The organism is Rothia gullae (assembly GCF_024294905.1).
Taxonomy (GTDB): Bacteria; Actinomycetota; Actinomycetes; order Actinomycetales; family Micrococcaceae; genus Rothia.
Genome location: NZ_JANCOC010000008.1, coordinates 1 through 51,758, shown reverse-complemented (window position 1 = coordinate 51,758; position 51,758 = coordinate 1). Strand labels below are relative to the sequence as shown.

Sequence of the window (51,758 nt, the reverse complement as noted above, 5' to 3'; positions counted from 1 at the left end):
CGCGTGTCGCGTGGGGGCGGCCCGGGGGGGGGGGGGGGGGGGGGGGGGGGGGGGGTTTGGGGGTTGGGGGGGGGGGGCGGGGGGGGGGGGGGGGTTCTTCGGCCCGCCCGGCCTCCCCCGGCCCCCCCCCCGGGGGGGTTGGGGGGGCGCGGCACCTACAACCCTGGATTAGGGCTGGTGCAGGGGGCGTTCGTCAATGACGGTGCCACCAATAATTTTTTCGATAGCGCGCAGACCGATGAAGGTGCTGTTTTCGACCTTCTCATCATCCTCAGAGACGTAGTCCTCATCGGATGCGGCGCGTGCCGGGCGAGTCGGTGCCGCTGGTGCGCTAGGAGTCGGGGCGCTAGGAGTCGGTGTGGCAGGTGCGTTAGAAGCCTGCGATGCCGGCTTCTCATCGCTTGCCGGAGCAGTATCAGCCGGAGCAGCGAGGGGACCAGCCGGTGCTACAGGAGCAGTCGGCATTGCGGCCGCAGCGGGTGCCTCAACCGGTTCAGCGTAGGCAGGCTCATCCTCAAAAGGGGGCTCCTCCTCATACGGAGGTTCCTCTGCGTGAGGAGACTCCTGCGAGAACGGAGGTTCCTGTGCTTGCTGGGGTTCAGCAGCGCTCTCCTGCTGCGGAATTCCACTACCGGAGGCCGCAAAGGAATCACGCTCACCAAAACCACCCGCCGGAGCAACCGGAACCTGCTGGGCTGCCGGAACTTGTTGACCAGCCGGAACCTGCTGGGTTGCCGGGGGCTCAGGATCAAGCGGGCCAGCCGGTACAGCCGGGGCAGCCTGCTGAGGTGCCTCCTCGGGGGCACTCTGCGGAATCGGGGCAACCTCCCACGCGCCCAGGGGCGCATCCACGCTCGTGGACTCGGGGGTGTTTGCGCCGGTCAGCGGCTGACCGTGGCGATGCCACGCATCCTCACCGCCGCGCGGACCATCAGCCAGAGGCGCCGGCTGAGCGGGCTGCGGGGGAGTCTGCTGAATGGGCTGCTGAGACGCCTGCGGCGCAATAGCCGCCGGAACCGCAGGCTGCGCTGTGGGAGCACTGGGCGCTGCGGGCTGAGCTGCGGGCTTGACCTGCGCACCGGGCTTCGCCACCTGAGCGTGAATGGTCACCTGACGGCGCAGGAACTCACTCACGCGGGCTGTCAGCTCGGGCACAAAGTCCTTGACCGCACGCAAAGTCGCAATGTCGGCGCTCACGTACAGGGTTGCCCCATCCATGCGGGCGGGGCGAACCTTCATCAGCTGCTCCGCCGCACTGGGAACGCTCATTCGGTTAAGAATGGCACGCCAATTACCCTGAACTGCCGCCAGCGGATCGTTCGGGTCAAGCTTCAGAGGGGCGGAGGGGGTACCCGCCGCAACGGCATCAGTTGTAGCAGAAGCCGGGATATTCTGCGCCGCCGGGGTATTACCCGCTAGGGGAGCACCAGTCGCAGGTGTGGATTCCTGCGCGGTCGGTGCCAGAGGTGCAGCGCTAAGGGGCGCGCCCGCCAGCGGGGGAGCACCCGCGCTGGCGGGCTGAGAACTGCCCTGCTGAGAGCCGCTCTGCTGAGGGGCTGACTGCGGGGCAGCCGGCTCCTGAACAGGGGTGCTAGGAGTTTGCGCATTAGGCGCCTGAGTCTTAGGAGTCAGGCCAGCCGCCGCCATACCCGCCGCACGAGCAGCAGACATACCACCCTGCGCCGGAACCGAACCAGCAGTACTAGAAGCCACGCGACGCTCCAAAACCTGCAGGCGAGAAGCCAACGCCGCGACCTCAGCGCCACCGGCAGAATCCTCCACCGCAGGCAGAAGCAGACGAGCACACAGCAACTCCAGCTGAAGCTGCGGATTCGCCGCCCCCGTCATACCATTCAGAGTTTCATTCGCAGTACCCGCAGCAACCGTCAGCTCACGCTCACCCAAAGCCTGAGCCTGCTGAGCCAAACGCTCCAACTGATCCTGCGGAACACCCTGCAAAATCTGGCCGGCAGCCTGCGGAACAGCCTTCACCACAATCAAATCACGCAGACGCTCCAGCAAATCCTCCACAAAACGGCGAGGATCCTGACCGGTCGCCACCACACGAGACACCGCGCCAAAGAGAGTCGGCGCATCCTTCGCACCGAACGCCTCAATAACCTCATCCAGAAGCTGCGCGTGGGTATAGCCCAGCAGCGCCACCGCACGGTCATACTCAATGCCGCTCTGCGACGACGCACCAGCCATCAGCTGATCAAGAATCGACAGCGAATCACGCACCGAACCGCCACCAGCACGAATCACCAGCTGCAACACACCCGACTCAACCGGCACCTGCTCCTGATCGCACAGGCCCTGCAGGAACGGCAGAAGAACCTCCAGCGGAACCAGACGGAACGGGTAATGGTGAGTACGCGAACGAATCGTACCCAACACCTTATTCGGCTCAGTCGTCGCGAAGATAAACTTCACGTGCTCCGGCGGCTCCTCCACAATCTTCAGCAACGCATTGAAACCCTCACGGGTCACCATATGCGCCTCATCAATAATGAAGATCTTGTAACGGTCACGCACCGGCGCCAAAGTAGCGCGCTCACGCAAATCACGGGCATGATCTACACCGCCGTGGCTCGCCGCATCCATCTCAATCACATCAAGAGAACCGCCACCATCACGCGAGAGCTCACGGCACGAATCGCAGACACCACACGGAGTAGGAGTCGGACCCTGCGCACAGTTCAAGCAGCGCGCCAAAATACGCGCCGACGTGGTCTTACCGCAACCACGCGGACCCGAAAACAGGTACGCGTGATTCACACGGTTCTTCTCCAAGGCGACCATAAGAGGTTCGGTCACGTGTTCCTGCCCGATAACCTCAGCAAAGGTCTCGGGGCGATAACGACGATAAAGGGCAGTGCTCACGGCAACCTCTTCAACTCGGGGGTGCGGATAGGACAATCCCTACCATTTTAGACGCTTTACCCCTCAGCCCGAGTGGCCAACAGTCACCGGCGAACACACCACCGCACCACCGCCACCGTGACACCTACCATGGATGCTCACCCGGGTGGCAAGTACGCCCACAGAAATACCGCGGACGCGCCGAATTCCCAAGAACCCAAAAATCCGGTACACTGGTTCTTGCCTCTTACGTGGCGTTATCTTGGAAAACTCCCCCAGGACCGGAAGGTAGCAAGGGTATTCGAGCTATGACGGGTGCGTAGGAGGTTTTTTCATGCCCAAAAACGGGTACCTGGGTAGCTCACACCCGTCATATGCACTGCGTGCCCGCTCCGCTGGCGCTCCGCGGCTTCGGATCCGGATTTGATTCTTCGCGCGCTCAGAATCCGGATCCTCAGCGGTTGCGTAGGAGGTCTTTTCATGCCCAAAAGCAAGAGCACAAACATCTACAAATGTGCTTTCTGTTACTTTTCTCATCCAGAACTTGCATGCTTCGCAAAAGCGTAGTAAAGTTTTATTTGTTGCCTGCGCAATGTGCAGAAAACATAGCTGGAGGATTCGCCTAGCGGCCTATGGCGCACGCCTGGAACGCGTGTTGGGTTAACAGCCCTCGGGGGTTCAAATCCCCCATCCTCCGCCACCGATCCCCGGTCTTAGATTCTAAGACCGGGGATTTTTTATACCCCTTGGTACTATTTCTTCAGAATCCCACGGTTACACGCGCCGCCGAGGCGCCCCTACCTGCAGAAAGCATCACCATGATCTTCAAAAAAGTAGGCGACAGCCGCCCCTACCCCCAGCACGGCATGACCCACGCCGATTGGGGAGGAATCCCGCCGCAGCAGGTACGCCTCGACACCCTCATCACCACCCAAAAAAACCTCAACCTCGAGACCCTACTCGCCGAAGACTCCACCTTCTATGGCGACCTCTTCCCGCATGTGGTCAAATGGGGCGGAGAACTCTACCTCGAAGACGGCGTGCACCGAGCACTGCGTAACGCCTTGCACCGCCGCGCCGTCATGTACGCGCGCGTACTGGACCTGGACTCCATCTCCCCGGCACTATTACCCGGCGCGTGAAAACCCACCCGAATACAGAAAAAGCCGCGAACCGATGCAAAGAAGCATCAGGCCCGCGGCATTATATGTAGCTATTCAGCCCGCTAAACCCTTAAGAAGCGACCTTCAGATTCGCCTCCTGCACGGGCGACTGCTCCGGCAGGGACTCCTGAGAATCCAAGCGAACCGGGGCGCCCTGAGCATCAAAACGGGCACCCAAACCCATCTGAATAAAACGAATCGTGCTCAGAATCTGGCGTTCGCGAGTCTCCTCATCCGGCGCATCCTCCGCGCGGCCCGCGCTGGAGGAGAGGGAACCATGCACGAGCATCGCCAGTTCTCGAATATCGTTCTTCGGAATGTAGTTCTCAGCAATGGCGGCAGAAAGAATATGCGCCAACACCATCTGCAGCTCGTGCACGTGTTTGCCGAGCTTCGCGTAGGACTCGGGGGAAAGCATGGAACGCATCGCCGGGCCCGGAGGCAGATGGCGGCGCGCCAAGTCGTTAATCTGCAGGCGAATGTAGATAGCGAGCTGGTCAATCGGGTTTTCGATGCCCTCCAGACCGACGCGCAGCTCGTTGAGGAAGCGTTCGGTCTCATCCAAGGCGTATGCGACCAGCAGTTCGCCCATGTCAGCGAAGTAGTTGTAGACCGCGGTGCGGCCGATGCCGGCGTTTTTGGCGACGTCGGTCATGGTCAGGCCGGGCAGGCCGCGGGTGTAGAGGATCTCGCCGAAGGAGTCGAGAATGGCGCGTTTGGTGTTCTCGCGCTGGGCGGCGTTGGTTGCTGCAGAAATACGAGGCATAGTGACACTCTACCCCAAACCGTCAGCAAATGACGAATTTATCAAATGTGTCACCAAGAAATTTGTGCAATCCATGCAAAATTTTTTGCAGATGGGCGCAAAATACACCAATCGCAGGGTGCCCCTAAATGAACCCCAAATGAGTCGCCGCCGCCAAATCAGCACCCACCAACGACGCAATCGGATACCCCGTATGACCGCGCCCCGGAGTCACCTGTAACAAAGTCCGCGCCCCCAAACCCTCATAGAGCACACTACCCTCCTGCGCCGCAATACGCGCCGACCAGCTACCCTCCGCACTGGTCGCCATACGCCGAATCCCCGAAGGCGAGCGCCCATCCAACACACCCACATGCCAACTCATCAACAGGTGCTCATGCGAGGAAGGATTCAGTGCAGCCTGCTCACGCACCCGAGCCGGCACGCCGTCGGCACCGCCGCCACCGATGAAGGTCGCACCGCCTCCTCGAATCCAGTCAATATCGTGCGACAGCAGCTCATAGCTGAGGAACTCCGCACCACCCGAATAGCCTGCAAACCAGACGCGGCTCATATCCACCTTGTACGCCAGGGCAATCTCTTCAATGAGGGCGCGAACCATCCTGCCGTTCGAGCGGGCGCGAACCCACCAGTTATAGGTCAGCGGAGGCGCATAAGGGCCGGTATCTTTCACCCGCGGCTCCCGCAGGCTACCCGGAGCCAACACCGGTACGGACAGCATATTGAACTCAGCCGCCACCTGCGCCAACTCAGCACGCAGGGGAGAGGTGCGGCGCAACAGGCGGCTACCCACACGAGAGAGGTGGTCACCATCAAAATAGAACAGTACACCGGGCGCAGACTTAGACTCAGACAGAAGGCGCAGGTTATCGACCCGATAGTAGATATTGCGCCCGCGATGCGTAAACGACCGGTAGCCAAGCAACTCCGAAGACGCCAACAGCATGGGCTCCACCAGAGACGCACCGGCGCGAACCGCATGCGCCGCATAGGTAAAAAGCGGATGCAGACGCGGAATATGCGCGCTCAGCCGCCGCTGGTTACTGTGCCGCCGCCTCCGCACTCGCCGTATAGAGCCCCGAATAAAGCGGCGCACCGAGGCACGCAGTGCACGCCCCGCCTCCAGCGGGGATGCCATCTGCCCGGTATGGTGAGCGCCGGTGCGGTGAACTCTGTTGTAGCGAACTCCGCTGCGGTGAACTCTGCGGCTCAGACTCTTCATACATCCATTGTAGGTGCGGGGGTTCTGCCGCCGCCGGGATGAGGTGGCTCCGCAGGCACCCCACACCGGGTAGCCGGGCACATAAAGCGTCCACACTCTTGAACGAAGCCCACAAACCTGCCGCCGGCACGGCATATAGGTACTATTAGATAGGCTCGGGTGGCAGACGAGCCGGTGACCCCTGCCCTGCATTGCAGGCTCACCACCACGCGTGAGGGCTCGTACCTTACGTGAAGAAACACATCGCATGAAGAAAGACTTGGGGAAAGTAATGGCTAAACCCGTTAGCGAATCTAAGACTCAGACGAGCACCGTTACGGTGCCCTGGGCTGGTCGCCGCGGCTACTTTGATCTGCTGCTGGGCGCATCCTGCGTCATCCTGATCATTTCGAATATTGGTGCAACCAAGGGCGTGGAGTTCGGTCCGCTGCCCTTCGAGCTGCCCCTGATTGGCTCGACCATTGTTACCGATGGTGGTTTCTTCCTCTTCCCGCTCGCCTACGTGATTGGCGACCTTCTTTCTGAGGTGTACGGCTTCAAGCGTGCCCGCCGCGCGATTGTGGCGTCCTTCGGCTCGGCTGCTTTTGCGGCCCTGTGCTTCCTGCTGATCGTGCATCTGCCCGCTGCGAGCTTCTACACCGGCCAGGAGGCGTTCGCGCAGGTTCTCGGTCCGGTCTGGCAGATTTTTGCGGGCTCCCTGCTCGGTTACCTTTTCGGTCAGACCCTGAACGCCTGGGTCATGGTGGCAATGAAGAAGGCAAGCAAGGGCCGTTTCCTGTGGCTGCGTATGATTGTCTCCACACTGGTCGGTGAGCTGCTCGATACCGTCATCTTTTGCTCCATTGCGGCACCGGTGCTCGGCATCGACACCGTGGAAGCATTCATCAACTACGTCCTGATCGGCTATATCTACAAGTGCCTGGTCGAGGTGCTCCTCATGCCGATCAGCTACCCGATTATTGGTTGGTTCAAGCGTCACGAACTCGAGTACGTGGCGTAAGCTAACCTCCTGACAGCTGATGTGCAGAGCCGCCCGGCCTAACGCCTGGGCGGCATTGCCATTTCAGCTTTATCCAATACACAGCATATCTAAGAAAGAGATACGTTATGTCTAAACTGCAGGGGAACACCCCCGAGCAGTCGGAGAAGAACGACTCGTTGAATCGTTCCCTCTCCCACGGCCAGTTGACCATGATTGCGATGGGCTTGGCGCTGGGTACGGGCCTGTTCCTAGGCTCCTCCTCCGCCATTAAAATTGCGGGCCCCGGCGCAATCATCTCTTACGCTATTGGTGCGATGATTGCGGCAACCATTGCTGCGTGCGCGGGCGAAATGTCCGTGCGTCACCCCGTCCAGGGTGGTTTCGGTACTATTGCGAGCCGATACCTGAATCCCTTTAGCGGCTACCTGACTCGCTGGGCGTATTGGGCGTGCACCGTGCCGCTGGCTGGTGCTGAGCTGGTGGCGGTTGGCCACTACATGGCGTACTGGTTCCCGGACGTTCCCCTGGCTGTGTTCGTCGCTCTCTTCGGCGCGATTATCCTGATGCTGAACCTGGTGAGCGTGAAGTCCTTCGGCGCGCTGGAGTTTATGCTCTCTTCGATTAAGGTTTCTGCCGTCATCGTGTTCATGGTGATTGGTGTACTGCTGGTGTTCGTGGGTCTGCCCGGCCATGCTGCGGTGGGTACCGCAAACCTTGTGAACGACGGCGGCTTCTTGCCCAACGGCCCCGCATCCATCTGGATTTCGATGGCTGTTGTCATGTTCTCCTTCGGCGGCGTGGAAATGATTTCTCTCTCCGCAGCGGAGGCGAAGGACCCGGCACGCTCGGTGGCAACCAGTGTGAAGGCAATGATCTGGCGCCTGTCCACCTTCTACGTGGTATCCATGGCAATTATTCTGTGTCTAGTGCCCTGGCAGACCGCCGCACAGAACTCGGATCTGACCGAGTCGCCGTTCGTGGTCGTCTTCTCTGAACTGGGTATCCCCTTCGCGGCGGACATCATGAACTTCGTGGTGCTCGTTGCTGCGCTCTCTGGCGCTAACGCCTCCCTATACGCGGCAACTCGCCTGCTACACGCCTTGGGCTCTGACCGCATGGCTCCCGTAGTGGCTGCCCGCACCTCCTCGCGCGGCGTGCCGGTCGTGGCTCTGCTCATCTCCTTCACCGGTGTTGTCGTGGCAACCGTGATGGCTGTTGCCAAGATTGGCGACATCTTTGCCCTGCTCATGGCGCTGGTGACCCTGTGCATCCTGATCGTGTGGGTCATGATTCTGCTGACCTACCAGGCGTACAAGAAGGACCAGAAGGACGCCTCCTCCTTCACCGTGCTGGGTGGTCGCGTCACCGCAGGTCTGGCTCTGGCGGGTGTTCTGGCGACCCTGGCGGCAATGTTCATGTTGCCCGGCTCGGGTGTTCAGGAATCCATCATGCTCGGCATCGTCTTCTTCGTGCTGATTTCTATTGGCTACGCCATCTCGTCGAAGGCTCAGGGCGGTTATGAGCGTCCCGATTTGGACGCTATGCACGCCGACGAGAACACCAGCGCGGCACAGCACTAAATAGCGTGGAAGCCTCGCGAGGCAAAACATAAAAGGCACCGGATGGGGGAGCACCCCCGTTCGGTGCCTTTCGCTTCTGCGCTCTAGACGGCGCCGTTCTGAGCGATGTGAGTGTGCCCGTAGAATAGTTAACTATTCGTACCCGTCAACGAGGCTAGAAGCCGCAGAAGCCGGGTGCGAGCACACATTGCACATCACGCCCCTAAGGCGTACTGACGGAAGGCACCTTCGTGTCCCACAACGACGATACCCGCAGCCACGCTGCAGCGGGGACCGCCGGATCGCGCACCCTGAAGCGTTCTCTGTCCCACGGACAGATGACCATGATCGTGATGGGTTCCGCGCTCGGTACGGGCCTCTTCTTGGGTTCGGGCACCGCCATTGCGATGGCTGGTCCCGCGGTCATTCTCACCTACGCTATTGGTTCTGCGCTCGCTTCGGTGATTGGCGCGGCGACCGGTGAAATGGCGGTTCGCTACCCTGTCCGCGGTGGTTTCGGCACTATTGCTACCCGCTACCTGGGCCCCTTCGCGGGCTTTTTGACTCGCATCGCCTACTGGACGGCGACTGTTCTGATTGCCGGTGTTGAGCTGGTGTCGGTTGCGATGTACTTGAACTATTGGTGGCCGCAGTTGCCCCTGTGGGTTGGTATTGCCTCGTTTGGTGTGGCGCTGATTGTGCTGAACCTGACCAGCGTGAAGTCTTTCGGCATGCTGGAGTTCTTCCTGTCTTCGATTAAGGTCATTTCGATTATTGCCTTCCTGCTGGTGGGCCTGTGCCTGGTTTTCTTCGGTCTGCCCGGTCACGCCGCGGTGGGTACCGCGAACCTCTTCAACGACGGCGGTTTTATGCCTAACGGCCCTCAGTCGGTGTGGCTGTCGTTGGCTGTTGTGATGTTCTCCTTCGGTGGTATTGAGATGATCTCGATCTCTGCTGCGGAGGCGAAGGACCCCTCCCGGTCGGTGCGTTCCTCGGCGAAGGCGATGATGATTCGCCTGGCGACTTTCTACGTGCTGGCGGTGCTGATTGTTGTTGCTATCATTCCGTGGCGTTCGGCCTCGGGCATAGGCGATGCGGTGGATGCTTCCCCGTTCGTTCTGGTCTTTGAACAGCTCGGCATTCAGGGTGTGGCGCACTTCGTGAACTTTGTGGTGCTGATTGCGGCACTGTCGAGCGCGAACGCAAACCTGTACGCGGGTGCGCGTCTGCTGCATTCCCTGGCGGTTGACGGCATGGCGCCTCGCCAGCTGGCTCAGGTGAACCGTGCTGGTGTTCCGGCTCGCGCCGTGTGGGTATCGACCAGCGGCATGGTCATTGCTATTCTGCTGGCGCTGTACAGTCCGAAGGAAGCGTTTCTCTCCATGATTTTCGTAATCATGGTGTGCGCGCTGACCGTGTGGGTTCTGATTCTGTTCGCTTACGTTGTGTACAAGCGTGTTGAGCCTGCCACCAATGGTTTCCGCCTGTGGGGTGGCCAGTTCACCGCGGCGGTTGGCGTTTTGCTGCTCTTCGCGGTGTGGGTTGCGCTCTTCATGGTGCGCGGTTCTATGGTTCCGGCAATTGTGGGCGTGGGCTACTTTGTGGTGCTGAGCCTGCTGTACTTTGCTCGTATCCGCCACACTCACGTGATTGATGAGCAGACCTTTGTGGAGGCTCAGCAGGCAACTGCCGAGTACGACGCCATGAAGTACGACGCTGATCATGCCCTGGAGACTGCGGCTACGCTGGGCCGTTAAGGTTCTGTAGCTACCGGGAGGGCCGGTGTTGGGGCCCGCAGAGACTCCAACACAGTAATAAACGAAAAATACGGAAAATTTCTGGAATTCCTCGTCATAAAACCGTAAAAATGCCGTTGACCCTCAGGGTGGGTCTATCATAGACAGTGAACCGTATAATCTTGTATGCGTTCAAATGTCTGTGTGTTGGATGAGGCTCGAAAGCATCGTAGCTTTCGAGCCTCATCGCTTTAACTACCAAACATATTTCTAGCACCTGAATCATCATCACTTGATCCATTTGCTGTACCTTGCAGATTCGTACGAATAGCCGCCTCACAGCGGCGGGGGAGTAGAGTTAAAACCATGCAAAGCCCCGAAAAGAACCGCGAAAAGACCCCCGCCTCTGAGGTCGGTACCACCGACAAACTGCTGGTGTACGTACCCGCACGCTGGGGCGATATGGACGCCTACGGGCACGTCAACAACGTTGCCATCCTCTCAGTCATGGAAGAAGCCCGCGTGGCGCTCTTCGGCCCGCCGCCCTCCTCCGGGCAGAAGCCCACCGTGGCACCGCAGCCTCCGATTCCGCTTTTTGAGCTGGTTGCCGAGGGCGTGCAGGCGCTCATTGCCGAGCACGGCATCCGCTACCTGGCTCAGCTGCCCTACACCGGTGAGCCCGTGCCGGTGCGCCTGAACGTGGAGAAGGTCAGCGCCGCATCCGTGCGTATTGGCTACTCGATTCTCTCCCCGGTGGACGGCCGCGAATGCGTGCGTGCCTTTACCGTGCTGGCGTTCTGGGATTCGGTTGCGGGGCGTTTGACTCGATTGTCCCCCGAGCAGCGTGAACTGTTGAGCTCCTACCTGCCGCAGAAGTAGGGGGCGTTCCGCTGTAATAAAACGGTCTTGAACGGGGTTAAACGTATGCTTTAACTACCTTCTGCAAAGGGTGCAAAAGGTTTATTTCCGGGAGAGATAACAATGTCGTTTCACCACACTCAGGCAGACCCCGCCGGCTGGGGGCGCCGCCCGATGCGCGCCACCGGATGCGCCGCCGCCCTACCCGCTCTGCCCTAGCGGGGGCACCCTGCAGGTTCCTAAGATGCCGTATAGCTAGCTCACAGGTAGCGTCTTTAGAATAATGATAGGAACCCGAACCGATGACGTAGAAAGGTCACCATGCATCCGGCACAGAAGCACTCTACCCAGACTTCTACCCAGGCTCGTTCTACTACGCTCCGCACCAGCCCCGTAGCGCTCGGTGCCACGCTGCTGCTGGCACTGACGGCATGCTCCGGAGGCGCCGCAACCACCGCCTCCCCGAGCGCCACCGCAACCCCTAGCCCCAGCGCTACGAGCGCGAAGGCAACCGCCAACCCCACCCGCACCGCAACGGTCACTGAAAGCACCCCGACTGCTGGTACCGTGTACACCCCCACCGCGGTGGCTACCGTGAGCCCCGGAACCATCACCACCGCAAGCCCCACGGCGATCGCGGCGTCGAGCCCTTCCGCATCGGCTAAGGCGAACACTTCAGCGAGTGCAGTGGCAAAGGCGTCGAGCACCGCAAACCTGTCCAGCTCGGATGTTCAGTCTGCGGGCGGTAGTTGCGGCAGCATGGACGCTACCGGCTACCTGAAGTACAACGCTACGGTTCAGGTGACCTCGGGTGCGGTGGATTGCCTGTTTGCGCGTGAACTAATCCGCCAGTTTGTGGTGCAGAACCCCGCCGAGGTGACCGGTAAGGCGAATGGTGAGCGTACCGTTATGTCGGCGCGCTGCTACTGGAAGCCGGGCGACGGTGCGGATCGTGCGGCTCCCGAGTGCGTGTCCCTGGATGGTGGCAGCAGCGTCATTACCTTGAAGCTGATCAACTAGTTTACGACTCACACCAGGCAGGGCACACCCCAGAAGGCACACCCCCGCAAAGCACGGGTGTTAAACACAAGCGCCGCGTTGACGAATGATCCGTCGACGCGGCGCTTCCGTGTCTCGAAGCTATCTCAGGCAGCTGGTGCGGCGGGTTTTAGAGCTCTCCGCGTGCGCGGGCGGCGAGCACGTCATCCAGGCGGGCGAAGGTCGAACGCCAGGTGGTGCGCACCTCCTCGTGGACCGAGGCGGGCATAGGGCCAATCTCAATGACGATACGGGTACCGGAACCCACGCCGTCGGCGGTAATCACGGTTTCGGGGAAGAAACGGTGACGCTGGTACACTAGCACGCTACCGGGGTTACCCAGGTGGTCGGGCAGCTGCTCGGCGTATTCGAGTTCCTTGAAGGGTTTAATGCTCAAAAAGCGGCTCTGCAGAATGCAGGACACCGAGGGGTCAACCTCGTTGATCATGGACAGGCGCTGAACGCCGCCGACGACGGGCTCCACGACAACATCGGTGTGGCGCACGTGCCAGCCGGCAGGGCCGTACCAGCGGACCAGCAGTTCGGGGTCTAGGTAGGCGCCGAAGACGTCCTCGACCGGGGCTGCGATCTCGTGATCGAAGACGAGAAGCTCCTCATCGGGAACATGAGTGATGCTCATAGGGTTCTCCTTAAACGGGTTGAAGAGCGGGTTTAGGGCTTCTTGCCGGAGTAGTAGTTGCCGAGGAACTCGTCACGGTACTCGAAGTAGGTGCCGTCCTTGATGGCTTCGCGGGCGTCGTCCACCATGCGCACGATGAAACGCTCATTGTGGATGGAGGCGAGGGTCGCCGCCAGACGCTCGTCCGCCTTGAAGAGGTGACGTAGGTAGGCGCGGGTGTAGTGGGTGCAGGTGTAGCAATCGCAGCCCTCGTAGATGGGCGAGAAGTCCGCCTTGAAGCGCGCGTTGGTGATGTTGTAGCGGCCGGTGGGGGAATAGACGGCGGCGTTGCGTGCCACACGGGTGGGGGAGACGCAGTCGAAGGTGTCTACACCGTTCTCGATGCCGACGAAGATGTCGTCGGGTTCGGAGATTCCGAGTAGGTGGCGGGGCTTGGATTCGGGCAGCTCTTCGGCGCACCAGCGCACGATGGTGCCGAGGTTTTCCTTCTCGAGTGCACCACCGATGCCGAAGCCGTCGAAGGGCATGGAGCCGAGGTCCTGGCACGCCTTGCGGCGCAGGTCCTCGTACTGTGCGCCCTGAATGACGCCAAACAGCGCCTGGTAGGGCTTGCCCACGCGCTCAGTGGTCAGGCGCTGGTGCTCAGCGATGCAGCGCAGCGCCCACAGGCGGGTGCGTTCGAGCGCCTCCTCCTGGTAGCCACGGGAGTTGTAGAGGGTGGTCAGCTCGTCGAATGCGAACATGACGTCGGCACCGATCTGGTGCTGAACTTGCATGGACACCTCGGGGGTGAAGCGGTGAATCGAGCCGTCAATATGCGACTTGAAGTTCACGCCGTCGTCGTCAATGTGGGCGAGGCGTTCCTTGCCCTTTGCCACGTCGTCGTCACCGAGGGGGCGGCCGTCGGCGCCCTTAGCGTCCGCGACGGTACCCATGTCGATTACCTTCTTGAAGCCGGAGCCCAGGCTCATGACCTGGAAGCCGCCGGAGTCGGTGAAGGTGGGGCCGTCCCAGTTCATGAATGCGCCCAGGCCGCCTGCTGCGTCGAGGATTTTGGGGCCGGGCTGCAGGTACAGGTGGTAGGCGTTGGAGAGCAGAGCCTGGGCGCCGAGCTCCTTCATGGATTCGGGTAGGACCGCCTTGACGGTTGCCTTGGTGCCCACGGGGGTGAAAGCGGGGGTTTGGATCTGTCCGTGCGGGGTGGTGATGACACCGGTGCGTCCGCGGAACTGTCCGCCGTTGGCTTCTACACGTTCAGCGCTGGGGGAGGCGGTGTCCGCCAGGCGGCTGGTGATGGTGAAGCCAAAGTCCTCGGTGGGGAAAGAGTTATCTAGAACGCTCATTCTTCTCTCGATTGTTTGCTTTCCGTCTGAATGTCTACACCCTAGCCTACCGGAAAACCCCGCCTCTCTTGCCGGAGGCGGGGTTCACGAGAATTCAGCTGAGGGTAGCTGATCTTAGCCGGCGAAGTCGCCGAGCATATCCACGGTCGGCACGAAGAAGAGGGTGCCGGTCACCGCGGTGCTGAAATCCAGCAGGCGGTCGTAGTAGGCACCATCCACTCCCATGAACATGTTCTTCAGCATCTTCTGAACGGTCGAGAAGGTGCTGGCGTAGCAGATGAAGTAGGTGCCCAGCTCGTTGTTACCCACGGTGCCGAAGGGCATGTTGTCGCGAATAACCTTGAAATCATCACCGATATTGGCAATAGCGGAGTGCGAGTTGGCGGGCTTCTCGTCCTCGCTCATCTCGATGTCGTCGTGCTTGGAACGGCCAATCACCTTCTCCTGCTCGGAGACGGGCAGGGCGTTCCACGCGGTCATGTCGTGGATGTACTTCTGCACGAACTGGTAGCTGCCGCCCTTGTACATGGGGTCGCTGTCACCGATGATGCCGAAGTATTCGCGTGCCGCGGGGGTCTGTGGGTTCTCGGTGCCGTCCACAAAACCGATGATGGAGCGGCCGTCCCAGTAGCGGAAGCCATGCACCTCATCCAGTACCTCAGCAATATCGCGCAGAGCCGCAGTAATAGCGGAGGCCATATCGTAGGCGACGGACGGCTGAGTCGCGCGGATGTGGAAGTGCAAATCGCCGGGAGTGGATACCGCGGTGTGCTTGGGGCCCCTAATCTCCTCGAACTCCACGAGCTCCTGCGGCAGCGGCTTGGGCAGATCCAGGGTCAGCCACGCGCTGTGGCTGATACCCAGCACAATGCTGGCGTTCTCGGGTGAGTAGCGGTTCGCGGCGGTGTGGTTGAGGTTAATGACGAGCCCGCAGAGGTTCTGGAACCCCTCAATGAGCGCATCCTGGCAGATGCCTTCCTTAAACTTCCACACCATGAAAATGGTGTTAGCGTTCGGGCTGGCAGTGACCTGTTGTGATTCTGAAGCAAGCATAAAATTCACCGTACGCCCGTGCGTACGCCCCTGCAATGAATCCAGCCCTAACCTTCTGCACAGGCCCTAACCTTCTACACTGAACGGAGAAGATTAGGGCTGGGGGCAAAGAACAGCAAGCAGGGTTTAGAAACCGTACTTTAGAAACTGTGCCTTAGAAGCCCCGCTTTAGAAACTGTGCTTTTAGAAATTGTGGGGGGCGAGGTGACGCGCATGCGCCAGACGCGCCGCCGTCTCAAAAATAGTCCACGCCTGCACCTGAGCGGACAGCTCCACCGGCGCGCCGGGCTTCACAACCTTGCTCATCGGCTCGGTAAACCGCGGGGAGAACTGCACTAGCGCCTTACCGCGAATCTCATTCGGGTTAATGCCGTACTCGTTCATCGGCAGGTTGGGGTCGAACTCGCGGCGACCCTCCCACAGGGCGCGTGCGGTCGAGTACACCAGAGTCGAGGCAAGCGCTCGCGCCTCATCACTAAGCAGCGGCGAGGACGCCGCCATGCCCAGGTAACGCACGAGAATGCCGGTGAACAGGCCGCCGTCGCCGTCACCGTGAGAGATGAGGATGCGGCGGCGCGCACCGGAAAGGAACTCCACCTCTTCGGTCATGTGCTTGACGATGCCGATGATGAGGCGCTCGGCGCGCTCGGCGGGATCCACCTCGCAGGGCACACCGGATGCCGCCAAACTCAGCAGCGCGCCCAGGGCGGTTCCCTGGTTATAGGTGAATTCGCCGTGCTCGTACTCGTACTCGTCACCGCGCACGTTCACGCCGTCAATATAGAGCGAACGTTCTGCATCCCAGAGGGTTTCGTTCATCCACTCCATGAGCGCGGCGGCAGTCTTCGGGTCGCCCGCACGCGCATACGCCAGAGCAGTAGGGGCGGTTGCCGCAGCATTCACAAAATCACGCTTGGACTTGTGCCAACTCATGCCACCTACCGGGGAGAGACCCTTCGCCAACTGCTCGAAGAGAGCTACGCCAGCATCCTGGGCGGCAACATCATTCGCGCCGGTCAGTTCAATGCAGAAGGAGTTCATGCGGCCCACCGCGAGGGTCAGCCACGCCATGTCGTCAAAGTAGTCGTTCGCGAAGCGGCCGTAATTACGTACGTTAATGCCGCGCAATAGTGCGCGGGCGCGGTGCAGCTCCTCCTGGGCGGTAGCGATATCGCCCTCGCGCAGGTGACGCTGACCGGCGTCAATCACACAGTCCAGCAGGTGCGCCTGCCACCAGTAGTGCCAAATGTTCAGGCGCTGGCTCAGCGGGCGCGGGTCGGGAACCTGCACGGAACCGATGAGGGTGCCGGGAACACCGAGGATGCGGTGCACGAAGGTGTCGCTGATGCTGTCGGCTGCGGCAGCGGCGTGCGAGGAGGTGCGCTGGGCGTACTCGCTCATCGACTCCAGAGACTGTTCGTTGTGGGAAGACGGCTGGGAATTCATGGACCCTCTGTAGTTGCGGTGAAGTATTACGTCTGAAATTATCCCACTTTTTGCCCTCTGAACGCCCGAGTACTCTGGGCGGACTCTCGGATGTGATCCCTTTTCGAGAGCCCGCCGAGAAAATGCACCGCAGGGAACGGGGTGAACGCCACTCAAAAACTGGTTAGGCGGCGGCAGTCAGCGAACGTCCGCTGTATATATCCACCGGTTTGCCGGTGACGGGGTGCTCAAAGTGCAGACTGTACGCCAGCAGCTGCAGTGGGTAGTCCGGGCGGTCTGGCCCGTCGGGTAGCACCTGCGGATAGAGCACATCGCCCAGAATGGGGGAACCCAAAAGGTTCAGGTGCGCCCGCAGCTGGTGCGTCTTGCCGGTGTGAGGCGCCAAATCATAGAGCGCCCATTCTCGTTTTTTGTTCAGCGTAGGCTCGGCACGCCACCCCTCAACCGCCTGCGCACTCGGGGTGAAAGTCCGCAGAATCTTCACGGTCGTCAGCGTATTCGGCTCCACACTCTGCACCGCGCACTCTTGCTCAGAAAGCTGCTGAACCTGCAGCTGATCACGAATCTTCTGAATATGCGAACGCACCTGCAGTCCCTCCGCACTTAACGCCTGCTCGGTGGCGGCGGCATCGGCAGGAACCGGCGCCACGGCACGGTAAGTCTTCGACACCTGACGGTACTGAAACATCATCTGGAAGGGGCGGCGTGCATCCACCGTCTTAGCAAAAAGCAGCACGCCCGCGGTTGGGCGATCCAGGCGGTGAATCGGAATCAGCAGCGGGTTCTGCTCACGCACCCGCAGCTTGGTCAGCGCGGTCTGTGCAATATAGGAACCGCGCGGAGTGGTCGGCAGAAAATGCGGCTTATCAATTGCCAGCACGTGCTCATCCTCATAGAGCACCGGCATGTCGGCGTGTAGCTGCGGCTCATCGGCAAGCTCACGGAAGTACCAGATGCGCTCGCCCGGCATATAGGGGCTATCGCCGGTCAGAATCGTGCCGTCATCCAGGCGCACCTCACCGGTGTTGAAGCGGGCGTGAATAATCTGCGGGTCGTTCGGGTAGAAGCGCGCAATCAGGTAATCTGCAATGGTTGCCGGAGCCGTATTGTTCGGTGCGGTTTTGTTCGGGGTGAGCTCGGCGGGGAGCTCCTCCAAGAGCGGCAGGATCAGCGGAATCGGGTCGATGCCATTCTTCTGAGCCAGCGGAGGGGTCAGCAGACGGCGATGCGTGCGGCGTGCAGGCTTTGCCTGATAAGCGGACTGTATTCCCTGCTGTGTATCGGGGCGTGCGGTGTTCTGTGCGGGCATGGCTCTACTCTACCGCCTGAACCCTATCACCTGAGCGGGGTTAGGATCGAGGTAAGCTGAGCCGGACCACCTGCCGGATGAGGCGGCTAGAAATATTGTCGTGGGCTTGGTGTGGGGTTGCAGAAGACAGTTTTGTCTGACACTCATGAATGTTTGTGTAAATACGTGGAACAGAAAACGAAAACTTCACAAAATTTTTGAAATTATTGGACATTTAATTTAAAAAAATTACATTAATTTTACAAAAAACAGCGTTTAAGTGCGGTATTTTCGAAAATGCTGTCAAATCATAAATCAATAACCCTCAATTTAGCCCCTTTGGTTTTTCTAAGTATAAAAGATGTAAAGTAATTAAAGACATGCTAACCTGGGCACCCTACGTCATAAACACTTTAATAAAGGCTGAAAGTAGCGTTATAGCGGTACGATTAAGACACAGAAGTTCGATATTTCGAACGAAGGGGTCGAAATGGGACAGAAACAGCGCAAGGGTGCAGAGGGTAAAAGAACACCCCCAAATACAGCGGTGCAATCGGACAATTCCAAAGCGCCGGAAAATGCGATAGGAGAGGTTATGGAACATTCACAGAAGAATGCGGAGCCTCGCACCGGTGCCCTGCGCATGGAGCCGCACGAACGCGAAGAGCAAATTCTGAAAATCGCTGCAGAACATTTCACTCGTCGCGGCGTGCTCGGTGCCTCCATGAGTGCTATCGCCCGCGACGCAGGCATTACCCGCGCCCTGCTCTACCACTACTTCCCCGGCAAGGAATCCCTGGCGGCAGCTGTCACCCGACGCGAAGCCAACGCAGTCCTTGAGGCTCTCGGCGAGCATCACGAAAACCCCGAGGAAGCACTCCGCAGGGAGTTGCGCACCTATTTCCTCGTCGTAGCCGGTGTCCCCACCCCCGGTGGAGAGGACTTCCCGAACAACCCCACCGACTACCTCGAATGGATGCTTGAACGCACCGGCATGCCGATTAATGACCGCACCCGCGTCATCCTCGGAGGCTGGTTGCAGCTCGTCGACTACTTCGCCCTGCATGTCGTGCAGCTCAACCCCCGCAATCGGCGCACCGTTCGCTCCCGCGGGCTCGGGCTTGAAGAAGCTATCGACCTGTGCCTGGGTGTCGTGGATACTCTCACCGGCGGCTACTAGCCGCCTCAAGAGGTGACAGGTCAACACAGGACTTCCCGCTCCGATGTTTGGTTATGTGCTCCAGGGCGAAGGCGCCGTGGACATCCGGGCGGTTATTCCTCCGCTACGCCGCTTGCGACGTGGTGGACTCCGGGAACACCACCCGGTTCGTGAGTAGGGAATCATAATGCCCCGTACCCCCTTCCGTGAGGGTGCGGGGCATTATGATGCTCAAGTTGAGGTTGAAGAAATAATTTAATCTGAGGCTAAGCTTGAGGTTCTGCCCAGTCTAAAAGGAACGGCGTAGCGACAGGCCACGAACCGTTGCGTAGAAACCCTGCGCCTGCAGCGCCGCACGCAGCGCCTCCACCGGATGCTCCACAACCTCGCCGCCGGGAGTACTCACCGTGTGGGTACCCAAAAGCTCCACATCGTTGACCTTCTCCACCGAAATCTTCTCCGCCCCACCGGCGGACACCAGGCGCGCCAGGGCGGGGGCCGCCGCCTCCAGAAGTACCGGGTCTGTGGTGAAAGCCAGCAGGGTCTTCGCGCCACGCTCCACATAGAGCACCGGTGCGCCGTCCACCAGCAGCACGCAGGCACCCGCCTTGCGTGCCGGGCGGTGCTTCACGGTGCCCTCGTGCGCAAAGGAGGGAATCGCGGGCCAGCTCAGCGCCGCACCGTACGGGTTCGCCGGGTCGGTCGCCGCCAATAGGGTCACCGTGAACGTGCCGTACACACGCTCCGTATCGGTACGCTGCGGCGTGTAGGCGCTCGCACCAAAATCCTGTGGACCTGCGGGAATACTGAGGCTATCGGCGGTAGAACGCAGCAGGTCCACCGTCGCGGGGGCGGCAAACTGCGCCGCACCCAAACCCTCAATAAAGTAGCCGCGACGCACCAGCGCACGATCCTCAGCCGCCGAATAGATTCGGTACAGCTGCGAGAACCCGCCGGCAGAATCCTCCACCTGCAGGCACCCGCGAGTCAGCACACCGTAGCGGTCCAGCAGCAGGTCGGCACGTGCGAGCGCCGCAACCGTCGCTTCCACCGGCTCCTGCAACAGCGTGTCCACACGTGAGAAGCGACCGCTATCCTGCGGGGCAACAGTGGGAGCGGCGCCATGGAACCCGCCGCGCAGGGAACGCAGACCGAGCCCGGCGGCAGGTGCAGAGTAGCCGCTGGAACTATAGCCATCAGCGCCGTAGCCGCCCGCCATGCCGTTACCCATGGAGGCGCGCGCCGCCGCAATACGACCCGCACCGCGGCGACCCACCCGCGACAGACGCGCAGGGGCAGCCGGAGTCGGATGCGCACTGCGGACACCCGCAAGCATCGCCCGAACCGGCGCGAAACTATCGTTCGTCACCACACCAGCCCATACCAGGCGCCACAGCTCCGCCGAAACTTGCGCCGCATCCGGGAAAGTCACCACCTGACCGGCAGGTGCCGCCGCGCTCATCAGCTGCGCTACCCGCTCACGTAGCGCCGGCACGAACAGACCGCCGTGAGCCAGCGCCTCATAGATGGCGTGCTCGAGCGTGCCCGGAGCCTGTAGTGCCTCCCAGAGCTCCGGGTTCTCCGCGCGCAACAGCTGCTCCGGGTAGTCCTTGCCTGTGGTCAGCTCACCCAGGGTCAGCGAGGAACTCTCGCTCAAATGCAGGCGAATCCAGCCGTCAGACTTCTGGGCGTTGCCGCCGCCGAGCTGCCCGGCGCCGGTGAAGAACACTTTGCCGCTCGCCATAAGCTCGTCCAGCATGTGCGGCTGGTAGCCGGGCACGCGCGCCGGAAGAATCAGCGTCTCCAGCGCGGAAGCAGGTACGCGCACGCCCGCCAGCTGGTCGATGGCGGTGAGCAGATCCTCCGTGGCGGAGGCGGAACCTTGTCCCGTACGTTCTGCGCCGTGCTCAGCCAACGGGTTGAGCGTCATCGGGTTGGGTGCCGCTGTGCCGAGGGGCGCCACCCTCTCGCCCACCACCGTGGCGGTGCGGCGGGAGGTCATGAACGCACCGTAGGCGCTCGCCTCCGGCAGGGTCTGCGTAACCCGCACGGATAAAGAACGAACGTTCTGCCACGAGGGTAGGAATACGCCATAGACCTGCGCCGATACCGGCTCAATCTCCTCACGCAACGCCGCCAGAGAACGGGCACGAATCGTGCGCAAAACCTGCGCATCCACCCACTCAACACCGGCAGACCCTAAGGCACGCAACACCTCGGGCAGGAACTCGCCGGAACTCAGGCGGCGCTGCTGCTGAAGACGCTGCAACACCGGAGTCAGCATGCCCACACCCGTCGGGGTCAGGCGTGAAAAATGTTCCGCCGCCTGCTGCGCCGTGAAGGGAATATGGGTGCGCGCATAGCGAGAAACCAGATCCTCCAAAGGCTCCGCGACCGGCTCCAACAGAGCAGTAGGAAGCGCCGCGGCGGGCATAATGCCCAGCCCATCGCGCAGACGCGCGGCATCCTCAACCACCGCATAGTACAGCTGCGGCTCGGCGGAACCATCGGCAGCTCCCAGGAACGAGAACGCGCGGCGCGAGCGCACCAGCTCTTCCGCCAGGGTGCGCGCCTCAGTTGTGCTGGCGTGCGTGCCGTACTCCTCGCCGTACTCCTCGCCGTACTCCTCGCCGTAGTTTTCAGAGTCCTCGGACTCGCCGAAATCCTGAGAACCGTGTGCCGCAGATTCAGCCCGCGGGTTTTCAGCCCGCAAGCGCAGACTCAACTCCCGCGCGCTCAACGGACCCAGCTGACGCAAAAGATCCGCCGCGCCCTCCATACCGCAGGCGCGGTAACGCTCACCCGTGCGCTGCAGACGCTGCTGAGTCTGCACCAGAACCGCCGGATCCAGCAGGTCGCGCAGACCGCTCGACCCCAGCAACTCAGCCAGCAGTGCCGGGTCCAGCGACAGCGCGGCAGCACGACGTTCGGCGGCGGGCGCATCGCCGTCGTAGAGGTGCTCGGCAACGTACTCAAAGAGCAGGGTGCGCGCAAAAGGCGAAGGGTCGTTCGTCTCAACCTCCAGCATGGACACCGCCCGAGACTGCAACGAACGGTGCACCTGAACCAGCGCCGGAACATCGTACACATCCTGCAGACACTCGCGTGCCGTCTCCAAAAGCACCGGAAAATCAGGGTATTTACGCGCCACATCCAGCAGCTGCGCCGCACGCTGACGCTGCTGCCACAGCGGGGTGCGCTTACCTGGATCACGGCGCGGCAATAGCAGGGCACGTGCCGCATTCTCACGGAACCGCGACGCAAAAAGCGCCGAATCGCCCACGCGTTCGGTGACAATCGCCTCCAGCTCGTCCGGGTCGAAGAGGAATAGGTCAGCGCCGGGCGGCACATCCTCCATAGCGGGCAGGCGCAGAATCAAGCCGTCATCACTCGCCATGACGGAGGCGTCCACTCCGTACCGCTCCTCAATGCGGGCGCGCACCGCCAGCGCCCAGGGTGCGTGCACCCCGTAGCCGAGCGGTGAGTGTAGGACCACGCGCCAATCGCCCAGTTCGTCGCGGTGCCGCTCCACAATCATGCGAGTGTCGGAAGGGACCGCCCCGGTGGATTCGCGCTGCTCACGCAGGTAGGCAAGCAGGTTATCGACCGCCCAAGTGTCCAGTCCGAGCTGTTCGAGCTGCTGGCGGGCGGCGGTGCTATCGGTTGCGTCCAGACTGGAGAGGGCGCGCGTGAACGCACCCGTCTGCACGCCCAGGGCGTAGGGGCGGCCCATGCGGTCGCCGTGCCAGAAAGGCAGGCGCGCGGGCTGACCGGGCGCGGGGGAGACCCGCACCGCGTCGTGCGTAATTTCTTCAATACGCCAACTGCTCGCGCCGAGGGTGATGACCTCGCCAGCACGGGATTCGTACACCATTTCTTCGTCGAGCTCACCCACACGCTTGGGGCCGCGCTCTTCATCGCCGCTGACCAGGTAGACGGGGAAGAGACCGCGGTCGGGAATCGTGCCGCCACTGGTGACGGCGAGGCGTTGCGCACCCGGGCGGCCCTCAATACTGCCGGAGGGCGCCTGTTCGGTGGGGGTGCGATCCCAGATGATGCGCGGGCGCAGTTCGGCGAATTCGTCGGAAGGGTAGCGTCCGGCGAGCATTTCGAGTACGGAGTCGAAGAGGGTGCGCGGCAGGTCGGCGTAGGGTGCGCTGCGGCGTAGCGCCTCGTACCAGGAGTCCACGCTGATGGGGCCCAATGCGCAGGCGGCGACGGTCTGCTGTGCGAGTACATCCAGGGGGTTGGTGGGGACGGCAAGCGGCTCGAGGGTTCCGCTGCGCATTCCGGCGAGGGTGACGGTTGCGCCGAGCAGGTCGCCGCGGTGCTTGGGGTAGAAGAATCCGCGCGAAATTTCGCCCACGCGGTGTCCGGCGCGACCCACGCGCTGCAGTGCGGAGGCAACTGAGGGAGGGGCCGCCACCTGGATTACGAGGTCCACGTGACCCATGTCGATACCCAGCTCCAGGGAACTGGTGGCGACCACGCAGCGTAGGGTTCCACCCTTGAGCGCCTCCTCGATGAGGGTGCGCTGTTCCTTGGACACGGAGCCGTGGTGCGCGCGGGCGAGCGGCGGCACTTCGGCGATGTCGCAGATGCCTGCCGCGTAGTCTTCGGGGTCGATTCCCTGCTTTGCGAGGATGCGTCGCAGGTGAATATCGTTGAGTGCTGCGGTGAGCTTTTCCGCTAGTCCACGCGAGTTAACGAAAACAATTGTAGAACGGTTGTTCTCAATATGGTCGACAATACGCTCCTGCACGCGCGGCCAGATGGAGGTCTCGGGGCGCTCACTATCGGGGGCGTATCGCAGTGCCTTTTCGTGCAGTGCCCCCTCATGCTGTGCCCCTTCCGGGATGGTGAGTGTATTTTTGGGCGCGGTGTTATCGCCCTGTCGCACCGGGTTTACTTGCCCGGTTTCTTGCGCGGGTTCCTGCGCCGGGTTTACTTGCCCGGTTTTCTGCCCGGGGAATACGCCAATGGCATCTTCCAGTGTGTAGGGTGCGTTTGCCGGGATGTCTACGGCACTAGAGATAGGCTGTGCCGTGCCCTGCGGCGAGCCGGCAGAAGCGGAGTGCGTAGTCCCGCCGCCTGGCACCTCCGAGGGTGCATATTCTAAGGGGACATACTCTGATGGGGCGTGGAGTCCTTGCCCGTAGTCGTTGGCGCCTCCAAGTGCCGCCATATCGGGTACGGGCACGCTCAGGCGCAGGTCCCATTCTTTGGCAACTGGACGGCTCATGATGGTTACCGGCTGAACGCCGCCGAGGAACCGGGCGACCGCCTCCGGGTTTTCGACGGTTGCGGAGAGTCCAATGCGCTGTGCGGGCTTTTCGAGGAGTGCGTCGAGGCGTTCGAGGGAGACCGCCAGGTGTGCGCCGCGTTTGGTGGCGGCGAGGTTGTGAATCTCGTCCACGATCACGGTAGTGATGCCTGCGAGGGTGTTGCGGGCAGCGCTGGTGAGCATGAGGTAGAGGGATTCGGGGGTGGTGATGAGAATGTCGGGCGGGTTGCTGATGAGTTGGCGGCGTTCGCGTGCGGGGGTGTCGCCGCTGCGCACGCCCACGCTGATGTTCGGTTCGCCCGTGTTGTTTTCGCTCAGGCGCGTGATTCCGGTCAGCGGTGCGCGCAGGTTGCGTTCGACGTCGGCGCCGAGTGCTTTGAGGGGCGAGATGTAGAGGATGCGCGTGCCGCCCGCGGTTCCGGCTTCGTATTCGCGGTGCAGGGCGTCGAGTGCCCAGAGGAAGGCGGCGAGGGTTTTGCCGGAGCCGGTGGGGGCGATGATGAGGGTGTTGTTGCCGTTGCGGATGCTCTCCCAGGCGCCTTCTTGGGCGGCGGTGGGTGCGCTGAAGGTGGCGCGGAACCAGTCGCGTACGGGGGCGGAGAAGTGGGAGAGTGCGTCGGTCATGTATCTATTATGGCGGGGTTTATGGTGTGCGCCTCTTGAATTGTTGGGGGTTGGGGGAGGAAGATGTGTTTGACAGTGTCTCCGCAGGACATGTAATATTTTACCTGTAAAGTAATCGACTGAGAGAACAACCCAAAGGAGCCTCACCATGACCCGCCTGAACGAAGAACAGCTCATCAGCCTCTTCCACGAGCCGCGCACCGTCTCCTCCTTCACCGAGGAACCCGTCACCGACGAGCAGCTGCGCCGCATCCAGGAACTGACCTTCTACGGCCCCACCGCCTTCAACAACCAGCCCCTGCGCATCACCTGGGTCAAGAGCCCCGAGGCGCGCGAGCGTCTCGTCGCACACCTGGCAGACGGTAACAAGGCAAAGACCCAGGGGGCACCGGTGACCGCAATCCTCTCCGCAGACGCGAACTGGGTAGAGCACGCCGACATCTTCAACCCCAACGCTGCCGGCTTCATCAAGGGCTTCTACACCACCGAGGAGCTTGCGACCCCCGCCGCTGAGCTGAGCGCTCACCTGCAGGCAGGCTACTTCATCACCGCAATCCGCGCCCTCGGCCTGGACGCTGGCCCCATGACTGGCGCAGACTTCGCCGGCATCAAGAAGGAATTCTTCGCGGATAATGCAGAGATCCCGTTCCTAATCGTCAACATCGGCCACGGCGAGGCTCCTGCATACCCGCGCGGTGTACGCTTTAGCCACGATGAGGTTGCTCGCTCCCTCTAAGAGCGCGCGCCTACGGCATGACTAAAGCTAAACCCCAGTTTTAGGCTTATAGATAGTTCAAGGGCGGTTCCCCGTGATGGGGAACCGCCCTTGAACTATATGGAACTATAGGCGCACAAGAGGTGCCAGAGTGTTCACATCTGCAACGCCGCGTTAGCGGGCACCAAACTGACCCACCGACAGCTGCGGAACAGACGAAGAGCAAGCGGTCGTATCCAGCGGAACAATCACGCCACCGGAGCCGGAAGGAAGGCCCACCAGGAAGCCCTGAACCGGTCGGCCACCGCAATCGTCACCGAAGCGTGCCGGGTACACCGAACGCAGTACCGCGGTGGTGCTATCGCCGGGGTTGAGGGTCACGCCCGCAGAGTTCATGTACTCATCGGAAGTGGAAGCCTCACGGCCAACCCAGGTTCCCGAAGGACCCGCATGCACCACACGCGGGTAGCCGCGCAGGATGCAGGAAGCATCCGAAGAGTTCTGGAAGTGCAGGGTGTAGTTTCGGGCGCCGGGGGAGCCTTCTCCCACAGTAACCGAAATGTTCAGGTCGTCCAGATCGCACTGGGTCGGGCCCTCAGCAACAGTGCTGCTGGAGGAATTGGAGGAGTTCGAAGAATTGGAAGAATTCGACGAGCTCGAAGAACCCGAGGAGTTCGACGAGTCACCTGAAGAGTTAGAACCGGACCGTGAAGACGAGTTTGAGCTCTTCTGGGAATCCTGCTGAGAATCCGCAGAGTCGTCTGACTTGCTCTGCTCGGAACCCTCGCGGGAGGACCCAGAAGAATGAGAGCCAGAGTTCTGCTTCGACTTGCGATTCTCGGTGTGGGAAGAAGACTTGGAGTGCCCAGAGGAAGAGCCGCGGTTCTCCGCCTCGGGGGAGTTCACCACGGTAATGGAGCCCGGAGTCACCGAAGCGGTAGGCCCGCCAGAAGCTACTCGAATCGTGCCGGGCTTGACCGAAGCCGAAGCACTCGGCTGCGCCGAGGTGCCTTCAGCTTCCTGACCGGCCTGGGACGCGCCGCATCCACTGAGCGCGAGCACGCAGCAGAGGAGGGTGGTTGATGCGAGTACCTGAGCCGATTTCAACATGATTACATCGCCGCCTGCATTTGAATCGTTGCTCCATCCATTGAGGGGGTGTACTCGACCTGGCAGCACAGGCGGGAGTACTCGTTTGCAACATCGTCAACCATGTCGAGCAGATCCTGCTCAGCTTCGGTGCGTTCACCGGAAGCTTCGAAGTGCTCGGGGTCGATGAAGCCGTGGCAGGTAGCGCAGGATGCGTTACCACCGCAGGTTGCGAGTACCGGCACACCGTTAGCCTGGAGGGTTTCCAGGAGGGTGTGGTGGTCTTCCCACTGAATGTCGTAGTTTACGCCTGCTTCGTCAGTGACCTTAATCGTTACGCCCATGCGTTCTCCTTCTTCTGTAGTGATGCGTTTCTATTGTAGAGGTAGGGGCTGTTAATCACCGTACTTTGTGGCGCATCCCCAACCCTACCGTCACGCATATCACGGGAACGCATATTAATTTTTATGCTGAATAGTATGCCTGTATTGTCCTCAGTCTACCTCTTAAAGCCCTGATAACGCGGGATATAGTCGTATATGAATACTGCCCCCAGACGCAAAAACATGCTGGGGGCAGTATAAAGAACCGGCAGGCAGGCGCGCTATAACGGTGACGAAGACCTACTCTGATTCCTTCTCCGTAGCCTTCTCGGTGTCCTGCTTTTCTGCGCTGTGGTTATCGGAATTCTGGACGCTTCCTCCGGGGCCGCGCACAATACCGCGTACGCTATCGCGCGGATTGGCGTAGCGCAGGTCGATGCCGAAGGTATTGCGGATCTGGCGTGCCGAGTTGAGATGCCAGCGCTGCGAATCTGAGGGGGTCACGGAGGTGACCGCCTTCTGACCCGGAGCCAGCTTCTCGTGGCGAATATCGTAGTGCTTACCGCCCATGGTGATGGTGAAGCCGTGCTCCTGCAACAGCTGCACGAATGCGTCCACATCGTGCGGGATTTTGCGACCGCGCTGCCTCTTTGTACCGCTCATCCTCGGCTGCGATTCGAAGGGGCTGCGGTTGGGTGCGGTGCCGCGACTAATACGAATTACCTGCTGATCGGAGTGCGAGAACTCCACCTGGTAGCCGTTGAGCGAGTACACGGTGCGGCTACTGCCGGGAATCGGGCGGCGATCCTCGGCCTCATCCAGGATGCGGGTAATGTACTCGCCGGTCAGTCCGAGCGACTTGAGCTGAGCCTGAGCCTCGGGGGAGAGCTGGTAGCCTCCGGCGAGAGCCTGCAGCGGGCGTAGCGCCAGCACTTCGGCGGTCAGGGGGTTGAGCACCACCTGGTAGCCTTCCTCTTCATGCGTGTAGAGGGTGACTTCGCGGCCGTAACGGTTCTCTTGCGCGCTTTCTTGAACCACCGTGCTTACAGGGGATTCGATGATATCTAGCAGCAGCTCGTAGGTGAGCCCGTGGCGCATCATGTAATCCATGACGCCGGGGAGCACGCCGTAGATGCGGCGGCGCGGCGGCACGTCACCGTAGAATTCCTTCTCAATGCGCGCGGCAATACGCTGGTTCTCCAACGGCACCTCGGTCAGCGGAATGAGGCGCTGGTTGGAGGGGCGAATCTTGGCGCGTGCAGCGGCGGGCTTGGGTGCCTGACGGTATGCGTCCACGAGTGCCTGCTGTTGCTCCACGAATTCCTGGGCAATAAGCGGTAGGAGGGTGAAGTAGAGCTCTACCGCTTCGGGCTTGAGTGCGCCGTTCTCATCGAGTAGGGAGGCACCATCCTTGGCGAGCAAATCCCACGGCTTATCGCTTGCAGCGTTCTCTTCGGAGCCCTGCTCATCGCGGTAGCTATAGGCGGCGAGGGACGCAAGCTCCTGCAGGCGAACGTACACCTCAAGAGGAATGGTGATCTGCTTAGCGGACATTATTTTCCTCCTCGGTGGTGTTTTCTGCCTGGACTATGCCATTTTCTACCCGATTAGCGGCATTTTCTGAGTCTTCCGCCTGCTTCGCCAGGGTATTACTGAGCTCTTCGAGCTGTGCCTTGCGCAGGTTCTCCGCGTGCAGAACATGGAAATCCGGGGTCTTCGCCAGAGCCAGAACGGTCCGCTCATCGGGCGAAACCGCAATTTCCAGACCCTGCGCCGCGTAGATGCGGGTCCAGCCTTCAGCCATGCGCACGCTCTCGGGGTTGCCCAGAGCATTAAGCATCAGGTCGAAGACGAACGGCGGGTTCTTCTTCAAGAAGGTGCGGGCGCGCTCGCTGAATTCGAGTTCCAGGGCGTTGAGCGAGCTGTATTCGCCGTGCGCCAGGGATGCCTGTACCGCTTCATTGTATTCGGCGTCGTATTCGTCAATGACGGTGATAACTTCGGCGGAGGCGGTGTTTACGTCCACTCGGTAGTCGTCGTGGGTAAAGCGAATCGTCCAGTCATTGAGGCGTTCTGCTGCGCCTTCACGCAGGATGGTGCGCACGAGCTCTTCGCTGATGTTTTCTCGTTCGAGGCGGGCACGCAGGCTCGGGCGCAGACGGTAGCTGCGTTTGCGATCCTCTTCGCTGACGCCGTGAGGTGCGGTCGGTTCGGCGGCTACCGGCTTTGCGGCGGGTGCATTGGTGGCAGTCGGAGTAGTGGGGACCGGCGCACCGGGCTTTGGCGCGCTCGGTAGGGACTGGCTGAGTACGGGCAACTCTTCAACTGGTGCCTGCTCGCTAGATGCTGCCGTATGAGTAGCTTCTGCGGCTTCGGCAGCCTGTTGGCGGGCCCGCAGACCCTCCAGGTACTCTTCGATGCGCGGCGGACGGAAGGTCAGCGTAGACTTGCGGAACATGCCGGGGGAGGGCGTACCGGGAGTAGGCGCTGCCGGCTTCGGTGCAACAGGCTTGGGGGTCGCAGGGGTAACCGTGCTGGGCGTCGGTACAGGAATCGTCTTTTTAGCTGTAGCCTCTGCGGGTACTTCCACAGATGCTTCTTGCGGCAGGCTGGGAGTCGGGGCGGGTGCCTGTGCCGCGCGGGCTGCAAAGAGCGCGGGGGCAGGCGCGGGCTTCGGTGCTGCGGGCTTCGGGGTTGCAGGCTGGGGAGTAGCGGTTGCGCTCACTGCGGCGTCCTCACTAACTACACCCTCCTTGGTCTCTGCAACGGGAGTCTCAGCCGTGGAGGCTTCGGCAGCTTCGGTTGCCTGCAGCTCGTTCTGTTCCTCTTCAGGAGGCTTAGTGTCGCTGGGTTCCTCATCGCCGCGGCGTAGGGCGGCAACGAGTTCCTGGCGGGAAGTATAAGGAATGATTTCCTCGGGCGAATCGATATATCGCGGGAAATTCTCGTAGAGAATCTTCGCCCCGGCCTCAAAGAGCTTTTCTACTGTGGTGTTGGCAGCGGGTGCGCAAGGGCAGAGGAGCTCTTGGCGCTGCGCGTCATAGAGGGACCAGTGGGCGCATCGTTCGGTGGGCGGGAAGTAATCGAGGGTTCCCAAATCAGTAATATCAATGAGCGCACCTATCAGGGATTGCGGAATGGATAGCTGTGCCATAGTGCTCCTTTGTGTTGTCTACTCTCCAACCTATGCGTGGAGGGTCCTCTTTCCATCCTAGGCGTTTTTTGGTGGGTGTGCCCCGGAGCACGTCATCTGGGAGCATAAACCTGCGGATTCACAGGTTGGGGCGCTTTTAGGCACGGTTTTTGACACAGATGGGACAGCGTCAGTTGGTGGAGCGTCCTTGCTGCACCTAGCTAGAGCCCGCAGTGTGTCGTGTTACAGCATGTCGTGCCGCGCGGTGGGTTGAGCTCTGCCCCGGGGCTTTTGGCAGAGCGTTTTCTGGGCGGGCTTCTCCCCAAACATATCTTCCCGGGCGTGTCTTCTGGGTACGTCTTCCGGGCATACAAAAAATCCCCGGTTCCGAAGAACCGGGAATCGGTGGTGCGCCCGAAGGGATTCGAACCCCCAACCTTCTGATCCGTAGTCAGATGCTCTATCCGTTGAGCTACAGGCGCATGTTCCTCGCTTCGGATTTCTTCAACCCGTCGCGGCAACAGGTACTACTATACGGATGTTCTCAAGGGTGTGCAAGCCGAAAAACTTGAAATTGACCCAAAAACCCCTCTGAAAGACTCGATAATACCCTGTTTTGCCGCATGATTCCGGGGTTTTTCGTGTCGTAAAATTTTTTCAAAATATTTTCTCGCGCCCTAAAATCGGCGCTACAGGTCCCTGAAATCCCTGAAAAATCTCGCCATAAGCCCTAAAAATTCTTTACAGAAATCTTCTCGTACTCTAAGAATGTGATGCGCAGAACTTAAGAAATGGCGTCATAGAAAGCTCTACAGACCATTAATGCGTTATTCTGTAAGCATCACGAGGAAGTGGAGACTGTCCAAGCGTGCATATTCACCATTGTTTGCACGCTTGTAGTGTTTAACTGCTTCTTTGTTACCGCAGACCTAACCGGATCAATGTAGTATCCGGGCCACCGATTGAAGGGGAAAATGTCAATGGCTGACACCTCAACTCGTACTCTCTCTGCCGAACTCGAAAAGGAGCTTCAGAGCGCACCCACCACCCACCAGGGCCTCCTGGAATGGGTTCGCGAGGTTGCGGCACTGACCCAGCCCGCACACATCTACTGGGTCGACGGCACCCAGGAAGAATATGACCGCCTGGCACAGGAACTGGTTCACGCCGGTACCTTCGTTCGCCTTAGCGATCATGAATTCCCGAACTCTTACGCAGCTTTCTCCGATCCTGACGACGTTGCACGTGTCGAGGAGCGCACCTTCATCTGCTCCGAGACTGAAGAAGGCGCAGGCCCGACCAACAATTGGCGCGACCCCGTCGAAATGAAGCAGACCCTGACCGGCCTGTTCGAGGGCTCCATGCGCGGTCGTACCATGTACGTCATTCCCTTCGTCATGGGCTCCCTGAAGGCTAAGAACCCCAAGATTGCTGTTGAGCTCAGCGACTCCGCATACGTTGTCTGCTCCATGCGCATCATGGCAACCATCGGTAAGGACGTTCTTGCCAAGCTGAACGAGACCAACGGCTTCTTCGTCAAGGCTCTGCACAGTGTTGGTGCGCCCCTGGAGCCCGGTCAGGAAGATGTTCCCTGGCCTTGCAACCCCGAGAAGTACATCGTCCAGTTCCCCGAGACCCGCGAAATCTGGTCCTTCGGCTCCGGTTACGGTGGTAACGCACTGCTCGGTAAGAAGTGCTACGCACTGCGTATCGCATCCGTTATCGGTCGCGACGAGGGCTGGATGGCAGAGCACATGCTCATCCTGAAGGTCACCAACCCCGAGGGCAAGGTTCGCTACATCTCCGCAGCGTTCCCCTCCGCATGTGGCAAGACCAACTTCGCAATGATGGAGCCCACCATCGACGGCTGGAAGGCGGAGATGGTCGGCGACGACATCGCATGGATCGAGTTCGACGAGAACCACCAGGCACGCGTGGTCAACCCCGAAGCTGGTCTGTTCGGCGTGGCACCGGGCACCGGTTACTCCACCAACCCGAACGCTATGAAGGCTATCGCCAAGGGCAACACCATCTTCACAAACGTTGCACTGACCGACGACGGCTCCGTCTGGTGGGAGGGTAAGACCGACGAGGTTCCCGCACACCTGACCGACTGGACCGGTAAGGACTGGACCCCCGAGTCCGGCCGCCCGGCAGCTCACCCGAACTCCCGTTTCTGCACCCCTGCATCCCAGGTCGACATGCTCGCTCCCGAGTACTACGACCCCGAGGGTGTGCCGCTGAGCGCTATCGTTCTGGGTGGTCGCCGTAAGACCACCATCCCGCTGGTTTCCGAGTCCGAGAGCTGGGAGCAGGGCGTCTTCCGCGCAGTTACCCTCTCCTCCGAGACCACCGCGGCTGCTAAGGGCGCTGTCGGCGTGATTCGCCGCGACCCGATGGCAATGCTGCCCTTCATTGGCTATAACGCTGGTGAATACTTCAAGCACTGGTTGGACCTGGGCAAGAAGCACGGCACCGAGAACATGCCGAAGGTCTACTACGTTAACTGGTTCCGTCGCACCCCCGACGGTGGCTTCGCATGGCCCGGCTTCGGCGAGAACTCTCGCGTTGTGAAGTGGATTTTCGACCGCCTCGACGGCAAGGTTGGCGGCCAGGAGACCTTCCTGGGTACCGTTCCCACCAAGGAAGACCTGGACCTGAGCGGTCTGGAAATCTCCGAGGACGAGCTGAAGGCTGCTCTGGCTGTCTCGAAGGAAGAATGGGCCGCTGAACTGCCCGGCATCGACGAGTGGCTTGAGAAGTTCGGCGACAAGCTGCCCTCTGAGGTTCGCGAACAGCGCGATGCTCTGGCGAAGGCTCTGGAGGACTAAGATACTCCAGCTAATACCTAAGGTTTAGCGCCTTGAAGGGGCGGAATCTCTCGGTGAGATTCCGCCCCTTCCTTCCGTTGGGGAAATTTGAATCCTCGTCAGTTGGGGGGAGTGATAAGTTTTCTCGCAAAGGCGTGAGTGTAAGGCTATGCAGTCCACTTGCTCTTGAAAAATACTTTAAAATCCTCGCGGGGTGGGTTGGTGCAGAAGTGGCTATCCATAATTTCTTGCCTATCTTGCCGCCCCTATACAATTCCAATGTAAGATTTTTGAATGTTTACAGCTTTCACGAGCTGCGCATATACGCTGCTGCATGTATTGATATGTAGCGGCACGAGAGATTAGAAGGAGTATCCATGCGTTTGACAGCATTCTCGGATGTCTCGCTCCGCGTTCTGATGCTCCTGTCTGCTCTGGAGCCCGGTCAGAAGCTTTCCACTCAGAAGATCGCTGAGGGAGTGGACACTCCCTATAACCACGTGGCGAAGGCTGTGGCTTTCCTCGTGAACATGGGTTACCTGGATTCGACTCGCGGTCGCGCCGGGGGCGTCATGCTTTCCGATGCTGGTCGTTCTGCGACCGTCGGCACTATTCTTCGTGCTACTGAGGGCGATATCCCCATGATTGAGTGTGAGGATGAGAACGGCCACTGCCCCCTCGATAAGTTCTGCCGCCTGCGCAACGTGCTGGCGAAGGCTCGTGAGGCGTTCTATGCTTCGGTGGACTCTGTTGTGATTAGCGAGTTGACTGCCGGTGCACATCCCGTTGGTCCGATATTTGTGGAGCTAGGCTTCGCGCCTCCGGAGAATGCGTTGCCTGTGCGCTAAGCCTGCACGCTAAAGGAATACGTGGTACCTGTGGAGCTTTCCGGTGGGAGGCTCCATAGAGTTTTAACACGAAGTTTAGGGTTTTTCTGCGGTTGATGCGGGGGCTGCTGGGCGGTTCACGCGGGGGTCTCTCGGCTTTCTTGCAGGGGTTTCTTGCAGGGGTTTTTCGAGGGGAGTGGGGAGTATTTTACCGTTGCTTGCGTGGCTGCTGTAACCTGCGTGAGTCCTCAATTTGTGCAGGGAATGCAGAATATTGCAATTTTGCTTTTCAAATGCAGAAAATGTGACCATATTCATTTTTGCACCATACTACATACTTTCCATAGTAAATATATTTTTATTCCAGAATTTTTATGCACACTTCGGGGCTAGTCACCCGGCAAACTCAAAAACAGTGCTGAAAATATATAGTGTGACGCGGGGCTCTCTCTTTGAGTCAAGCTGAACCATAAGTCTCGCCTAGACCCCTCAATATCCCGCAGGGAGTGACCTGCACTCAGCGCAAACACCCCGCAAAATGCTACGGTAAGGGTACTTTATAAACACTCCGTCACTAACTGAGCTGTCCGAGTGAACGCCCTAGCATCACACATATCAAGGGCATCATCACAACGACCGAGGTGACCACACAGGAAGAAGGCAAGACATGCTCTCCGAGAAGTACCGCCCCATTATTGAGGCAACGCTGCCCATCATTGCTGAGCGCATTAACGACATCACCCCCGACTTCTACCGTCGAATGTTCGCCGCTCGCCCCGACCTGATGGACGGCATGTTCTCCCGCTCCTCCCAGCTCGAAGGTACCCAGCCCAAGGCGCTGGCAGGCTCCATCGCCGTGTTTGCCTCCTACATTGTCGAGCACCCGAACTCCTACCCCGACGAGGTCCTCTCTCGCGTTGCACACAAGCACGCATCCCTGGGTCTGAAGGAAGAAGAGTACCCCACCGTCTACAAGTACCTCTTCGAGGCAATCGCCGCTAACCTGGGCGACCTGGCTACCCCGGAAATTGTTGAGGCATGGACCGAGGTCTACTGGCTCATGGGCAACGCCCTCATCAAGCTGGAGAAGGGCCTGTACGCTTCCCAGGCAAACGACGTCATGTTCGCACCCTTCAAGGTCGTTGACCGCAAGGAGACCGGTGAGAACGTCATCGTGCTGACCTTCGAGCCCGCCGACGAGACCCCCATGACCGAGTCTAAGGGCGGCCAGTACATCTCCATCGTCGTTCCCGCACGCGACGGCCTGCGCCAGGCACGCCAGTACACCCTGCTGCCCAGCGAAAAGAACCAGCGCCGCATCGGTGTGAAGCTCGACCCCAACGGCGAGATGACCTCCATCCTGCACGAGCTGGAAGTTGGCGCAGCCGTTGAGCTTTCCAACCCCTACGGTGACCTGACCCTGGAAGGCTTCGGCGACCCCGAGGCACCGCTGTACCTCTTCTCCGCAGGTATCGGCACCACCCCCATGCTCAGCTTCCTCTCCGAGCTGATTGAGAAGGGCTCCGAGCGCCCCGTGACCGTGGTCCACGCAGACCGCCGCCTGGACACCTGGCCCCTGCGTGAAGAGCTCGCCGAGCTCGTCGGCAAGATGCCCAACGCACGCCTCGTATCCTTCATCGAGGGTGAGGGTGGCGACTTCACCGGCCGTGTCGACGTCTCCAAGCTGGATGTTCCCGCCAACGCTAACGTCTACCTCTGCGGCCCGCTGCCCTTCATGCAGGGCGTACGCTCCGCACTGGTGGAGGCAGGCGTTCCCGGCAAGAACATCAACTACGAAATCTTTGGCCCCGACCAGTGGATGCTCCACGACCAGGCACGCGAGGCGTAAAAACCTCGTAAGCCGGCTCGTCCGCTAGGTTTCTTAAACCCGGCTAGGTTCTCCCTCTGAGATAGGAGAACCTAGCCGGGTTTTTAAAACTCAAAATAAAAGATCCCACCCCGCAGAAATAATCTGCGGGGTGGAATCTTTAGTAGCTAGCTAGTGTTTAGCCCTGGCGAACCAGAGCTAGAACCTCGTCGCGGACGCGCTCCATAGTCGCAACATCCGGTGCCTCAAGGTTCAGACGCAGGAAAGGCTCAGTGTTCGAAGGACGCAGGTTAACCCACCAACCCTCTTCGGTGTTGGTGAAAGTGGTGCCGTCGGAGTCCTCAACAACCACGGGAGCGTTAGCGTAGTGTGCACGCACGCGGTCCACAGCGGCAGCCTTGTCTTCCAGCTCGGAGTTGATCTCACCGGAAGCAACGTACGGGGAGTACTTCGCGCTAATCTCGGAGAGAGGCTGATTGCTACCACCCAGAGCAGCCAGCACGTGCATTGCAGCGAGCATGCCGGTGTCTGCATTGAAGAAGTCCTTGAAGTAGTAGTGAGCGGAGTGCTCGCCACCGAAAACGCCGTTCTCCTCCGCCATAACAGCCTTGATGAAGGAGTGGCCCACGCGGGTCTTCACTGCGCGGCCGCCCAGCTTCTCAACCAGCTCAGGAACAGCCTTCGAGGTGATCAGGTTGTAGATGATGACGGGCTCTTCGTTACCTTCTGCCTTCGCACGAGCAATCTCGCGCTCAGCAACCAGAGCAGTCACAGCCGAAGGGGTGACGGGCTCACCCTTCTCATCGATGACGAAGCAACGGTCAGCATCGCCGTCAAATGCCAGACCAATGTCAGCACCGTGCTCAACGACAGCCTTCTGCAGGTCAACCAGGTTAGCCGGCTCCAGCGGGTTAGCCGGGTGGTTCGGGAAGGTACCGTCCAGCTCGAAATACAGGGGAACGATTTCCAGGGGCAGGCCCGGCAGGATAGTGTCGCCCAGAACAGCGGGAGTGGTCATACCACCCATGCCGTTACCAGCGTCAACAACAACCTTCAGGGGGCGGATGGAAGACAGATCCACCAGCTTGCGCAGGTACTCTGCGTAGGGCTTGAGGACGTCCTTCTCAGAAACGGTGCCGACCTTCTCCACCGAAGGAATCTCACCCGAATCCAGGTACTTCTGGGCCAGGTCGCGAATATCGAACAGACCAGACTCGGAAGACAGCGGAACAGCGCCAGCCTTGGACATCTTCATGCCGTTGTACTCTGCGGGGTTGTGGCTAGCGGTGAAGGTAACACCGGCAGCATTCTCTACGCCACATGCGAAGTACAGAACGTCAGTCGAGATCAGGCCAATCTTCTCAACATTTGCACCGCGAGCGGTTGCACCTTGGGCGAATGCATCCATGAATTCGGGGGAGGAGGGGCGCATATCGCCACCGATCAGAATGGTCTGGCCCTCCAGACCGAGAACGTCTACGAAAGCTGCGCCAGTAGCGCGAACAGTCTCTGCGGTAATGGTTTCGCCGACGATGCCACGCACGTCGTACGCTTTGAACGAGTCATGTAGATTAATAGTAGTCACGCCTTTTATTTTAGCGGTAAAGAAGTGCAACTAGCCTCTATAATGGGCAGGTAAAACCTTATAAATTCCGCTGAATGTATGGTTTTTTATTACGTCACTTACTTCAAATAACTCACGTCGAGAGGTATTTTCCCCCATGGGTGAGATTTTTTCCCTAAAAAACCAAATTCAGAATTATGCGTGGGGTTCGCGCGAAATTCTCGGACGCATGCGTGGCGTGCCCGTCCCCACCGAACAGCCCGAGGCTGAGGTGTGGGTTGGCGCGCATCCGGCTGCGCCCTCCCGTGCGACCGTTGACGGCACCGAGTCCCCGCTCAACGAGCTAATCCAGGCTGAACCCTCCCGTTTCTTGCGCCCGGACCGTACCTCCGACTGGTTCCCCTTCCTCTTTAAGATCCTTGCGATTGATGCACCCCTGTCGATTCAGGTGCACCCCACCCCCGAACAGGCTATTGCCGGCTTCGAGGATGAGCAGGCACGCGGCATCGCGATTGACGCGCCGCACCGCAACTACAAGGACCGCTACTCCAAGCCTGAAACCGTCATTGCATTGACCCCGATGCGCGTGCTGACCGGTGTGCGCACCTCCGAGCAGCTGGCAGAGCTGGCTGAGGCGTTCAAGGCCGACTGGCTGGCAGAACGTGTAGAGCTCACCCCCAAGCAGCTGCTGACCGAGATTATTCGCATGCCCGAAGAGACCGCCACCGCGGCTGTTGAGCAGCTTGTCGAGGCGGCGGCACAGCTGACCGGCTCTGAAAACGCTGCTATTGCTAACGCAGCTGAGCTCGTGCAGATTGTTGCCGGCAAGTACCCAGGTGACCGCGGTCTGCTCGTCGCCTTCGTCATGAACCTGGTACACCTGGCCCCGGGCGAATCTGCATTCACCCCCGACGGCCAGGTACACGCCTACGTCTCCGGTACTGCTATTGAGCTGATGAACCCCTCCGATAACGTGATGCGCGCGGGCCTGACCGCAAAGCACATCGACACTGAGGAGCTCATTAAGGTTCTCGGCGAAAGCCAGGACGCACCCGTCATCCAGCGCCCCACCCCCGAGAACGCGCCTGTGGGCACCTACGCTATGTGGGATCAGCGCATGAGCGTGACCCGCATCCGCGTTGAAGAGGGCAAGCCGCAGGATTACACCTTCGAAGGCATTAGCGCCGCGCTGAGCGTATCCGGTGAAGTCACCATTCACGCGGCAGACGGCAACGGCACCGAAGAGTTCGTTCTGGGTGCCACCGAGTCGGTACTGCACGTGGGTGAGCCCTCGGCGGCAACCCTGAGCGGTAGCGGTGAGCTGTACATCGCTTCTTACGTTTAGGTTTAATATTTGGGTCTTACCTCTAGGCGTTGCGTCTGGGAAGTGTCACTAGACACTCAAATCTAGACAGGTAAATGGAGCATTCAAAAGAGATCGCTCCGCTAATGATACTCATAAAGAATCCACGTTCTTTCGTACCTTGGAATAAGGTGAGGGTACGTGGATTTTTTATTCCCCCGATGCTCGGTGGGAGGGGCTTTTTGTGTTGACCCTACAGAATGTGTTCTAAGTAACCTATAATTGGTCTTATAAATATGCGTTTACCTGTGCCTTTATGCACCTCTTCCTCAGGTACGCAACCCCAAACCGCTAGGAGAACACCGTGAAGATCATCCTCACCGTCACAGGTATCGACCACGAAGGCATTATCGCCGCCGTGACCGCAACCCTCGCCGAGCGTAAGGTCAACGTCCTCGACGTCTCCCAGACCATTATGGGCGAATACTTCACCATGATTATGCACTGCTCCTTCGACGAAGCGCAGCAGAACCTCATCGACTTGCAGGAAGCCATGATTGGTGTCGAGCACGAACAGAAGGTGCAGATTCGCATCCAGGCAGAATCCATCTTCAAGGCAATGCACACCATCTAAGGCTCCACTTATGCGCAACACCAACATTTTAGAAACCATCCAAATGATCGAGGAGCAGAAGCTCGACATTCGCACCGTCACTATGGGTATCTCCCTGCTCGACTGCGCCGACTCTGACGGCGAGGTAGCCCGCCGCAAAATCTACGACAAAATCACCAGCTGCGCTGCAAACCTCGTCAGCGTCTGCGAAGGTATCGAAGCTGAGCTCGGCATCCCGATTGTCAACAAGCGTATCGCCGTCACACCCATCGCGCTGGTGGCAGGCGCCTCCAATGATGAAGACTACGTAGAATTCGCTCGCACCCTCGACGCAACTGCCAAAGCAGTCGGCGTGAACTTCGTCGGAGGCTTTAGCGCCCTCGTCGACAAGGGCATGACCCCCGCCGACGAAAAGCTGATTCGCTCCATCCCGCGAGCGCTCGCAGAAACCGACGTGGTCTGCTCATCCGTGGATATCGGCTCATCCCGCGCCGGCATCAATATGAGCGCCGTCAAACTCATGGGCGAAACCATCCGCGCCACCGCAGACCTGACCGCCGACGCACACGGCTTCGGTTGCGCCAAGCTCGTCGTCTTCGCGAACGCCGTCAGCGACAACCCCTTCATGGCGGGCGCATTCCACGGCGTGCAGGAGGCAGACACCACCATCTCCGTAGGTGTCTCCGGTCCCGGCGTGGTACACCGCGCCCTGCAGAAGGTCCGCGGCGAATCCTTCGACACCTGCGCCGAAGAAATCAAAAAGGCAGCCTTCAAGATTACCCGCGTTGGTCAGCTGGTCGGTACCCTTGCCTCCGAGCGTCTGGGCGTACCCTTCAACATTATTGACCTCTCACTGGCCCCCACCGCAGAGATTGGCGACTCGGTCGCGCACATCCTCGAAGAGATGGGTCTGGAAACCGTCGGTACCCACGGCACCGTTGCGGCACTTGCGCTGCTCAACGATGCGGTGAAGAAGGGCGGCCTCATGGCCTGCTCGAACGTCGGTGGCCTCTCCGGTTCCTTCATCCCGATCTCTGAGGACATCGGCATGATTGAATCCGCAGCCGCCGGACACATTACCCTGGACAAGCTCGAAGCGATGACCGCCATCTGCTCCGTCGGCCTGGACATGGTCGCGGTTCCCGGCGACACCCCCGCCGCCACCCTCGCCGCAATGATTGCCGACGAGGCAGCAATCGGCGTGATGAACCACAAGACCACCGCGGTCCGCGTCATCCCGGCGGTCGGCCTGGGCGTAGGCGACATGGTCGAATTCGGTGGCCTGCTCGGTCGCGCACCCGTCATGCCCACCCACACCCCCAGCGCGGAGGCGTTCATCGCCCGCTGCGGTCGTATTCCGTCGCCGGTTCACGGTTTCCGCAACTAAGCTCGATTCCGTAATTAAACTCTAGGGGCACTGAGAACCAACAGAAAAAGGGGAGGAGCCGAAGATCATCTCTTCGGTGCCTCCCCTTTTTTGCTGTATGAGCTACCAAGAAACTACTGATACACGAAGCGGCTCATCAATGCCTCAAGCGCCAAACGCGCATTCGCGTTTGTCCGCAGACGACGCAGAGTCAGCTCGACCGCTTGCACATCCTCCAGCAGCTGCTGGGCAGAACGGCGGGTGCAGAACGCCTCCAGAGGCTCACGTAAATGCTCATTGACCAACGGAGCCTGCGCCGACAGAGCCACCGTCAACGCATCACGCAGAACCGTCTGAACCTGCGCCACGGAACGCAACAGCGTATCGGAGGAAACACGCTTAGCGCGGCGCTTCTGTTGCTCCTCCAGGCGGCGAACCTGCGCTCGCAAGGACGGCGAAACACGCTCACCCTCGCGAATACCCAGCAGAGCCAGAAGCTCCTGGCGTTCCTGCTCATCCTTGAGAGCGGAGACAGCCTGTGCGTCCTGGTCGGCAAGGTCGGTGAGCTTCTCAGCTGCGTTGAAAGCCGAAGAAATAGAACGAACATTCAGAATCAGGGAGGTAATCAACTCACGACGAGCCATCGCACGCTCATCGGTCGCCAAACGGTACCCCTCCTGCGCATCACCCAGAGCCAGACGTGCCGCACGCTGCGCCAAAGGATCCACCAAACCGTGCGCCAGCAAATACTCGTGCACCTGCGCATCGGTAGGAACCGGCAACTGCACCGGACGGCACCGCGAACGAATCGTCACCAGCACATCGGTGGGGGAGGGTGCCGTCAACAACCAAATCGTATGCGGCGGCGGCTCCTCAATCGCCTTCAACAACACATTGGAGGTACGCTCCGGCATGCGCTCGGTGTCCTCGACTAAAATTACGCGCCAGCGACCCACAGTCGGGCGGTCCTGAGCTTTCATGACCAGCTCACGTGCCTCATCAATGGTGATGTGCGTCGCCTCGGTACTAAAGTGCGTAAAATCTGCGTGCGAACCGTTCATGACGGTCACGCAGCCCTTGCACAGACCGCATCCACGGTTCTGCGGGTCGGGTTGCTCGCACAGCAGTGCGGCAGCGAAAATTTTTGCAGCCTGACGGTGAGGCGCACCGGTCGCACCCGTGAAAAGCCAAGCGTGCGTGGGGCGGTTGGCGGCGGCATCCGTGCGTAGTTGCTGGAGCTTATCGGAGGGAATCAGCAGGGTATCCCAGAGGCTCATGAGTCCTCCTTACCGGTGCGGACCAGCTCGCGGGCGGCAAGCAGAGGTTCAATCACCTCGAACACGCGCGCGTGTACCTGCTCAATCGTGCCCACACCATCAATGATGCGGTGCGAACCGTTAGCGTCCTCGCGGGCGATTTGCTCGAACGCACCGTGAATGCGGGCCTTGAACGCGGTGCCTTCAGCCTCAATACGGTCGACGGTGCCGCGTTGGTCCATGCGCTCCTGCTCGGCGCTCAATGGCACACTCAACAATAGGGTCGCGTCGGGAACCAGGTCGGCGGTGGCCCAGCGGCTCAAATCGACGATGGTTTCAATACCCAGATTACGGCCAACACCCTGGTACGCGGCGGAAGAATCAATATAGCGGTCGCTGAGCACGATGGTGCCCTCAGCGAGCGCCGGACGAATCAACTGGGAGGCGTGAGCTGCGCGGGATGCCGCAAAGATTAGCGCCTCGGTGCGGTCGTCAATGGTGCCCTGACCTGCTTCCAGGACGAGGGCGCGCAGCTTCTCGCCGATCTCGGTGCCGCCTGGTTCGCGGGTGGTGATGACACGGTATCCGCGGGCGCTGAGTGCTTCATTCAGCAGGGAGAGCTGGGTGGTTTTGCCAGCACCGTCGCCTCCTTCGACCACGATAAAAAGCCCGCGGCGACCGGTCGGGTCGGCGGGAAGATTCTGCGCATCGGGGGTGTAGCTGAGAGTATCCATCACCCTTAAGGGTACCGGGTCTCTTAGCTGCACCGGTGGGGTTTTGGTGATACCTCCGCGTGGGATTGAGCGCGTATCAAGGTAAAAAACATATAAATCCTGCGTACTGTTACCCGTGCGGGCGTGCGTTCTGGGCGCGGGTGTGCCAGTCTTAAAGACATGAGTGCAGATAACCACGACATGAATTACTCCGCAGAGACCTTCGTCGTCTCTGGCGGCCGCCCGGCACACGAGCATGACGCGCCGGTGAACCCTCCGATCGTTCTTTCTTCCACCTACCGCGGTGTGGACGCCGTCAATATTGAGCAGGATCGCGTGTACGCCCGCTTCTCGAACCCCACTTGGGAGGGCATGGAAGAGGTTGTGGCGAAGCTGGAGAACGCTACCCAGCCCGGTCTGCTGTTCCCCTCCGGTATGGCTGCTGTCGCTGCTGTGATTGACCTGGTGCCGGTTGGTTCCATTGTTCTGATTCCGAAGCACGCATACATGGCGTCGGTGACCCTGTGCAAGGATTTGGAGCGCCGCGGCATCATTGAGCTCGTTCGCGTGGACATCGAAGACACCGAGAGCGTTATCGCCGCTATGGAGGACGCCGCATCCCGCACCGGCGTGACCCCGGAGAACGTGAACTACTCGGAGCCGAAGGTCCTGGCGTGGCTGGAGAGCCCCACGAACCCGATGCTTGAGGTTGCTGACCTGCCTGCCCTGCTTTCTGCTGCTCGCCGCCTGGGCATTGTGACCGCGGTGGATAACACCTTCGCAACCCCGATTCTGCAGCGTCCTCTAGATTTGGGTGCAGACGTAGTGGTTCACTCCGCGACGAAGTTCCTTGCGGGCCACTCTGATGTTCTGCTGGGTATGACCCTGACCTCGAATGAGGAACTGTACAAGGCGATGCGTCACCACCGCATCACCAACGGCGCAATCCCCGGTCCGGTGGAGGCGTGGCTTGGTTTGCGCGGTCTGCGCACCCTGGCGCTACGCGTGGAGCGTGCGGTGCAGAACGCGCAGGTTCTTGCAGAGCGTCTGAGTGAGCACCCCTTCGTGACTGAGGTGCGTTACCCGGGTCTGGAGAGCGACCGCGGTCACGAGGTTGCGAAGAAGCAGATGGACGGTTTCGGTGCGATTTTGTGCGTTACCCTGGATACGGATGCTCAGGGTGCCCGTAACGTTGTGGAGGCGTTGAAGCTGTGGACCCCGGCAACCTCTCTGGGCGGCGTGGAGTCTCTGGTGGAGCGTCGTCGTCGCCACGGTAACGAGCCGGATTCGATTCCGGAGTCTCTGCTGCGCCTGTCGGTGGGTATTGAGAACGTGGATGACCTTTACAATGACTTGGTTGAGGCCTTTAAGGTTGTCCGCTAAGCGCTTTGCTAGGGTTGTCTAGAGAAGCTGCTGATTCTAAGGAATACTATGTCTCCTATTCTGCTGGTCTGGTATGTGACCACTTTTGTTGATACGCTGCTGGCTATCGCTGGTGCTGCGGTTGGTGTGCTGGCTTTTGTGCGTGCGTGGATGTCTCCGGCGAACGCGTACGATTTTGCCGGTAAGCGCCCGAAGAACACGTGGCTGGCTTTGACCGGTGGTTCTGCTGCGGTGTCGCTGTTTAGCGTTTTTGCTGCGGTGACTGGCGGCGGTAATACTGTGCTGATTCTTCAGCTGGTTGCTGCTGTGATTAGCTGCGTGTTCCTGGCTGGTGTGTGGCCTTCGGTGGGTCGCCGCCGTTTCTAGCGTTAGCTTTTGCACTCGCTTTGGGCGATAGATGGTGAAGCCTCGCGCGCTGTCTGATGGGTTTATCCCGGTCGGATGGTGTGCGGGGCTTTTCCCTTTTCTGGAGGGGTTTTTGAGCCTTTCGTTCTGGTACAAAAGACCTTTATAAATTTTTGGGAGAATGCATATGTTCTAGGCCTTGAGGCATGACAAACCGGCGGGTAAATGAAAAAATAGAGGTATGACTTACAAACTAGTACTCCTGCGCCACGGCCAGTCCGAGTGGAACGAGAAGAACCTGTTCACCGGCTGGGTGGACGTTAACCTGACCGATAAGGGCCGCGCTGAGGCTAAGCGCGGCGGCGAGCTGCTGGCAGAGCGCAGCATCCTCCCCGATGTTGTTCACACCTCCCTGCAGCGTCGCGCAATCAACACCGCAAACCTTGCACTGGATGCAGCAGACCGTCTGTGGATTCCCGTCAAGCGCACCTGGCGCCTGAACGAGCGTCACTACGGTGCTCTGCAGGGTAAGAACAAGTCCGAGATCCGCGAGGAATACGGCGACGAGAAGTTCATGACTTGGCGTCGTTCCTACGACGTTCCGCCGCCCCCGCTGGATGACAACGACCCCTACTCGCAGGCAAACGACCCCCGCTACGCGGATGTTGAGAACGCTCCTCGCACCGAGTGCCTGAAGGACGTTCTGGGCCGTATGCTTCCCTATTGGGAGTCGGACATCAAGCCCGACCTCGCAGCAGGTAAGACCGTTCTGGTTGCTGCACACGGTAACTCCCTGCGTTCGCTGGTCAAGCACCTCGAGGGTATTTCCGATGAGGACATTGCTGGTCTGAACATCCCCACCGGTATTCCGCTGTACTACGAGCTGGATGAGAACTTCCAGCCCGTCAAGCCCGGCGAGTACCTGGACCCCGAGGCTGCTAAGGACGCTATTGCTGCCGTGGCAAACCAGGGTAAGTAATACCTCCGGCAGGGTTTCACCCCTGTCATTGTGATGAGCCGCCCACCGTTGAGGTGGGCGGCTCATTGCGTTCTCGGCAGGGTTTCTGCGCGGGGAGCCTGCCTGAGAAGACGGGTGCTCTTCTGAGTGCTGGGTATCCGCCACATTTATACTTATGGGGTACCCGAATGGAAGGGAAGTACATGGATGCCGGTCTGATTGCCTTTATTGCAGGCATGATAGGTCTGCTGGTGGGCGTTCTGAGCATGAACGCGGTGGTGCGTAGTGAACGGGAGCAGGAGCGTAGTTTGGTGTCGGCGCCGGCGCTGCGTGATGGTGCCGCTCAGGTGCTTGCTGTGATTGGTCGCGCCTACCTGGTGATTGATGAGGTGGGCGGCGTGGTTCAGGCTTCTCCGGGTGCGTATGCGATGGGTTTGGTGCGTGGTCATACGGTAGCGTCTGATGAGTTGGCGGATATGATTCGCACGGTGCGTCATCGCGGTATTTTTGCGGAGCGTACTTTTGAGATTGACCGCGGTGAGGGTGAGGCGCTGGTCTTGGATGTGCGTGTTGCTTCGCTGGGGGACGAGTACATTTTGGTGCTTGCGGATGACCGCACTGAAATTTCTCGTGTGCAGCGTATGCGTAATGATTTTGTGGCGAATGTGTCGCATGAGTTGAAGACTCCGGTGGGTGCGGTGAGTCTGTTGGCTGAGGCTATTGAGCAGGCGAGTGATGACCCGGAGGCGATTGAGTATTTTGTGGGGCGTCTTCATAAGGAGACGCGCCGCCTGTCTGCGCTGGTGCGTGACATTATTGAGCTTTCGCGTCTGCAGTCGACCGATGTGATTGCGCGTGGTGGTCCGGTGTCGGTGCCTTCTTTGGTGGCTGATGCGGTGGATCGTTCGCATATTGTGGCGGAGGAGAAGGACATTCAGATTTCTACCCGCATCGAGGAGGTTCCCGAGGTGTACGGTGATGCCGAGCTGCTCGGTATTGCTGTGCAGAACCTGGTGGAGAACGCGGTGCGTTATTCGCCGGAGCATACGAAGGTGGATATTTGGGTGCACCGTGTGGCTGATCAGCTGCTGGTTGAGGTTGCTGATCAGGGCGTGGGTATCCCGGAGGACGAGCAGAAGCGTATTTTTGAGCGTTTTTACCGGGTTGATCCGGCTCGTTCGCGTCAGACGGGCGGCACTGGTTTGGGCTTGAGTATTGTGAAGCATGTGATGACTCAGCACGGTGGTAGCGTGACGGTTCGGTCGATGCCGCAGGAGGGCTCGACGTTTACGTTGGCGTTGCCGCTGAATGAGCCTCCGGCCGCAGTGTAGTGTTAGCGGTGTAGGTTTTATGGAATCGAAGGAAGTTATTGATGTCTAAAATTCTGATTGTTGAGGACGAAGAGGCCCTCTCGGATCCCCTTGCATTTTTGCTGGGTCGTGAGGGTTTCCAGACGATTGTTGTGGATAACGGTTTGGATGCTCTGCCGGTGTTTGACCGCGAGGGCGCGGATTTGGTGCTGCTGGATGTGATGCTTCCGGGCATGTCCGGTATGGAGGTGTGCCGTAAGCTGCGTGAGGTGTCTTCGGTCCCGATTATCATGCTGACCGCTAAGGATTCTGAGCTGGATAAGGTGCTGGGTCTGGAACTGGGCGCTGATGACTATGTGACGAAGCCGTATTCTGCGCGTGAGCTGATTGCTCGTATCCGCGCGGTGTTGCGTCGTCGTTCGGCGGAGACTGATTCTGCTACTGAGTCGGTGCTGCAGGGCGGCCCGGTGCGTATGGACATTGACCGCCATGTGGTGACGGTTAATGGTGAAGAGATTTCTATGCCGTTGAAGGAGTTTGAGCTCCTGGAGATTCTGCTGCGCAATGTGGGTCGTGTGATGACTCGTGGCCAGCTGATTGAGCGCGTGTGGGGTGCCGACTATGTGGGTGATACGAAGACCCTGGATGTGCATATTAAGCGTCTGCGTTCGAAGATTGAGCCGGATTCTTCTGCCCCGCAGTATGTGGTGACGGTTCGCGGCTTGGGCTATAAGTTCGAGGCGTAGGCGGGCTTGAGACTGATGAGTTCTTCTGCGGCGAATACTGCTGTGATTGTTTTGGCGGCTGGTTCGGGTACTCGCCTGGGTGAGCCGATCCCGAAGGCTGCTGTGCGTGTGCATGGTCGTACTTTGCTGGATTATGCGTTGGAGGGTGCGCTCGCTTCGGGTGTTGCTGAGCATGTGGTGGTGACTGTTCCTGCTGATTGTTCGGTGAGTTGCCCGGAGCTTTTGGAGGATGCCCGCCGTGCCGGTGCGTTGATTACTGCCGGTGGTGATACGCGTACTGCTTCGGTGGTTGCGGCGTTGGATGCTTTGAAGGATGCACAGGTTCCGGTGGATTATGTGCTGATTCATGATTGCGCTCGTGCTTTTACTCCGCCGCAGGTGTATCACCGCGTGCTTGAGGGTTTGGGTTCTGAGAGCCCGCAGGGTGTTGTGCGTGCGGTGATTCCTGTGTTGCCGGTGGTGGATACGGTGAAGACTGTGGATTCTGCTGGTTTGGTGACGGGTACTCCTTCGCGTGCGCAGATGCGTGCGGTGCAGACTCCTCAGGGGTTTGAGGTGGCTGCCTTGTTGGCGGCGCATGAGCGTAGCCGTTCCCTGCCTGATGAGGAGGCTGAGCTGTTGACTGATGATGCGATGGCGATGGAGGCGGCGGGTGAGCCGGTGTTGACGGTTGCCGGTGATGCGGATGCATTTAAGGTGACGACTCCGATGGATTTGCGGGTTGCTCGCGCGCTGTTTGGTGATTCTGCTACCTAACCCTGCCGCCTAACGCCTCTTTTGCGGAGGCGTTGCTGCTGAGAAGATGTTTGATTGATTGAAGGGTCCTGTGATGACTGTTATTCCTCGTGTTGGTACCGGTGTTGATGTCCACGCTTTTGGTGAGGAGAGCACTCCTCTGTATATTGCTGGTCTGCATTGGCCGGGTGAGCGTGGTTTGAGCGGCCATTCTGATGGTGATGTGGTGGCTCATGCTGCCGCGGATGCTCTTTTTGCCGCCTCCGGCACGGGGGATTTGGGCTCTAATTTTGGTGTGGACCGCCCAGATATGAAGGGCGCTTCTGGTGTTCGTATTCTTTCTGAGGCTGCGGCGATTGTGCGTGCTGCTGGTTTTGAGATTGGTAATGTGAGCGTTCAGCTGGTGGGTAACCGCCCGAAGTTCTCTCCGCGCCGTGATGAGGCGAACCGCGTGCTGAGCGAGGCGGCGGGTGCTCCGGTGACGGTGATTGCGACGACTACTGATGGTTTGGGTTTGACGGGCCGCGGCGAGGGGGTGGCTGCTATTGCGACGGCGCTGGTGTACCCGCGCCCGTAGGTGTTTGGCTGCTTCGAGCCATTCTGTAACCTATCGCTGATTTACCGCCCCGGCGTCCGAGCCGACCCCGTAGAATGAGAGTGTGACTATGCGTTTTTATGATTCAGCTTCCGCGACTATTCGCGAGTTTGAGCCCGTCGTGCCCGGTGAGGCGCGTATCTATTATTGTGGTGCTACGGTGCAGGGTGAACCGCATCTGGGCCATATCCGTTCGGCGTTGGTTTTTGACCAGTTGAGCCGTTGGATGAGTTACCGCGGTTTGAAGGTGACGACGGTCCGTAATGTCACTGATATTGATGACAAGATTTTGGCGAAGTCTGCTGATTCTATGGAGCCCGGTTTTGAGGGTGAGTTCCCGAGTGAGCAGTGGTGGGCGCTCGCGTATCGTTTTGAGAAGGTTTTTGCTCAGGCGTATGCGGCGTTGGGTATTGATCCGCCGACGTATGAGCCGCGTGCGACCGGTCATATTCCGGAGATGTTTGCTCTGATTCAGCGTCTGATTGATCGTGGTCACGCGTATCCTGCGCTGGATGATTCTGGTGACGTGTATTTTGATGTGCGTTCCTGGGGTAAGTATGGTGCGCTGACGAATCAGAGCGTTGAGGATATGCAGGATTCTGTGGATGCTGATCCACGCGGTAAGCGTGACCCTCGCGATTTTGCCCTGTGGAAGGGTTATAAGGAGGGTGAGCCGCTGACTGCTTCGTGGGAGTCTCCGTGGGGTCGCGGCCGTCCGGGCTGGCATCTGGAGTGCTCGGCGATGGCTGGTAAGTATTTGGGTTCGCGTTTCGATATTCACGGTGGCGGTTTGGATTTGCGTTTCCCGCACCATGAGAATGAGCTGGCGCAGTCGACTGCTGCTGGCGATGATTTCGCGAACTTCTGGATGCATAACGGCATGGTCACCTATGAGGGTGAGAAGATGTCGAAGTCTATCGGTAATACGATTTCGCCGGCGCAGATGCTGCAGATGGCTCGTCCGCTGGTGGTTCGCTATTACCTGGGTAGTGCGCATTACCGTTCGATTCTTGATTACCGTCCGTCGTCTTTACAGGAGGCGGCAACTGCTATTGAGCGTGTTGAGGCGTTCCTTGCTGCAACTCAGGATGTGCTGAAGCCGGGTCGTGAGGTTCCGGAGGCTTTTGCTGAGGCTATGGATGATGACGTGAATATTCCGCGTGCTTTGGCGGTTCTGCATGAGCAGACTCGTGCGGGTAATGCGGCGCTTGCTGCCGGTGAGGATGCTTCGGAGGCGGCGAATGCTGTGATGGCTATGGCTGAGGTTCTGGGTTTGGCTCAGCTGATGAGTTTTAACGCTGAGGGCACTTCGGGTGCTGAGCATGAGGCTCTGGATGCACTGATTCAGGCGGTGTTGGCGGAGCGTGCTGATGCTCGTGCTCAGAAGGATTGGGCGAAGGCTGATGCGATGCGTGATCTGTTGGCGTCTGCTGGTGTGCAGGTGAAGGATGGCGCGAATGGTTCGAGCTGGAGCGTTGGCTAGAGGGTGATGTGCCACGCGTTTGTGCGTAAGGCTTAGGTCGCGCGGGTTTCTCTCGCGTAGACTCGTATTCATTACTTTGACGAAGGAAGAGAAGAATGGCTAAGGCAGGTTCGCGCCCGGGCGCTACCAGCAAGAAGAAGGGTGCTACTAAGGGCACTGGCGGTCACGGTCGTAAGGCGCTTGAGGGTAAGGGGCCTACTCCGAAGGCTGAGGACCGCGTTTATCACAAGGCGTATAAGATGAAGCGTGCTGCTGAGCGTCGCGCTGCTACTGGTACGAACCGTAAGTTCCAGACTCGTCTGGGTGGTAAGCGTGCTAGCGATGAGCTGGTGACTGGTCGTAATGCGGTGCTTGAGGCTCTGCGTACTGAGATTCCCTCGAAGCACTTGTACATCATGAGCCGTGTTGAGGTTGATGACCGCGTTCGCGAGATCATGACTATTGCGAATAAGCGCAATATTCCGATGCTGGAGATTCCGCGTAGCGAGCTGGATCGTTTGACTGATGGTTCTGTGCATCAGGGTGTTGCGATGCAGATTCCGCCGTATAAGTACCCGGATGCGACTGACCTGGTGCTGGATACTATGGAGCGTTGGCACTCGGGTAAGCTGTCGACTCCGCCGCTGTTTGTTGCTTTGGACGGTATTACTGATCCGCGTAACCTGGGCGCGATTATTCGTAGCGTGTCCGCGTTTAGCGGTGATGGCGTGATTATTCCTGAGCGTCGTTCGGCTGCTGTGACTGCTGGTGCGTGGAAGACTAGTGCTGGTGCAGCTGCTCGTGTTCCTGTTGCGATGGCGACTAATCTGACTCGCGTGATTCAGCAGGCTAAGGAGCAGGGTATTTTCGTGATTGGTCTGGATGGCGGTGGTGATATTGAGTTGCCGGCTCTGGAGCTTGCGAATGAGCCGCTGTGCGTGGTGGTTGGTTCTGAGGGTAAGGGCCTGTCCCGCCTGGTGACTGAGAACTGCGATCAGATTGTGTCGATTCCGATTGATTCTGCGATGGAGTCTTTGAACGCGGCGATGGCTGTGGGTATTACTCTGTACGATGTTTCTCGTCGTCGCGCTACCGCGAACTAGAGTTTTGAAGCTTGCGGGCTACGGACTGTAGCTCTTTAGCTTGAACAAGGAGGGTGCCCCCGTGAGGGGGTGCCCTCCTTTTCTATGCTCTTCTGCGCTCTCCCTATATGTAGGTAATGTAGGTGCTCATATATAGGGAGGCCGCAGAACGGGGAAGCGCCGCGATACAGAGATGGGGGAGAGATGGGGGAGGGGCCGAGCCCCTCATCCCATTTTTTCTTCCCGTTTTCTCTTCCCCTCTTCTTGATGCTGAGTGGCTTCTGCCCCTCTATATGGGCTCTATTAGGGAGCTTCTGCAGATTTTTTTGGGGTGTTTTGAAGGTTTTTAAACTTTTTGTAAAGAAGTTCTAGCACCCATAAAAAGCACTGACTAGGTATTTTAGTACCTGGAAGGGTGTTTGAAACCTATCTGAGGCCTTATTTGTGGTCTACTTCACCCTATTTCGGGTTGCGGGGGTGTTTAGGGGTCTGTATAGTTGTATGAGTCGCCGCGGCGAGGAGGAAAAAACGAAGAACTTCTTCGGTGTTTCTCCTAGTCAGAAGCGGTTGACTGGCTTT

39 protein-coding genes, 2 tRNA genes and 1 other RNA gene are annotated in these 51,758 nt (G+C 59.6%); 25 read left to right on the top strand and 17 right to left on the bottom strand.

Annotated features, from left to right (window positions below):
* Positions 1–168: 168 nt before the first annotated feature.
* A complete protein-coding gene (locus NML54_RS06070) occupies positions 169–2,883 on the bottom strand; it encodes a DNA polymerase III subunit gamma and tau (RefSeq protein WP_254756656.1) in 2,715 nt (904 codons plus the stop codon).
* A gap of 217 nt (positions 2,884–3,100) precedes the next feature.
* Between NML54_RS06070 and ffs the strand changes: the two genes are divergently transcribed.
* From ffs to NML54_RS06055, 3 genes are all read left to right on the top strand, one after another.
* Positions 3,101–3,197, top strand: an RNA gene (gene ffs / locus NML54_RS06065) — signal recognition particle sRNA small type.
* Positions 3,198–3,473: 276 nt separating this feature from the next.
* Positions 3,474–3,562, top strand: a tRNA-Ser gene (locus NML54_RS06060).
* A gap of 118 nt (positions 3,563–3,680) precedes the next feature.
* Positions 3,681–4,004, top strand: coding sequence for a type II toxin-antitoxin system VapB family antitoxin (locus NML54_RS06055; protein WP_254756654.1), 324 nt, complete (start codon positions 3,681–3,683; stop codon positions 4,002–4,004).
* Between the two features lie 91 nt (positions 4,005–4,095).
* Here NML54_RS06055 and NML54_RS06050 read toward each other — a convergent pair whose 3' ends face one another.
* Both NML54_RS06050 and NML54_RS06045 read right to left on the bottom strand, forming a co-directional pair.
* Positions 4,096–4,791 (bottom strand): TetR/AcrR family transcriptional regulator, encoded by a 696-nt coding sequence (locus NML54_RS06050; protein WP_254756652.1) that lies wholly within the window; start codon positions 4,789–4,791, stop codon positions 4,096–4,098.
* 124 nt (positions 4,792–4,915) lie between these two features.
* On the bottom strand, positions 4,916–5,929 hold the full coding sequence (locus NML54_RS06045) for a hypothetical protein (protein ID WP_254756650.1): 1,014 nt from the start codon (positions 5,927–5,929) through the stop codon (positions 4,916–4,918).
* 355 nt (positions 5,930–6,284) lie between these two features.
* Here NML54_RS06045 and NML54_RS06040 point away from each other — a divergent pair, with 355 nt between their 5' ends.
* The 5 genes from NML54_RS06040 to NML54_RS06020 all read left to right on the top strand — a co-directional run bounded on the left by NML54_RS06040 (position 6,285) and on the right by NML54_RS06020 (position 12,168).
* A complete protein-coding gene (locus tag NML54_RS06040) occupies positions 6,285–7,013 on the top strand; it encodes a queuosine precursor transporter (RefSeq protein ID WP_254756648.1) in 729 nt (242 codons plus the stop codon).
* A 107-nt stretch (positions 7,014–7,120) separates the two neighbouring features.
* Entirely contained in the window at positions 7,121–8,575 is a 1,455-nt protein-coding gene (locus NML54_RS06035) for an amino acid permease (protein ID WP_254756646.1), read from the top strand.
* Between the two features lie 230 nt (positions 8,576–8,805).
* Positions 8,806–10,311 carry an amino acid permease gene (locus tag NML54_RS06030; RefSeq protein ID WP_254756644.1) on the top strand — a complete coding sequence of 502 codons (1,506 nt, stop codon included), beginning with the start codon at positions 8,806–8,808 and terminating at the stop codon, positions 10,309–10,311.
* A 345-nt stretch (positions 10,312–10,656) separates the two neighbouring features.
* The gene (locus NML54_RS06025) at positions 10,657–11,169 is read left to right on the top strand and encodes an acyl-CoA thioesterase (protein ID WP_254756642.1); all 513 of its coding nucleotides are present in this window, start codon (positions 10,657–10,659) and stop codon (positions 11,167–11,169) included.
* A gap of 300 nt (positions 11,170–11,469) precedes the next feature.
* Positions 11,470–12,168 carry a hypothetical protein gene (locus tag NML54_RS06020; protein ID WP_254756640.1) on the top strand — a complete coding sequence of 233 codons (699 nt, stop codon included), beginning with the start codon at positions 11,470–11,472 and terminating at the stop codon, positions 12,166–12,168.
* 148 nt (positions 12,169–12,316) lie between these two features.
* Here the strand turns inward: NML54_RS06020 and NML54_RS06015 are convergent, their stop codons facing one another.
* The 5 genes from NML54_RS06015 to NML54_RS05995 form a co-directional block, all read right to left on the bottom strand.
* Entirely contained in the window at positions 12,317–12,826 is a 510-nt protein-coding gene (locus tag NML54_RS06015; protein WP_254756638.1) for an SRPBCC family protein, read from the bottom strand.
* Positions 12,827–12,858: 32 nt separating this feature from the next.
* On the bottom strand, positions 12,859–14,169 hold the full coding sequence (tgt, locus tag NML54_RS06010; protein ID WP_254756636.1) for a tRNA guanosine(34) transglycosylase Tgt: 1,311 nt from the start codon (positions 14,167–14,169) through the stop codon (positions 12,859–12,861).
* A 114-nt stretch (positions 14,170–14,283) separates the two neighbouring features.
* Positions 14,284–15,222 (bottom strand): Dyp-type peroxidase, encoded by a 939-nt coding sequence (locus NML54_RS06005; protein ID WP_254756634.1) that lies wholly within the window; start codon positions 15,220–15,222, stop codon positions 14,284–14,286.
* A gap of 183 nt (positions 15,223–15,405) precedes the next feature.
* Positions 15,406–16,668 (bottom strand): glycoside hydrolase family 76 protein, encoded by a 1,263-nt coding sequence (locus NML54_RS06000; RefSeq protein ID WP_254756632.1) that lies wholly within the window; start codon positions 16,666–16,668, stop codon positions 15,406–15,408.
* 163 nt (positions 16,669–16,831) lie between these two features.
* The gene (locus tag NML54_RS05995) at positions 16,832–17,977 is read right to left on the bottom strand and encodes a pseudouridine synthase (protein WP_254756630.1); all 1,146 of its coding nucleotides are present in this window, start codon (positions 17,975–17,977) and stop codon (positions 16,832–16,834) included.
* A 574-nt stretch (positions 17,978–18,551) separates the two neighbouring features.
* On the opposite strand from NML54_RS05995, the gene NML54_RS05990 reads away from it, so the two are divergent.
* Positions 18,552–19,136: a TetR/AcrR family transcriptional regulator gene (locus tag NML54_RS05990; protein ID WP_254756628.1), complete on the top strand. Its 585-nt coding sequence runs from the start codon at positions 18,552–18,554 to the stop codon at positions 19,134–19,136.
* 268 nt (positions 19,137–19,404) lie between these two features.
* Here the strand turns inward: NML54_RS05990 and NML54_RS05985 are convergent, their stop codons facing one another.
* Positions 19,405–25,023, bottom strand: coding sequence for a DEAD/DEAH box helicase (locus NML54_RS05985; RefSeq protein WP_254756626.1), 5,619 nt, complete (start codon positions 25,021–25,023; stop codon positions 19,405–19,407).
* Positions 25,024–25,171: 148 nt separating this feature from the next.
* Between NML54_RS05985 and NML54_RS05980 the strand changes: the two genes are divergently transcribed.
* A complete protein-coding gene (locus NML54_RS05980) occupies positions 25,172–25,759 on the top strand; it encodes a malonic semialdehyde reductase (protein ID WP_254756624.1) in 588 nt (195 codons plus the stop codon).
* 153 nt (positions 25,760–25,912) lie between these two features.
* Here NML54_RS05980 and NML54_RS05975 read toward each other — a convergent pair whose 3' ends face one another.
* From NML54_RS05975 to NML54_RS05955, 5 genes are all read right to left on the bottom strand, one after another.
* The gene (locus tag NML54_RS05975; RefSeq protein WP_254756622.1) at positions 25,913–26,848 is read right to left on the bottom strand and encodes a DUF4232 domain-containing protein; all 936 of its coding nucleotides are present in this window, start codon (positions 26,846–26,848) and stop codon (positions 25,913–25,915) included.
* A gap of 2 nt (positions 26,849–26,850) precedes the next feature.
* Positions 26,851–27,171 (bottom strand): 2Fe-2S iron-sulfur cluster-binding protein, encoded by a 321-nt coding sequence (locus tag NML54_RS05970; protein WP_254756620.1) that lies wholly within the window; start codon positions 27,169–27,171, stop codon positions 26,851–26,853.
* Between the two features lie 279 nt (positions 27,172–27,450).
* Positions 27,451–28,704 (bottom strand): cell wall biosynthesis glycosyltransferase, encoded by a 1,254-nt coding sequence (locus NML54_RS05965; RefSeq protein ID WP_254756618.1) that lies wholly within the window; start codon positions 28,702–28,704, stop codon positions 27,451–27,453.
* Entirely contained in the window at positions 28,694–30,304 is a 1,611-nt protein-coding gene (locus NML54_RS08900) for a DNA repair protein (RefSeq protein WP_305882354.1), read from the bottom strand. The genes NML54_RS05965 and NML54_RS08900 overlap by 11 nt, the downstream gene beginning before the upstream one ends.
* A 385-nt stretch (positions 30,305–30,689) precedes the next feature.
* Positions 30,690–30,765, bottom strand: a tRNA-Arg gene (locus NML54_RS05955).
* Between the two features lie 498 nt (positions 30,766–31,263).
* On the opposite strand from NML54_RS05955, the gene NML54_RS05950 reads away from it, so the two are divergent.
* The 3 genes from NML54_RS05950 to NML54_RS05940 all read left to right on the top strand — a co-directional run bounded on the left by NML54_RS05950 (position 31,264) and on the right by NML54_RS05940 (position 35,769).
* Positions 31,264–33,114, top strand: coding sequence for a phosphoenolpyruvate carboxykinase (GTP) (locus NML54_RS05950; RefSeq protein WP_254756616.1), 1,851 nt, complete (start codon positions 31,264–31,266; stop codon positions 33,112–33,114).
* Positions 33,115–33,470: 356 nt separating this feature from the next.
* The gene (locus NML54_RS05945; RefSeq protein ID WP_254756614.1) at positions 33,471–33,941 is read left to right on the top strand and encodes an RrF2 family transcriptional regulator; all 471 of its coding nucleotides are present in this window, start codon (positions 33,471–33,473) and stop codon (positions 33,939–33,941) included.
* Between the two features lie 646 nt (positions 33,942–34,587).
* Positions 34,588–35,769, top strand: a complete 1,182-nt coding sequence (locus NML54_RS05940) for an FAD-binding oxidoreductase (RefSeq protein WP_254756611.1) — start codon at positions 34,588–34,590, stop codon at positions 35,767–35,769.
* A gap of 157 nt (positions 35,770–35,926) precedes the next feature.
* Here the strand turns inward: NML54_RS05940 and NML54_RS05935 are convergent, their stop codons facing one another.
* Entirely contained in the window at positions 35,927–37,333 is a 1,407-nt protein-coding gene (locus NML54_RS05935; protein WP_254756609.1) for a phosphomannomutase/phosphoglucomutase, read from the bottom strand.
* A gap of 136 nt (positions 37,334–37,469) precedes the next feature.
* On the opposite strand from NML54_RS05935, the gene manA reads away from it, so the two are divergent.
* From manA to NML54_RS05920, 3 genes are all read left to right on the top strand, one after another.
* On the top strand, positions 37,470–38,657 hold the full coding sequence (gene manA / locus NML54_RS05930; RefSeq protein WP_254756607.1) for a mannose-6-phosphate isomerase, class I: 1,188 nt from the start codon (positions 37,470–37,472) through the stop codon (positions 38,655–38,657).
* Between the two features lie 322 nt (positions 38,658–38,979).
* Entirely contained in the window at positions 38,980–39,249 is a 270-nt protein-coding gene (locus NML54_RS05925) for an ACT domain-containing protein (protein WP_254756605.1), read from the top strand.
* Between the two features lie 10 nt (positions 39,250–39,259).
* Positions 39,260–40,615, top strand: a complete 1,356-nt coding sequence (locus NML54_RS05920; protein ID WP_254756603.1) for a PFL family protein — start codon at positions 39,260–39,262, stop codon at positions 40,613–40,615.
* 113 nt (positions 40,616–40,728) lie between these two features.
* Here the strand turns inward: NML54_RS05920 and NML54_RS05915 are convergent, their stop codons facing one another.
* Positions 40,729–41,871 carry a DNA polymerase III subunit delta' gene (locus NML54_RS05915; protein ID WP_254756601.1) on the bottom strand — a complete coding sequence of 381 codons (1,143 nt, stop codon included), beginning with the start codon at positions 41,869–41,871 and terminating at the stop codon, positions 40,729–40,731.
* Positions 41,868–42,584 carry a dTMP kinase gene (gene tmk / locus NML54_RS05910; protein WP_254756599.1) on the bottom strand — a complete coding sequence of 239 codons (717 nt, stop codon included), beginning with the start codon at positions 42,582–42,584 and terminating at the stop codon, positions 41,868–41,870. The genes NML54_RS05915 and tmk overlap by 4 nt, the downstream gene beginning before the upstream one ends.
* A 159-nt stretch (positions 42,585–42,743) precedes the next feature.
* Between tmk and NML54_RS05905 the strand changes: the two genes are divergently transcribed.
* The 9 genes from NML54_RS05905 to rlmB all read left to right on the top strand — a co-directional run bounded on the left by NML54_RS05905 (position 42,744) and on the right by rlmB (position 51,200).
* Positions 42,744–43,946 (top strand): trans-sulfuration enzyme family protein, encoded by a 1,203-nt coding sequence (locus NML54_RS05905; protein WP_254756597.1) that lies wholly within the window; start codon positions 42,744–42,746, stop codon positions 43,944–43,946.
* A gap of 48 nt (positions 43,947–43,994) precedes the next feature.
* Positions 43,995–44,312, top strand: a complete 318-nt coding sequence (locus NML54_RS05900) for a DUF2516 family protein (protein WP_005507153.1) — start codon at positions 43,995–43,997, stop codon at positions 44,310–44,312.
* A 220-nt stretch (positions 44,313–44,532) separates the two neighbouring features.
* Positions 44,533–45,270, top strand: coding sequence for a phosphoglyceromutase (locus tag NML54_RS05895; protein ID WP_254756595.1), 738 nt, complete (start codon positions 44,533–44,535; stop codon positions 45,268–45,270).
* Between the two features lie 167 nt (positions 45,271–45,437).
* A complete protein-coding gene (locus NML54_RS05890; RefSeq protein WP_254756593.1) occupies positions 45,438–46,580 on the top strand; it encodes a sensor histidine kinase in 1,143 nt (380 codons plus the stop codon).
* Between the two features lie 41 nt (positions 46,581–46,621).
* Positions 46,622–47,305, top strand: coding sequence for a response regulator transcription factor (locus tag NML54_RS05885; protein ID WP_005507150.1), 684 nt, complete (start codon positions 46,622–46,624; stop codon positions 47,303–47,305).
* Between the two features lie 15 nt (positions 47,306–47,320).
* Complete coding sequence (gene ispD, locus NML54_RS05880) at positions 47,321–48,061, top strand: 2-C-methyl-D-erythritol 4-phosphate cytidylyltransferase (protein ID WP_254756591.1); 741 nt, start codon at positions 47,321–47,323, stop codon at positions 48,059–48,061.
* 73 nt (positions 48,062–48,134) lie between these two features.
* Positions 48,135–48,617 carry a 2-C-methyl-D-erythritol 2,4-cyclodiphosphate synthase gene (gene ispF, locus NML54_RS05875; protein WP_254756589.1) on the top strand — a complete coding sequence of 161 codons (483 nt, stop codon included), beginning with the start codon at positions 48,135–48,137 and terminating at the stop codon, positions 48,615–48,617.
* Between the two features lie 82 nt (positions 48,618–48,699).
* A complete protein-coding gene (cysS, locus tag NML54_RS05870) occupies positions 48,700–50,118 on the top strand; it encodes a cysteine--tRNA ligase (protein ID WP_254756587.1) in 1,419 nt (472 codons plus the stop codon).
* A gap of 95 nt (positions 50,119–50,213) precedes the next feature.
* Positions 50,214–51,200 (top strand): 23S rRNA (guanosine(2251)-2'-O)-methyltransferase RlmB, encoded by a 987-nt coding sequence (gene rlmB, locus NML54_RS05865; protein ID WP_254756585.1) that lies wholly within the window; start codon positions 50,214–50,216, stop codon positions 51,198–51,200.
* Positions 51,201–51,758: the final 558 nt, after the last annotated feature.

Bases quoted from the DNA above. Each gene is read 5' to 3' on its own strand.
- NML54_RS05985 (WP_254756626.1), bottom strand. From the start codon at position 25,023: ATGACCGACGCACTCTCCCACTTCTCCGCCCCCGTACGCGACTGGTTC.
- NML54_RS05895 (WP_254756595.1), top strand. From the start codon at position 44,533: ATGACTTACAAACTAGTACTCCTGCGCCACGGCCAGTCCGAGTGGAAC.
- NML54_RS05900 (WP_005507153.1), top strand. From the start codon at position 43,995: ATGTCTCCTATTCTGCTGGTCTGGTATGTGACCACTTTTGTTGATACG.
- NML54_RS06000 (WP_254756632.1), bottom strand. From the start codon at position 16,668: ATGAATTCCCAGCCGTCTTCCCACAACGAACAGTCTCTGGAGTCGATG.
- NML54_RS05945 (WP_254756614.1), top strand. From the start codon at position 33,471: ATGCGTTTGACAGCATTCTCGGATGTCTCGCTCCGCGTTCTGATGCTC.
- NML54_RS05975 (WP_254756622.1), bottom strand. From the start codon at position 26,848: ATGTTGAAATCGGCTCAGGTACTCGCATCAACCACCCTCCTCTGCTGC.
- NML54_RS06020 (WP_254756640.1), top strand. From the start codon at position 11,470: ATGCATCCGGCACAGAAGCACTCTACCCAGACTTCTACCCAGGCTCGT.
- rlmB (WP_254756585.1), top strand. From the start codon at position 50,214: ATGGCTAAGGCAGGTTCGCGCCCGGGCGCTACCAGCAAGAAGAAGGGT.
- NML54_RS05920 (WP_254756603.1), top strand. From the start codon at position 39,260: ATGCGCAACACCAACATTTTAGAAACCATCCAAATGATCGAGGAGCAG.
- NML54_RS05940 (WP_254756611.1), top strand. From the start codon at position 34,588: ATGCTCTCCGAGAAGTACCGCCCCATTATTGAGGCAACGCTGCCCATC.
- NML54_RS06015 (WP_254756638.1), bottom strand. From the start codon at position 12,826: ATGAGCATCACTCATGTTCCCGATGAGGAGCTTCTCGTCTTCGATCAC.
- NML54_RS06040 (WP_254756648.1), top strand. From the start codon at position 6,285: ATGGCTAAACCCGTTAGCGAATCTAAGACTCAGACGAGCACCGTTACG.
- manA (WP_254756607.1), top strand. From the start codon at position 37,470: ATGGGTGAGATTTTTTCCCTAAAAAACCAAATTCAGAATTATGCGTGG.
- NML54_RS05965 (WP_254756618.1), bottom strand. From the start codon at position 28,704: ATGTCCGCTAAGCAGATCACCATTCCTCTTGAGGTGTACGTTCGCCTG.
- NML54_RS05885 (WP_005507150.1), top strand. From the start codon at position 46,622: ATGTCTAAAATTCTGATTGTTGAGGACGAAGAGGCCCTCTCGGATCCC.
- NML54_RS06035 (WP_254756646.1), top strand. From the start codon at position 7,121: ATGTCTAAACTGCAGGGGAACACCCCCGAGCAGTCGGAGAAGAACGAC.
- ispF (WP_254756589.1), top strand. From the start codon at position 48,135: ATGACTGTTATTCCTCGTGTTGGTACCGGTGTTGATGTCCACGCTTTT.
- NML54_RS05990 (WP_254756628.1), top strand. From the start codon at position 18,552: ATGGAACATTCACAGAAGAATGCGGAGCCTCGCACCGGTGCCCTGCGC.
- NML54_RS08900 (WP_305882354.1), bottom strand. From the start codon at position 30,304: ATGGCACAGCTATCCATTCCGCAATCCCTGATAGGTGCGCTCATTGAT.
- NML54_RS06045 (WP_254756650.1), bottom strand. From the start codon at position 5,929: ATGGCATCCCCGCTGGAGGCGGGGCGTGCACTGCGTGCCTCGGTGCGC.
- NML54_RS06055 (WP_254756654.1), top strand. From the start codon at position 3,681: ATGATCTTCAAAAAAGTAGGCGACAGCCGCCCCTACCCCCAGCACGGC.
- NML54_RS06005 (WP_254756634.1), bottom strand. From the start codon at position 15,222: ATGCTTGCTTCAGAATCACAACAGGTCACTGCCAGCCCGAACGCTAAC.
- NML54_RS05995 (WP_254756630.1), bottom strand. From the start codon at position 17,977: ATGCCCGCACAGAACACCGCACGCCCCGATACACAGCAGGGAATACAG.
- NML54_RS06025 (WP_254756642.1), top strand. From the start codon at position 10,657: ATGCAAAGCCCCGAAAAGAACCGCGAAAAGACCCCCGCCTCTGAGGTC.
- NML54_RS05950 (WP_254756616.1), top strand. From the start codon at position 31,264: ATGGCTGACACCTCAACTCGTACTCTCTCTGCCGAACTCGAAAAGGAG.
- ispD (WP_254756591.1), top strand. From the start codon at position 47,321: ATGAGTTCTTCTGCGGCGAATACTGCTGTGATTGTTTTGGCGGCTGGT.
- tmk (WP_254756599.1), bottom strand. From the start codon at position 42,584: ATGGATACTCTCAGCTACACCCCCGATGCGCAGAATCTTCCCGCCGAC.
- NML54_RS05915 (WP_254756601.1), bottom strand. From the start codon at position 41,871: ATGAGCCTCTGGGATACCCTGCTGATTCCCTCCGATAAGCTCCAGCAA.
- NML54_RS05980 (WP_254756624.1), top strand. From the start codon at position 25,172: ATGACCCGCCTGAACGAAGAACAGCTCATCAGCCTCTTCCACGAGCCG.
- tgt (WP_254756636.1), bottom strand. From the start codon at position 14,169: ATGAGCGTTCTAGATAACTCTTTCCCCACCGAGGACTTTGGCTTCACC.
- NML54_RS05890 (WP_254756593.1), top strand. From the start codon at position 45,438: ATGGAAGGGAAGTACATGGATGCCGGTCTGATTGCCTTTATTGCAGGC.
- NML54_RS05970 (WP_254756620.1), bottom strand. From the start codon at position 27,171: ATGGGCGTAACGATTAAGGTCACTGACGAAGCAGGCGTAAACTACGAC.
- NML54_RS05905 (WP_254756597.1), top strand. From the start codon at position 42,744: ATGAGTGCAGATAACCACGACATGAATTACTCCGCAGAGACCTTCGTC.
- NML54_RS06050 (WP_254756652.1), bottom strand. From the start codon at position 4,791: ATGCCTCGTATTTCTGCAGCAACCAACGCCGCCCAGCGCGAGAACACC.